Genomic DNA, 56,057 nt, shown 5'->3' on the forward strand with positions numbered 1-56,057 from the left:
TGCCATAGACCCGGTCGTTGCCGAAGCTGCCATAGACCTTGTCGTTGCCGGAGCCGCCATGGACATAGTCGTTGCCGCTGTCGCCGTAGACCTTGTCGTTGCCGGTGCCGCCATAGAGCTTGTCATTGCCGCCACGACCCTTGACCGTGTCGTTGCCGCCCTTGGCCTTGATCGTGTCGTCGACGTTGTCCCTGCCATTGAGCGTCTCGGACCGGGCTGTGCCCGTGCGGGCGACGCTGGGAGCGGGTGGATTGCGAGGCGGTACAGCTGTAATGGGATTGCCGGGCGTTTCGGCGCTGCTAATGATTGTATATTTATCTATCAGCGTTCCTCCGTCGCCGACTGACCACAGCTCAAAGGTGAGACTGGCATCGTCTGCCGTAACCAGCATGCTCCCGTGGTCGGCGTGGTAGCGTACGACGCTGTCGGGATCCACGGCGCTGCTGAAGGGGCGCAGTTCTGCACCACCAATACCATTGACGAAGTATGGCATGATTGCGCCATCTCGATTGTCGTCTTTCAGCAGCCGCTCATAACTGTGCTCATGGCCCGAAAGCACCGCATCTACACCCCATTCCTCGTAGGACCAACGGACTTCCGGATCGGATCCATGCTGGCCCGATGAGTAGGGGGGGGCATGCATCACCACAATCTGCCAAGGCGAAACTGAACCCTTCAGGCCAGCCTCGAGCCACTCTGCTTGAGCAGAATTGACTGTACGGCCATCGGGCTCCGCCGGATCAGAGTCCAGCACGAAGAAATGCACCGGGCCTTGGACAAAATCATAATACCGTTCATTGCCAGAGGAACTTTCAGGCATGGTGAAGAAGTCCAGATAGGCTTGAACTCCGCCGCCATCTGACCAGTCGTGATTGCCAAGGGCAGGGAAGAAGCGATTTGTTTCACTACCAGTCCCATATCTACCCTTATAATTTCCAATGTAGTCGGAATAGAACTGGCCAATCGCGTCATCTGGGGAGTTCTGGCTGCCGTAGGTGTTGTCGCCGACCGTAACTATGAAGTCGGGGTTCTGTGACTTGACGAGCCGGGATACCGCGAGTTCGTAGCTGTTCTTGACGCCATAATCACCAATAACGGCGAACTTAGCTGTCGGCATCGCTCTGGCCCTTCGGATAACCGCGCCACAGCTATAACCATATGTTCATTGGCTGAGCTGCCGCTATCGTCAATGCTAAATGGATAAATCGGAAATGGAGCAAAGATCATACTGGAGGGGCATTTGAAATTATCACTCCTCAAGGGAGTTTTCTGGGTGCCATCAACCGAAATACCTTTCCAAGAAAAACATACTCCCCTTTCGTGTTACATCTAAAAGGACCTGCCTGCGGCTGTGCTTGTGCTCGGCACCGCGGACGAGTGGTTCGACCCGGATCTCGTCGCAGTTGGCCGAACCGTCCTTGTTGAAGCGCTGCTGGCGAGTTCGACTTTTCCGTTCAGATCGACGGAGCGCCAAACGATAATCCAGCAGCCACCCACCGGCGTGGTGACACGCGGGTCGCCCCTGTCGCCCTCCACGGTCATGTTGACCTGCGGCTCGGTACCCGGTCGCATGATCGTCGGCATTGAAGCTCTCCTGTCCGGTCTGTTCGACCTATCTCCTGCGCGCGAGCCGTCAGGAAACCGAGAGGTGGGTTGCGTGCAGCGGATCGCACTAGGTTTATATGCACGCCGACCCAGTGACGCTGCGTTGAATTGCGCCAATGCTCGAGGTTCGCCGATGCATGCTGGTTGCCTGGGCTGTGTTGCGGATTGGCTCTGTAGGGAGTTTCCACAATGCTTCAGCAGCCAACTTGCCCCTCTTTTAAGATCAACCATTCTTGCCGCTCCCCAGAACGGGTCGCCCCTCCGATCAAACAGGTCATAAAACAACGTTCAATCCATGTAAGCGGATCAGTAAGCAATGATCAATGTGCAAAGTATAAAGAATTATACTTGGCATTACTGCCAACGTTTTCTCTTTATTGCGTGTATGTTCTAATTTTGATCGCAGCTACGCGCAACACTGTCCTACGGCTCGATCCTTAGGAGAACTTTCCGGGAACGGCCGCGGATGGCCAGCCACGCTGACCCGGACTGCGGCGGCCTATGCCTGAACCATGACAAACCATCCACCTGAGGCCGGGTTCAAATTGCACCTTGACAGCGTGACGCTCTTAGAGTACAAAACATGAACACTGACGAAGTGTGAATGAAGCAGCCCCGCCCATTCACCGCATCAGGCAAACCTCCACCGCCCCGGCGCCCCCGCTCGGGCGGTTTTTTATTGGCTGTTTCCATGCGCCAGAGAATTGAGATCACGGACGAGCAGAGGCAGCAGGCCTGGGAGATTTACGCCCGACAGCCCGATAAGCACCTGCCCGACATCCAGACCTTTCTCGGCGTGAGCGCCGGCACCTTCGTGCGGCTGCGCCAGCGCTGGGGCTGGCCGGCGCGCCAGACGGCTCTCAACGAGAACGCTCTGAGCATGGCCGCGAAGGACCAGGGTGGGGTGGCAGGCATCGCCAAGGCCGCCGTTGCTTCGGTGAATGACGCGGCGCGTGCGTTGGCACAGGCCACCCGGGTGCAGATCGACGCGCTCATGGACGAGCAGCGCAGGGGCCAAGCCAAGGATCACGACAAGACGGCCCGCAGGCTCGCGTCCTATGCCAGGACGCTGGCAGCCGCGCGGACGCTTGTGGAACAGGAAAGTTCACCGCTCGATGACACCGAGCCTCACGACAACAGACCACGGCGCAGCCTCCACGAGCTGCGCGAGGAGCTTGCTCGCCACCTTGACCGGATTATCGCGGAGGAGGAGTCTCGCGGACGCGACGGCCTCCTGGTCTGAGGGCGACTTCGAAGACGTTCTCCGCTTCTGGCCGATCCTCTGCCGGCCCGAGCAGCGCCTGCCGGGCCTGGCCCGGACGCACGACCCCTGGACAATCTGGCTCATCCTCGGCGGACGCGGCGCGGGCAAGACCCGCACCGGCGCCGAATGGGTGCGCGGCATCGCGCTCGGCGATCCCGATTTCGGCACGAGCGCCTCCCGGCGCATCGCACTCGTGGGCGAGACGTTTTCGGATGCCCGCAACGTGATGGTGGAAGGGCCTGCCGGCATCCTTGCCGTTCATGCCCGGCACGAGCGTCCCACCTGGTCGCCGTCCCTGCGCAAGCTCGAATGGGCGAACGGCGCCGTCGCGCAGGTGTTCTCGGCGGAGGATCCCGATTCCCTGCGCGGCCCGCAATTCGAGGCCGCCTGGGCGGACGAGCTCGCCAAGTGGCGTCACGTGGAGGAGACCTGGGACATGCTGCAGTTCGGCCTGCGCCTCGGCGCGCATCCGCGCCAGATGGTGACGACCACGCCGCGGCCGATCCCGATCCTCAAGCGCTTTCTCGCGGATCCGTCGGTGGCGGTGTCGCGCATGCGCACCGCCGAGAATGCGGAGAACCTGGCGCCGGCCTTTCTCGACACGGTGGTGCGCCGCTATGCAGGCACCCGGCTCGGGCGGCAGGAACTCGACGGCGACATCATCGAGGACCGTCCCGATGCGTTGTGGACCCGCGACCTCATCGAGAGCAATTGCATCGACGCGGCGCCATCGCTCATGCGCATCGTCGTGGCGGTCGATCCGCCGGCCTCGTCGTCGAAGCGGGCGGACGCCTGCGGGATCGTCGCCGCCGGCCTGGATGACGGCGGCATGGCCTATGTGCTGGAGGACGCGACGGCGTCAGGCTTGAAGCCGCCCGAATGGGCCGCGAAGGCCGTGGCCCTGTATCGAAGGCTGCAGGCCGATGCCCTCGTGGTCGAGACGAACCAGGGCGGCGAGATGGCTGGCAGCGTGATCCGCGAGGTCGACCCCTCCGTGCCGGTGGTGAGCGTGCGCGCCACGCGGGGCAAGTATCTGCGCGCCGAGCCGGTCTCCGTGCTCTATGCGCAGAACCGCGTCCGCCATGTGGGCGCGTTGCCGGAGCTCGAGGACGAGCTCTGCGACTTCGGCCCCGGCGGCCTCACATCGGGCCGGTCCCCCGACCGCCTTGACGCGCTGGTCTGGGCGCTGACCGAACTGATGCTGCAGGAGCGGCGCGAGCCGCGGGTGAGAATGCTTTAGACGCCGGACCAATGCTCGGAAGAGCAGGCTTATTTCACACTTTGCCCTCATCCCGAGGAGGTCGCTTAAGCGACCGTCTCGAAGGAGATTCCAGAGACTGCTGAAGCCCTCCTTCGAGATGCAGCCTGATGGCTGCTCCTCAGGATGAGGGCTCGACTGGAGGCAACCTTATCAGGGCCTGGATACGGTCCAAGATAAAGAACGCCCCGGCCGAAGGGTGGTGTTCACGCACATCTCCAGCCGGGGCGCCGTGGCTACCGTAGGGGCAACATGTGAAGCCACATGGCATAAGCTATGCCGTTGCGGTCGATCCACAAGGCTTCTGATGGGGTGAGCCTTTTGCGCCATGGATGGCGCGAAAGGGGCATCGCAGCGCGAAAGGGAAGCATGTGTGGAGGCCGGCTGCAGGGCTGGGGCGGATGGCAGTCCATCCGTGCCGATCCGCCCCGCCATCTGCCTCATGCCGTCCCCATAGGAGAAGGACGGCAGAGCTTGAAAATTCGATGGTCGCGCCAGCCGGTCCGAGGAAAGCAGCCCGGCTGGCGCGTGAATGTCGCCGGGTGCCCCCGCAACATCTCGAGATTACCCTCGGGCATGTGACGCGCCTATGACAAACGCACCGAACGTGCCTGATTTGCGGTCATCGGATGCGGAAGTTGTCGGCAGTCTGAAGCAGCAGTGGGCACGCTTGTCAGCTCCGGCGGCCGTGAGGCCGAGACGGAGATCGATTTATGCGCCCGGCAATGGGAATTCCCTTCCCCTGCAATGGCTGCGCCACCTCCGGCCGGGAATGACACCCTCTCCCGCGATCACCGGCCTTGTGCCGGTGATCTCGATCGTGTGGAGCGCCGCGCCTTTCTGATCGGGATGGCCGGCACAAGGCCGGCCATGACAACGGAGCGTGTTGCTCACGCACGGCGACACCCTTCATTCCTCACGCCTCACCAAGGCAGGACCTATTCATGCTGAACCGATTGACCCGCTGGCTCCAGGCTGCGCCGGACACCAAGGCCTCGCGTGCGCAGGGCGCCATCGCGCTCTACGTCGCCGGACGCGCCGTGTGGACGCCGCGCGACTATGGGGCGCTCGCCCGCGAAGGCTTTCAGAAGAACGCCATCGTGCACCGCGCCGTGCGGCTGGTGAGCGAGGCGGCGGCGTCGCTGCCGCTGGTGCTCACGGGCGAGGAGAGGGAGCTTCCCTCGCATCCGCTGCTGTCGCTTTTGGCCAGGCCCAATGCGCGGGAGGGCGGGCAGCGTTTTCTCGAGAGCCTCTACGGGCACCTGATGGTGTCCGGCAACGCCTATGTGGAGGCGGTGAGCTTGGACGGCGCCCCGCACGAGCTGCACGCCCTGCGGCCAGACCGCATGCGCGTGGTGCCCGACGCGGACGGCTGGCCCGCGGCCTACGAGTATGCGGTCGGCACGCAGGCCGTGCGCTTCCCGATCCGCGACGAGGCACTGGCGCCGATCCTGCACCTCACGCTGTTCCATCCGGCGGACGATCATTACGGCCTCTCGCCTATGGAAGCGGCCGCAACGGCGCTCGACATCCACAACGCGGCGGGCGCCTGGAACAAGGCGCTTCTCGACAATGCGGCGCGTCCCTCCGGCGCGCTCGTGGTCGGCGGCGCGACGCTCACCGACGCGCAGTTCGACAGGCTCAAGAGCGAGCTTGAAACCAATTATCAAGGCGCCGGCAACGCGGGCCGCCCCTTGCTGCTGGAGGGCGGCCTCGACTGGAGCATATGTCAACGGAAGACGCCGAAAGCCATCTTCCCGCTTCGCTCTGTCCGTGAGACTGCGTCCTGTGGATTGTGAGGAAATCTACCTCACAGGGTTACTTCTTACTGAGAACAAAAGTAGAACAAAATGATTGAGTCTGAGTGTTGTGACGCTGGAGAAGGGATCTATGTCTGACTTTGATTTCGAGACAGTTGCCAGGGGTGCTGCTGCCATCAAGACCTCGATTGATGCCTTCAAAGGAGCAGTAGGGCTTGTGCGTGAGGTGAAGGATGCACTGCCACCTTCTAAGGAGACAGAGACAGTTGCCAGGGCACTCGATGAAGCAGAGCAGACTGCTACTATAGCTGAGGCTCAACTCGCACAAGCCTTGGGCTATGAACTCTGTAGGTCACACTTCCCGCCGGTCATCATGCTGGATGTTGGATTCTATTCTGATAGGCAGACTGGTAAGCCTATGGGCGTTTTCGAGTGTCCAGCCTGTGGGAGGCTCTCCAGAACCATGCCTTATAAGAGGACAGTTCCACTCCGGGAGAAGACCAGAACTTAGGTCGAGTGGTGTACATCCCGAAAAGAAATGCCCCAGCCGGCAAACCGGGCCTTCGTCTCAGCGTCCTACTGGTCTTGTGCGTTCCACGCAGCGGTACCCAATGGGGCACTGAGGGTCGTCTGCTGTCGGCACCCAAGCTGGGTCTGGTACCTCACCCAAGACACACCGGCCATACCCAGCGACATAGCGGTCGTAGGTGAAGGGACCCGTGTTGAGTACGATAGCACCTTGGGTGGCCACCAGTGCTCGTGCCCCATTGCAGGACATCCGCAAGGTCAGAGGGTTGCTTTGAGCGAATACACTGGAACTCATGCTCACAAGAGCGATAGCAGAGTAGATCACCTTCACGGGTTTCATCGCGACCCTCGTTAGCGAACGCGTCTAGGCAACGCCCAATGTTAGATAATGCGGGTCAGAGCAAGATGGACCCGGAGCCTTGCTGTTGAAGTGCGCTCCCACACAGTAAGAGGGCTTTAGTTGCCGTCAGTCTCTGCCCAAAAGCAAACGCCCCAGCCGGGGTGAAGGCAGCCTCGGCTAGGGCGCAGGTGTGTTCAGGAGAGTCGATCTGTCACAGGACAAACCAATCCTTCGTCAGATCCATCTTGCCCTTAAGGCGAATAACACCCTCTGAGGCGCGGTCCGAGTCCGTATTGAAGGACACATAAGTCTCGGTCGACGTTTTCTCGTATCGGACCTGACCAGCCTTGGTGAACTTCTTAGTGCCGATAAAGCTGAATTTCTGATTCCCGGCGACCTTAATGTTTGCGTCAATTGCTGCAAGATCGATCTTGTCACCCTCTAGGCTATTGAAGTCAGTAATCCGGTCTGCGGTGCTCCTTGTCGTGCCAGTATCCTTGTCATCGAAAACAAACCGATCTCGTCCACTGCCACCGCTTAGTTGATCTAGGCTCAGACCACCCGTCAGACGGTCCTCCCTAGCACCTCCACTCAGGATGTCCTTTCCACTCTTACCGTTCAAGGTATCGCTCCCTGAGCCGCCAGAAAGCTTGTTGGCCTTGTCATTGCCAATCAGTGTTAAGCCCTGGGCTTTAACCAAGAATGCTTTGAGAGAACTGTAGGTCTTACCGTCGCCACCCACAGAAAAGTACACGAAATCGAAACCATGCTTGTTGCCAAGATCAATCGGGATCAAGGGCGGGGTCTCACCTCCCCAGTTCTTCGGAACTGTGGGGAGCATGTCATCGGGTGCTTTCTTGAAGCGCCCAATGCCATCGTTCAAGAACAGGCGGGTTCCGATATTGCCCGCATGTGCGTAAGAGGAGTCTAGAATGTCAGGATCACCATCCCGATCAAAGTCAATGATGTAGATCGTGCCTTCAGCAGTGCCCTTCGGTCCGGCTCGATCTTGATCTCCTTGGATCCGCCATGACTCATCCTTGAACTGGGTGCCACCGTAATTCTTGATCACCTGCAACTGGCGACCGACGTAGTAGGGCTCGAAACGTCCCTGTGACAGGATGATGTCTTTGAAGCCATCACCATCGATATCCACGACTGCGATATCGTCATTCTTGGTGTTGGTGCCGTAGATCCCCTGAGGAAACTGAATTATCGCTGCCTCTGAGAACTGGCCGCCGCCATCGTTAAGCCCAATGAAGCCATTAATCTCTCCCCCGCGATAATATGGGGCAACAATATCAGCCGCATTATCTCCGTTAAGGTCAGCGAGTTTGATACCTGCTTGGAATGGCACAAGGCCGTTGGTGTATTTATATGGGTCGCCAACTTCCGCAGGAAGTCGATCTGAGATGTCTGTAAAATGGAGCCCATTGGAGTCGTTTAAGAAAAAGCCTATTTTCCCCGATGCCATCTTTCCCGAGAACAAGATGTCGAGATCGCCATCCGCATCAATGTCACCGAGGGTAACATCACGTGCCATATGGGCAGGGTCGCTGCCATTCTCGTGGAAGGGAAGACGGTTTGTTTCATCAGTAACGCCTACGGGAGAGCCGTAGATAAGCGTCTGTCGCTCGCCAGGTATCACTGGATGAGCGCCATGGGCACTAGCAACGATGTCAGCAATGCCATCTCGGTTAATGTCGCCGACATCGAAGCGATAATTTTGCTGCCGCCCGAGACTTGCTGGGACCGTTGTGAAGCCCGGATTGGCCGTAAGGACCCCACTTTTGGTTCCAAGTAGGATTGTTGGATAAGCGGCTGGGTGGCTTTCGACGTGTGGGAAAATCTGAGGAGCAAAAACAAGGTCTTGCCGCCCGTCTCCGTTGACATCAGCAGTAATGGGGTTGCCTATGGTCATGGAGTACGTACTGGCAGGGAAGGTTTGTCCAGTGCCATGGTAAGTCCACGGACCATGCGAGCCATAGACGCGGTATTCGTAAGTGGATTTGGTAGGATATTTGTAGAACGGTGAACTGGCCATGAGACAAAACCTGGAGAACATAGCGGTATGAAACGCCTATGTTTTAGCAGAGCTGGGCAAAGAGATCGTTTTCAAAGCGCAACTCTGAGAGATACGGTGCCCGTGTGTGTCTCGATGGTAACACTAGAATTCTGACCGGAATGGGCGCTCGGGAGAAGGCCATTAGTTATTTGCTCCCGCAGAAGCTCTAACCGCCTCCCAGCTAGCGAGCCCATCCACCCGTTCATTCTCAGGATGCCCTGCGTGACCTTTCACCCACTTCCAAACGATGCTCCGGCAAACCCATCGCGGGGCATGATCGCTACCGGAGCCCTGGGGCAACCAAGACCCCAAACACCGACGATGATTTGCAGTCAAGCTAGGTATCTGGTCGCCAGCCGAGGAGCCGTCGTTCTAGGCACTGGGCGTTACAGCTATGACCGCTATGTCAGCGGCCAGGCATTCTGTCTTCGCGGTGAGTATGCGTGGCCAGCCTGGGTGCCATCTACCGATACCCGAGAATGTCCAGTTGGATATACCTGCCAGAGCAATCCACCGTGGTGGTTCTTCGATGATTGACGTGGCTCAAGATCCGAGATGCTACCGGTAGTTGGGCACCAAGCCTATGCGAATGGTTGCCGCTTGGAGCAACTCAGGGGATACCTAGACGCTATGGTCCTGGGTTCGGTGACTTAGCCTTACCCAAACCTCTCAACTTCCAGGCCCAGGGCGTGGCACACAGCGGTACCCGATGGGGCACTGAGGAGTATCGACTGTTGGAACCCAGGCAGGGCGTGCGGACTCGTCTTGGACACACTGGGTCACGGCTGATACGTAACGGTCATAGGTTGTTGGGCTAGTGTTAAGGACAACAGCGCCCTGACTGGCAACCAGTTGTCTTGCCCCATTGCAAGACATCTGTAGGGTCAAAGGACGGCCTTGGGCCAGTACGCCAGATCCCATGCTCAGATAGACGAGAGCAGCACATACTAACTTCACGTGTTCCATGGCCACCCTCCTGAGGTGGGTCCGCTGGGGCAACCCTTGTCACGGTGCCCCTTAAGCCATCAGCGACATCACCGCCGAGAGAACGTTCATCACCACTACCGTTCCTGCAAACCATAAGGGGACAGGTGGGTGATCCCGCTGATAGGCGAGGTCGTCATCGGCGGTAGAAAGGGCCTGTGAAGCATCGAAAGTCATCGTCTATCTCCCAAGGCAGGAGGCGATACTGACCTGAAGACAATGACCGTGTGCTGTCATTTTGGCAGTGCGGTCCCACACCTGGGGCACAGGATAGCCATCTCATGACAGGCCGAAAGACTTGGTGAATTGACCTACCCACGCGCTGGGATGACACTGGCCCTGGGCTGGGAGGTCATCGTCCTCCCTGAATCTCAGGCTCCCCTACGGAGCCTTTTCTTTGCCCAGAGGACACATTATAGCCACGGTTGGCCTTAGGCTCCATCTTGGACAACCAGGAGCCTTGCCATGCAACTTGCAATTCGGACTGTACGTAACCTCAGTCTTCTGCTGTTTGTGCTTGGGGCTGCCGCCTTGGTTTCTCCAATTCTGCTGGGCTTTTCCTACGCTGCAAGCGTATTGGCCTCAGGCTTGATGTTCCCCTGAGTTCTTGCCGTTCTGGCACTTGAGCAGACCTATAGAACATTCAACGAGTGGGCAGATTAGTGAAGCCCTTTCAGTTGCCTTGATTAGCTTCTGAGAGGGTTATGGTTTGGCAGCAGGTCAGCCGTTAGCGGGATACTCCAGCAAACCCAATCGCCATAGCTGCCATCTGTGCCTCGGTATTTGCCAGTCCATCAACCCGCTCGTTCTGCTCATGCCCAGCATGGCCTTTGACCCATTGCCATCTGATGCTGCGACCGCTGATTAGCTGATCCATTTGCATCCAGAGGTCTTGGTTCATCACCGGCTTGCCGTCAGCCTTGCACCACTCTCTGGCCTTCCACCCGCGCAGCCACTCGGTGGCCCCCTTGATCACATACTGGCTGTCGCTGTGGATCACGATGGGGAGACCCTGAGGCACAGCCTCAAGCGCCTTGATGGCAGCTGTCATTTCCATCTTGTTGTTCGTGGTGGAGCGGTCCCGTCCCACGATGATCTGCTCTTCTCCAGCGATGGTGACCACGGCTGCGTAACCGCCCGGACCAGGGTTTCCGAGGCAAGCGCCGTCCGTGAAGATTATGGCTTCATTCGACATAGGATTCTCAATCAGTCAGTTGTGGAATGGGACTGCACCATGAGGAGCGAAATGGGGAGGGGCTTAAAGCAGGAGAGGGCTTAAGATCCAGTGACCTCAAGGGCGCCAAGCCTTACTGCCAAGGTTAACCCTTGGTTAACTCTTCAAGGTCAGGTTCGCCGTGAACATCGCAGGAGCCTCATGGTGCGTACCCTCAAGACGATCCTTAGCCTCTTTGCGGCAGTCGCGGTGCTTGGCCCTATCGTCACGGTTTCAGCTTATGCAGCTACTATCGTGGCCGCTGCAATGGTTGCCCCATAGGGACCCACTCACAATCAGTAACGATACGTGAATTGACCGGTGGTTCTATGGGGCGGACACTGGGTTTGATCGATGGCATCGGTCACTCCCTTTAGTAAACTGAGGTCCCGCATTAGGGGCCTCTTTTGTTAGCTGAGGGTCTGCCTCCTAGCTTACTCCCGCTGCGTTTCCTGAAGTCTCTATAGCGGTTCACAAGAGAATGTCGCCCTTCAGGGTGAGGAGGTCTCCCATTGTGATTACTCTCCTAGCTTGACCTTGATTGACTCTCGTTTCTCGCTACCCTTCATACCTTCAACAAGGGTTTGTTTCGAGTACAAGGATCAACGGGTGAATGTCTGACGACGCAGCTAAAGAACGTAATGAGCATGTGACCGTTCTGATCTGCAAGAATTCACTACTTCGCGAAGGTCTCAAGCATCTCTTAGCTGACACCTGCTTCAATGTGTCTGACACCGTGTTCGATGAGTCCCCACCTTGGCGACCGCGCCTTTATATCCAACCTGCTCTGTTCATCGTGGATGCCAGCAATTCCTCTGCAAGGCTCATCGAAGTTGTCAGGTTGCTGAAGGAACGACATGGTGAGGCGAGGATCGTCTTCGTCGCCCACCACTTTGAGTTTGGCTTCATACGACTAGGACTCGCAGCTGGAGTTGATGGCTTCTGTTTGACAGGGAGTGTCCGTGAAGCTCTGATCAAGTCGCTTGAGTTGGTCATGCTAGGAGAGAAGCTCGTACCGGGGGCGATGGTTCATTCGATTGTCAGTGAAATGGCTTTGAACGTTGAGCCAGTTCAGGACGAGCCTATGACAGAGCCACTTCAACTTGATCCTAAGATGCACAAGCTTTCGAAGCGAGAGGTAGAGATCCTGACCTGCCTCATGCGTGGCGAGCCAAACAAGGTCATAGCGAAGAAGCTCGATGTTGCTGAGGCAACGATCAAGGTTCACGTGAAAGCGATCTTGCGCAAGATAGGAGCAGCTAATCGCACCCAAGCGGCAATGTGGGCTACGGAGCATATGCCACGGAGGCGAGATCCTTCTTGATAGATTAGCACGCCAGGACTGAACATTCTCTGGATGGTGTCTTACGGGTCCCTATAAAGGGGAGTAGGGGTGGTCCTTATAGATAGTAGATACAGAGCACCCCGACTCTGACATTACTCTTCCTCTGTGATGATTGCCTTGATGGAGGTCATCTCCTCAAACACCTCCATCATGACATTCCTCACCAGATCCTTCTTAGACCATGAGACCACAAGGGCATCATGGATAGGTAAGGCAACCACTCCTTGGTCCCTCAATCTCAGGATAACCTCCACGAGGATTTCACTTTCAAGGAACTGAACGTGATGTCCCACCTGGGTTCCGAAGTGATGAGCAATGGCTGGATGAGCTTGCCTGATCACCTGCGTTAGTTCCTGCACTGACTGGTGCTTTGGGAGCTTCTTGGCAGTCCCCTGTGGTTTCCTTGATGGCACGCCATCGGAGAACAAGAGAGCGTTCATAAGTTTCTTAGTCCCTTCACGGCACCATTCCAGGCCAGTAATGCTGTAGAGGTCGTCCATGGGCGGTTGTGCCTTCTCCAGTCCATACAGGAGCCTTGGTCCTATCTGTCCATAATCTAGACAGCTTACAGGCTCTCCCTCAATGACGAGTCCTTGGAGACGTTCCTCCTTCTTGAGTTCCTGCCAGAAGCCTCCGAAGAGCCGTCCCCCACTCTCGAATGAGCCTCGGGTGAAAATCCTCCGAAGGTGCCTGTCGTGGATGTCGATTGCTCGCAAGTTCTTCAGGGCCGTATCATCGAAGTCGATGTCCGCCTCTTCAATCCATGCGTTGATGGCCTCCACTTGATGGCGGTAGAGCCTTACGGTCTCTGTCTCCTCATACTCCTGATACCGGCCCTTGCTCCTGTGGTCATCCTTGATCGCTTTTAGGATGATCGTGGGTCGCTCCTTGTAACCACTGATGTCCTTGAGCCTCACCTGATGGTGCTGGAGGTGCTCCCAAAGACGTTCAGAGGGGTAGATCAGGGTCTGCTGTCCACGACCGAATGGGTTTGAGCTACCCTTAGCCTGTACGAGGAAGTCCAGCTCAGGACTGGAGAACGTATCCAGGATGTCTGGCAGCTTCTTGTTGAGTGCTGGATGGCTGTAGCAGGATCGGGTCCCAAGTATCCGGTTTGAGCGAGGGACAGCGATACCTGAGGTGTGATCTGTCAGGGCAGCGTGGGCAAGGTCGCAGATCAGAGCAGTGACAGTTGCCTCGAAGGTCGCCTGATCGGACGCTCGGCGCTTCCTCTGACGCTTCTGGTAGTAAGCCTCGTAGTTCTGGACCTGATCGACTACCTCCTGAACAAGCGCCCATGCGTTGCTGCTTGTGGGCACCCGTGACGGGTTAAAGAACCGGTCTAGGCGACGAGTCTTCTGTTGAGTAGGGGTAATGCTATCAATGGTGGGGAGGATCATGAGGTCACGTTAGGTCTGCGAGTGCCTGACGAAATGCCATGGCCTCTTGTCGCTTCTTGTCATGTTCCGCTAGTTCGAGTTTCGCGAGATGAAGTCCCGCTCCACCAAAGGCATTGGCCAACCACTGGGCCATCACGGCTGCGGCTCTTGGGTTCAGTTCCTTATATGCCCGCTTGGTCTTGCCGGTCTGGCGGTCGTACCAAGAGCCAGCATTTAGGTCGGTCAGACCGCGCACCCTCCTGACCATCTGGGTCCTGAAGGCACGATCCGAGCGGAAGCGTCGAGGCTGTAGTTCCTGCATCACGAAGAAAGCCAGGGCTGTCTCAATGATCTCCCTTGGAGCAACTGCATCAGTCAGCTTCTGAAGCTCCTGGGCGGCGATGCGCTCGTGCCTGGGCATGGCTCCTCGGAAAGCCAGAAGGCTCCTGGCGTGGTCAGCGAGAGCAGCCAAACGGGCCTCGAGTTGGGTCCATAAGGGACTCTTCTGGTTCTTTTCGATCCTAGCCTGAACGAGCCTGAGATAGGGCTTGAGGTCGCCCTTGGTGATCCCTTGCTGATCGACAGCTCCGTGGCGGCGAAGGCGAGCTTTATGGGTGGTGCAATAGATTGAGTAACGGGAAGACGCAGACGTGCAGCATCCCGCCACCCGACAGAGTCGGTGGGTCATATGGTGTCCTTAATTTGTGATGGTTGGATTGGTGGCCGTACCCCGGCAGACAGGGACGGAAGCAAACAGCGGCGGCACAGGTTTCAGGAAGCCTGATTGTACCTATTAGTGGTGGTAATTGGCCTGGGTCATCTTATGTTGTTGTCTATATTGCCTTTTTCGGCATAGTGCTTCGACAGCCTGTGCGTAGAGTCATTTCGGCTCTGGTGCTGCTTCTCAAGGGTGTTGGGTAACTATGTCCAAGTCCGAATGCGACCTGTGCAAATCATGTCGGGTGATGCTCCTCACGACCCAGCAGTTTATGAAACTGGGAGGGGAGCAATGGGATCACAGCTTCCTCATCCGTGTGGGCAAGCGAGCGCGGGAGCTACACCTAGAGATCCTTGGGAAGCCACCTAAGAAGACTCGTCCGTCCACGACAGGTGCATACCGCAACAAGGTCGGGAAGTACCCTTGCGGGATCTTGGAACAGGCTTATCGGCAGGTCAGGGCGGAAGTTGAGAAAAGCGTCTAAGTCACTAAAATCAAATAGTTATACCCACTTTGAGATTGAACTTTTTAGCCCTAGAAGCGTTGGTTTGGTGGCAGGATGAAATAGCTTTTGTAACGAGTCCTACTGCTGAAGCTTCAGGCCGCCGGAAGCGAGATTGTTCATAAGGCGGGTTGCGACTGTAAATTCCGTTTTCAATTTCCACTCCACCACAATGTAAGGGCCGAGCCAGTCTGAGCTCAAAGGCCGCCTAAGAGGTGTGTGCAATGCGAGATAAAGGTAAGACGTTTTATACGGTTCCGAAAGCAAAAGCCGAAATGGGTGATCTTGTAGAGTTCGTCTCCAAGAACAAGACTGAAGTAAGTATCGGCGGTAAAGTTAATCAGCCTTTCTTTTATTTAACTCCAGTTCGGGAGTCTGATAAAAAACTTGAAAGTATACCAGTAGAAAAAGCAACCAATATCAATTACTGGCATCGCTGCCGCTATACTGGTCAGGGCATACTAATAAAAGGTCCGGGCAAAACAAGTGCTGTCTTGCGGCACAATCCAGATGATTTGCCTGCCGCTAACAAAGTCGTAAGTCCCCATGACTTCGTTCTTCCACCTCTGGCTACAGAGATCCATGAAGACCTTAAGCTAGTTAAAGCTGCGATAGGTAAGCTTGAGACCCAAGTTGAGCAGCTCGGAGAGCGTATTGAAGAAATGACGACGATTCAGCTGGCGGCAGAGCGCCTTGAGGAAGCTGCACATCGGCATGAAGAGAGCTTCAAACGGGTCGAGAAGATGTACCAATGGATCAAAGAGGCAATGGATAAGCAGGATGCTCGCCTACGACAGATGCTGGGCAGCAGTCCGTCACCAGCTGAAGCTAATTAACTTAGGTAGGCCAGAGCTGCGTTATCGAGAGATGCCAACTAGGCCCAGAACTGTTCTTGGAAGAGCTTAGGGGAGCGAAACTAGCAGAAATGGTGGAGCGGAGGTAGGGCATCCATCTCCACCATTTATTGTTCAAACGGGCTGAGTAGCTGACAGCCTGTCAGCGGAACGCTGATCAAACTGCAAGCACCCTCTGCACGACACTGACACCCACCCCAAGTTGCTTTGCGATCTTTATTATTCCTAAGCTCGGATTAGCAGCGCGAGCCTTCCTGATGGCTTCCTCCACGTCCTGCTTTGTCTTAGGACGACCGAGCGTTTTTCCCTCAGCCTTTGCTCTTATAAGACCAGCATTGACCCGAGACCTAATCATCTCCCGTTCGAGCCGAGCGAACACAGCAGCCATCTCCAGCATCGCTCGACCATGAGCCGTGGACGTATCCATGCTTTCCTTGAAGTAGAACTGCGAGACACCTGCTGCTTCTAGTTCGTCCATCGCTGTCACCACAGCCGATGTGGAGCGCCCCAGCCGGTCAACAGCCCAGAATAGGGCGAGATCGAAGCGACGACGCTTGGCGTCCTTGAGGAGGCTATCAAGCCCTGGACGCTTGTCCCTGCCTTTTGCTCCTGAGATCCCGGCATCCTCGTAGGTGACGACCACATCCCAGCCGCGCAGCTCTGCCAGCTTGCTCAGATCCGCCCGTTGGTTCTCGACTGTCTGCCCATCTGTAGAAACACGGAGGTATATCGCTGCTCGCTTGCTCATGATGGCTGCCCCTGTGTCGATGACTGGCACAGATAATAGCCAAACTTATACGGAAATCAAGTGTTTGCCGTATAGCTGAGAAGCGATCAAAGAAGCCAACGAATACAAGGATTCCATACATGAGATTTCAGGTGGGTTTTCCGTATAGGTCTTCTCCGCCTCAAAGAAGCCCAATCCTGTCCCCACGCCCTACATCTCTCCTTCAGCGCACGACTCGCGCATTTCCTGACTTATTGGGGCAACGAGACTATGAGGCTTCTGCGGTTCATCGAACGCGCCATTGCAGCAACTCTCTGGACACTTGCAGCGGGAGCATTCGCTGTAGTCCTCGGGCTCGTCATCGGGAGCTACAGTGCCTCAACGAGAGCCGAGGGAGTGACGCTCGGGCTCCAGTACGGCCAGTGGATTGCTGTTGGCCTCTGCCCTGTTGTGTTGTGGTGGCGGGTGTATCGGACGATGTGGCTCCGTGGACCAAAACGAGGGACAGAAGCAAGGGAGCCCCGCCCTGAGACCACGACCAGCACAGCACTCATCAGAGAACCAGTAGTGAAAGCTCGCAGCAAGCCTCAGCCCAAACCTGAGGAACCCATAGAGAAAGCCGAGAAGCCAAAGCGTGAGCCGAGGGTGCGCCGCGAGCCTAGCCTATAGGTAATGAGAAGAGGTCCCTATGGGGGGAGATTTCCGCAGCGATTTCTGTCGATGCCACTTCACAATTTTGTGGTGGATTCTGAACGAGGTCCAAGCTCCAGAGTTGACATAGATGCACAGTAGGCTGTGCTGGACCCATGGAGGTTCTCATGAACCTGAGCGGTATGACGCATAGGGTCACTGATGCTCTAAAGCGACTGACTGACAGGCTGACCCACCGGAGAAACACTAACCCCCCGCCGCCATCCAGCAAGGACAGTGTCTTCGACAATCGGATGCGGAACGAACGGGACGACGTAACCTGAGAGGGTGTACCTTGTCTGCGGTGCGTAAGGAGGTAGACATGCCTCTTCTATTTCACGCTCCGGTGCCTCACAGAGACTGAGGATCTTGGGTCAGCCGATCTGCCAGACCTCGCTGCAGCCCGCGATGTGGCTCTGAGGATTGCCCCAGCCTTCCGCGCAGGAATCGTCCAAGAGGGAGGCGACCCAGACGATTGTGCGATTGAGGTATCCGATCAGGGGCATCAAGTGGTCTCAGTGATCCTGCTGTGAGATGATGCAGTGGTTGATACCTTGTAAAGGTGAGCCCATCTCAACGAGCATTTTTGAGGCGCTCTGGCTTAGGCCGTCAGCTACCAGTTCAATAGCCTGATTTGGCCAATCATTGAGCTAGCTTTGAGCTAAGCTGAAGCCTTGTTGTTTGAGTCCTGAAAGTCAGGCTGAGATAAGTACTTTCTGATAAGTCCGTGTACTAGTGTGGTAGTATAGCAAGATATTTCCCAAAGCACTTAGGTAACTGTTGTCTTTAACCTAGGGCGATATCCCATCGCGAGGTGAAAGCTTCCTATTGCGCTGTATTTAATTTAGTCACGAATGGCTGAGACAATGGCTGTGCATCTTATCAACTTAAGAGGCACTTATAAGAACCTGCTACGTCTTCCAGTCTGATCCGAACCCCAACCTCTTGGCCTTCACCGACGGTGCTACAGGCGAAAAGCTTCCAGTCGAGAGTGGGCCTTGGACATTCGTAAAAGAGGTTGGCGCAACCGAGCGGTGGACCTTTGGCGTGGGTCGAGCCTTCGTTGCTGCCGGGATATTAGAGAATGGCTTCCTTGTGTGGGAGGCAAGCGATAGCACAGCCACATTTCATCCGGTGATCGAGAGTGATCGGGTGGAAGGCACGGCGGTGTTCAATCAGCAGGGGCGGCGGATTGGCACCATCAAGCGGTTGCTGATTGAGAAGGTCAGCGGCGAAGTCCTCTATGTTGACGTGACGTTTGGCGGCTTCCTCGGCATTGGGGTTCACCACCGCACAATCCCTTGGGACAAGCTCTCGTACGACAAGGCACTTGAAGGTTACCGTACTGAGATTACCGAGGAGCAGGTCCGGGACGCACCAGAGTTCTATGGGGGCGAGGGTGACGATCTGGTCTGGCCTGACCGCAAGCGCGAGAAGGAACTGAGGGACTACTGGCACGACGATCCAAGAGGTCCAATCTAACCTCCTGTGGGCGCAGCCTTCTGCTAAAAGGGGCAGGGATGAGGCTGATCAGGCAAGTGACTCTGGGCATCATGACTAATCGTAGTTAGCTGCCCAAATAATCCTTAGGACCGCGGTACCGGGTAAGGTTCTTTGGCTACTCTATCGTAGCTATGCCTACCTTTGACGTTTACGTCTGGAGCAACTGTCGCCGTCTGAAATATCCACGCGGCTTGAATGTGCCGAGTGTAGAGGCTGCCCACGGCGTTGCACTAATGATGGGGCGAATGTTCATTAGGCTTAAATCGCTGGGAGGCCATCTGCCTCAGGCCAAATGTGACTTCCACGTTGAGGTTGTTGACAAGGATGGCCGAACCGTTCTGGCGGTTCCAGGGCGGTGGATAGGGGCATTGACTAGTTAGTCCTAGGTGTTGCCCTCAGGGTTTGAGATATGGCTATCCATGTTGGGCTTGCGCTTGGAAGGTACCGTCAATCCTCATCAGCTTGGCTCGTCCACTTGGCCACTTCCTCTGTTGTGGCCTTCCTTCTGCTGACGAGAGCAGCAAGCAGATCAACCGGGAACGGCGTGCTTTGAAGTGCAGTCCTGATGAACCCATGCTGATCAAGTTCAAAGAGACGGATTGTCAGCGTGTCGGGCTGCTCTGAGGCATACTCAATATCAAAGGAGTGATAAGAATTATTCTGCCCATCTTCTGTTCCGACATGAACGTTGAGTGAGACTACTCTGTCCTCTGGTCCACAAAACCCAAGGCGAGCATCAATATTGAGGTCATTGCTCATGTTGTTATTTGTTGGCTTTCATCCGTCGGGCGACGAACTTGAGATGTGATCGGCGGGTTAGTTGTTCTGGCTCCTCAACGCTTTGTGGCGAAAAGAAGTTCCGCCATGAAAATTGCACATTTCTATTTGCATCACAAGAATTTATTCGATGAGCTATCATTTGACAGTGTTCTTATTATAGGAAACTTTGTTAGATAATTAGGCTTGTACTACGCCTCGTGTACCTCTCAATAACATTAGCCTCAGCAAGTACTTTGACACCCATGCAAAGACTCATCTTCCAACAAGATGTTAGGCTGAGTTCTCTTTGACAGGAGAACCGACTTGGGAATGTGACCAATCTCATCTGCCTTGAAGCTTTTCGTGAAGCTAGCCGTGAGCTTGAAGAGGCTGAACTCAGGTACCGTCAGGCCGCTCAGGATCTGGCAAGCATCCGCGATCAACTGGAACAAGCACTGGATCATGCCTACCGAGAGCAGTCATTCGGCCCACTTGATCCTCTGTTCTCCAAGGAGGAGGCAGCACTTGCCCTATATCAGCAAGCACGCTCCAAACTCATTGGGGCGGAAGAGCGATGGTGTGCGCTGAGAGTGGCTTTAGCTTATGAGAGGGAGCTGATCCAGGAAGTGCAGCTATCCCGTAAGCGATTGAATTAAGTACCTTCGGCAGGGAAGTAATCCCTAAGGGAGGATTGCGGGTGGTATGCCATTGGCTAATATTCCTCGCAGCCATGCCGCAGTACAGTCTCTTCATTTCCGATCAGCACCGTCGGATCAGGTATCCCAAGAATCAAAACTTGCCTGATGTTGAAGCTGCCCGAAGAATCGCTTTGAGGGTGGCGCGGGTTTTTATCGAAGTCGTTCCCTACTGGAATGATTTGTCGGCCGAGCAGCAGAACAATTTTGTGGTTGAGATTGACGATGAGAGCGGCCAAACCGTCCTGATAGTGCCGTTCAGAGACGCACTAGAACTTAAGGGTTGATGTGCGTCAGGCATTTCATCCCGCCACCGTTCATGAACAATGGCTGTCGGAGCCGTTTGGCTCTGCTTCAACCGACCTAGTGCATCGTCTTAAACATGGGTGGCTCAGTACGAGTTCAGCCCTGCGAGGAGGGTTCTTATGGGCTTCGGTTGGAAAAGGGTTGTGCTTGCTGCTGTTGCCACTCTGACACTTGGCAGTGTTGCTCAGGCATCGGAGCCGAGCCTTCATCGTATTGCCGACTACAGCGGTGAACGATTTGAGAGGCAGGATTACAGCCGTACTGAACACTGGTCTGAGCGTCGTGACCCTGACCGCTACTATGGGCGTCCCGTTCCCGAGTGGCGGGAGCGACGGTCTCAGCAAGGCGGGTATTACGGTGTTCCTGTTGCGGAACGTCCTCATTGGCAGCGGCCTGTATTTGCTGGGCGGGGATGGGGCCATCACGATAGCTGCAGGATCATTATCAAAGAGCGGGTAAACCGCTGGGGTGAGAGGGTTCAGGTGCGTAAGGAAGTTTGTCGCTGAACCTACCTCATGCCTATGCAGAGAGCAGGAGGGAAACCTCAGGATTAGCGTGGTTCTTAGTTCAGTAGCGTTCTGATATCCCCTCCTGTTGGACTTGAGCCTGAGGGACCCCACCCATCAGGCTCTTTTCTTTTGATCTTTAGCCGACAGTAGCCTTCGCCAGTTTCTCAGCCACCCTTTCCGGCCTCAGGTGAGTATATCGGCTCAACATCCTTGGATCCCTGTGTCCACTGATCAGAGCCACCTCAGGAACGGTGAGGCCATATTCAAAGAATCGAGACACAGCTTCATGCCTAAGGTCATGCAGCCGTAAGTCTTCAAGACCAGCTCTCTTTCTCAGCCTCTCCCACGCCAAGCGCACAGCATTGGGCGTAACAGGGAATACCCGCTCATCCTCCCTTTCCAATGAGCCGAGTATCTCAACCCCCTTAGGCGTGAGCGGGATTGTCCGAGGATGACCGTTCTTGGTTTTCAGGATGCGGATCGTTGGAGCGGTCAGGTCTACATCCTTCCATCCCTGGGGCTCTCTTCCCGTGTGGATCAGGCCAGATCGAGGGCGCACTTCGTCCAATCAAAGATTCAGCACCCGGTACAGACGCTTCTGCTTAGCCTATCCATCCAGCGCTGGCGCGCCTTTGCCAGCTCATCAGCCTTCTTCCGCTCTGCCGCTTGTGCCTCGCTCTGTTGCCCTGTCGGCACCTGAGAAGACGAAGCTGTTGGACTGGTCGGTTGAGGCTTCCGGTCCTGTGCTGCGGCCGGGTGGAAGATCAGAAGCAAGCCAATGGCGGAGGAGAGTGCTAGGGTTCGCATCGGTCTGCCCTCCTGAGGTCACTCACCCTCGCCAGCTAGGGCAAGGGCTAGGCACCTCAATGGGCTGCGGGTTCTAGGGGTGTTCTGCCACACACGGGCGTTTGCTGTCGCCCGAGGGCGAATGCTTCTATCCCCGAGATCGCCGCCGGTGGCGCAGGGGAGCGACCGCAAAAGGGCATTCCGAAAGCTTGGGCTTAGTGGCCAAGGTCTGGGATCCGAGGGAGCCCAGGAGGAAGGTCGCCTGGCTGACCCCTAAGGAGAAGCAGGTGGTGGGCCGGTTGCTGGAGACCGTCGATCTGTGAGGTGCTTAGATTGGGAAGTAGTAGATCAGCGAATAGAATGCGCAATTAAAAGCGCTGACAAGAACCGTACGAAATGGATAGTGTGTCTCTCCCCCCGACCTCTTCGTCTAGAGGTCCATATAGTGAGGCCCTAGTAAAAGCGAGTGTGTTGAGGTTCAGACCTAAGGCCCAGAAGCCGCTATGGCACGAGAGTAAATTCTCGTCATCAAAAGCCTTTGTGCAACGGTAGACACGGTCTCTTCCACCAATCCTTGCTGTGAGAACCTGACCCCTCAAAGACATTGTGAATTTTGATGGCTCAAAGCGCGCGCTGCGATATGTGCTTCCTTGCTCTTTGAACCCGTTCGAGTCCTGTTCAATACAGGCAAGAACTTCGGACTGTGCGTGTACATGGCCTGACAGGATTACGAGTAGTGCGGCTAAACTAATTCGCTTTCGCATGGCAATTACAAGACCTGGTAAATCAAGCGTTCATTATTCTTTGAATGGTAGGGCCTCAGCAGCCGATCCTGTTCTTGATCGCCTCTACCTGCGAGCGCGAGCTACAGACGTTCTCACAAGGAATACCATCGCTGTCCCCATCGGCACGGCGATAGCCCCCGCACCACATCTGAACGGCCTCCTCGCACGTGCTGACTGTCTGACAGCTTCTCCGCTGAGCCATCAGGATCTCTTTGACTCGCTCTACGCTCATGGAGGGCGTCCCTTGGTTGAGGTTTCCAATGGCTCCTACGCTTCCGACAGAGCCCAGAACCATCAGTCCCGCTAGAGCGAGTGTGCTAAATCTGCGTGTCATCCTTTGCCCCCCTCAGCCGATTATCGATCTATGAGAATGGGTTCTTTACCTGCTGCGGTGGCTCTACGGGGCCACTTTCATCAGGTAGTGCTTTGTCTTGCTCTAAGGCCTTCACAATGGCATCGATAGCCGCCTTCAGTGCCTTCGCTTGCTTCAGCCCACTCTTGTCCCGCGTCACATCCAACGAGCCATAAAGAGCTACTTTATCGGTGCCGTTCTCAACAGTGAACTCGCCTATGCTGAGAGAGGCGCTATCGTCTGAGAACGGCTGGAACTTCTTCGTCATGGGCGTCGTCCGAACTGATCAATGGCATCCAGAATACCTCCAACAAAGCCGTTCCCTGCGGGGCTTGGGCTCTGCTCTTGAGCTTCTGCTGGAGGCGCGGGTCTGCGGGTGTTCCTGCCAGGTCCTCGAGACCGCCTGATCTGAGGAGATGGGAGGTTGAGGACAGCTTGTTTTACGTTCGCTGGCAGGTTTGGGAATGGATTGATGCCTGATAACTGCTGCAACTCAGTGAGTGAGATGATCCTGTACTCATCCCCCTCTTGGTTAGGCGTTAGATAAGCCGCTCCTGCATTCAGTCTTGGATCGTAGACGGCTTTCGCGATATGAGTTGGCACCAGGACCCGCCCCTTGAGTGCCTGAAGGTTCTCCCCTTGGAAGATCGGGCCGGTCACCACGTAGATTTCATTCCGCTCTGAGTAGTCTCGTACCGTCCGCTCAATGCTCTCCCATAGATTGCGATTGTTGTCGGAGTTCTGCGGCACCATGTTGGCCAAGGAGAAGGACTCATCCATTCCTTGGGGGGTGGTCATGTCTCCCGCTGGTGCCATGTGGCCGCGGTCAAAGCCGCTGCGGACATAATCGGACAACTCGGCTCTCTCATTGGGAGGGAGATTGGGATCGGCGTGGAAGTTATTGACCCGGTTCAGCGCACGGGCGCCGCTTGCTCGCCTAGGGGTGAGATGCTCGGCCACCCAAAGCGGAGTGCGGGTCAGCCCTGAGTGAAGGAGGGCAAACTCCGTGTAACAGAGCTGGCGGTTTTTTGGTGTGAGCTTGGGGTTTGAGAGCGTCGGGGTAGTGCCGCCAAAGAAATGCTGAGGGCAGGCTGCCGCTGCGGCATGGGGGGTGACGAGGAACGCCGTTAAGAGAATGACAGAGGAGCGGTTGAGCAGTCTCACAGCATTCCCATCCCACGAACGAGTCTGGAGATAAGTATCGCAGGTCCATTCCATACCAGCAAAGCGCACCTCGCCGTCCAAGAAGGGCTTTGACCTGAAGAGGGGCTTTCCTCAATGGTGCGCAGCCGGCGAAGACCGTATTGCTGTAAGATAGCATCACTCAGGACGCGCTTGGGGGCCTTGCGTGAACGGGGCCGAAGAGGATTCTCTCTAGTCAATCAGAGTGCCTCCTGCGATTTGAGCCTCAGGACAGTACTTGGAGCAGTCTCTTTGGCAGACACTAGGAGGTGCAGCAAAAAACACCCGCAGGAACTCCCACAGGTGTTAGACTTCACAACTAATAGGCCGCTCAGCAGTTTCCGCTGCGACCGCCTTGCTTGCACCCAGCAGCGCGTCCACCACAGCGGGAGCCGTCCTTCGCCGTGTCGTACGAGTTCGTGCAAGCCTTTGCCGAGGAAAGTGAAACGACCGGCGAGAAGATGAATGCGGTGCCAAAAGCAACCGCGAGAAGGAGCTTCATGATGTCAGAACCTCTGGATCTGCTGGGACGCCTCATGATGGCGGTTCGACCCAGCAGTTACCGCCAGGAGCATCCTTCAACGAATCTGCGCCACATTCAAGCCACAATTTGGAATGGAAGAGCGTGATCCTCGGGCGAGACTGATTACCTCTCGTCCTTCTGGCGGGGTGATGCGCGTTTGATTGGATAGAACAGCGGTCCCCAAAAGATTGACGAATAGCCGCCACCTTTCCAGTGAAACTCAAGGTCGCCCCTTGGTCTCCTATGGGAACCCTCAGGGTCGAACCGGATGACCACATGACCAAGAATCTGGCGAAGGAGCACGTTGGCTCTTGGCTTATCAGGGCCACCTTCGGCAGTTAGAGCCGCTTCTAGGTCATTCAGGCGTTTCATCACGACAGGTTTAGAGGTGTCCCTGAGGGCCGTCTCGATCTCGCTCTTACGGCTCACGAGATCGGGGAGGGATGCTTCTAGATCCGATAGCTTGGTAATCAGGCTGGGGAGGGGCTTACGTGAGATAGCCTCCACAAGCCCTTCTATCTGTTCCTTAGTCACATCGATAGCGGTATCGACCCTATCCAACTCCTCTGTGAGGTCTTCATCGTGGGTAGGGGCCTTATGGAGGAACTCCTGAAGGTTCTTAATAAGGGCGTTCTCAAGGGTGTCCTGCCTTACTCCACGATATTCGCAGGAGTGACCGATCTTCGCGCTGTGGCAGGAGAAGGAGTAGTAGAAGCCCTTCTCACGGGTGCCCCTCCTAGTTCTCACCATAGGGCCGCCGCACTGCTCACACTTGACGAGTCCTGAAAAGATCGAGGCGACCTCCCGAGGTGGTGCAGTCCGTTCGGGTCTATCGAGAGCCCTGACGGCTTCGTAGGTCTCACGGCTGACAACAGGAGGGAAGTATCCCTCAATAGGCTCCATCGGCTCTCTCCGCCCTTGGATCATCCTATGCGGGGTGAATGTACCGATGACCGTGCTGCTGTTCAGGATTCTGTTGACATAACTTCTATCCCACCGTTGGCGCTTACCAGATCCAAACGGCGCAATGCCTTCCTTGTTGAGAACGGAGGTGATGGCATGCTGCCCAAGACCTGAGAGAGTCAGATCATAGATACGACGGACAATCTCAGCACGATCAGGAATTACCTCAAAGGCTTTCCCGTTGCGCTTCAACCATGCGGGAATCAGGGAGGTGATAGCTTCACCCTTGGCTGCCTTCTCGCGCTTCTTCAGCCAGTCGGCCTTGATGCGCTGTGATTTGGTCTCGCTCTCCTCACGAGCCCTGATCATCTCTAGAAGGGAGATTAGGAGGTCAGTGGGGTTAGCGTTGACAGTCTCCCGAGAATACTCCCGAGGGTTCCCTTTGAGGGTGACTAGTGTAATCCCTGCATTGACGATCTGAAGAAAGGTAGCCTGAGCATCAAGAATTGCTTCACGGGACACACGGTCGAGACTTTCCACCAAGAGGAAGCTGCCAGCTGGGATGATTTCCTCTTCGACAGCATCAAGGAAGGCTCTAAGGGCTCCCTTCTTACGGTTCTTGCCTGTAAAGGCAGAGACCCCGAGATCCTGGAACGTCAGGCTCTTATCGAGATCCAGGTCCTTAGCCTTAGCGTAGTCTTCTGCCAGTGCAATCTGGCGCCTGTAACTGTCGCCCTTGGCTTGGTCTGCTGTCGAGAACCGGAGATAGCTATAGGCTTTGGTCTTCGTTGATCTGCCGTGCATGATGAACCCCTCAGAAGGCTTATAACCTCGAGGTCAATAGTTCACAACTGGAAGCCGCTCTCGCTCTCGCCGAAGGACATGGACTTCGTGGAAGCGAAAGCCGCCGCCGCGCGCGAGATCGCGCTCGCCTTCGGGGTGCCGCCGCTGCTGCTCGGCCTGCCCGGCGACAGCACGCACGCCAACTACGCGGAGGCCAACCGCGCCTTCTACCGCCAGACGGTGATCCCCCTGGTGAAGCGCACGGCCGAGGCGCTCGCCCACTGGCTCGCGCCGGCCTATCGCGAGACGCTTGCCCTCGAGCCCGATCTCGACGCCATCGAGGCGCTGGCCGACGAGCGCGAAAGCCTCTGGCGGCGCGTGTCCGCGGCGGCGTTTCTCAGCGACGACGAAAAGCGCGCGGCGGTGGGCTATCGGCGTGCGGGGGATGGGAAGGGGAGGGGGAGGTAAATCGACGACGCAGAGCCTGTTCTCTCGTCATCACCGGCCTTGTGCCGGTGATCCCGACGATGTGGAACGCAGTGCTTTGTCTGCATCGGGAGGGCCGGCACAAGGCCGGCCATGACAAGGCTGGCGTCATCCCGGGTCTGCGCAGCAGAACCCGGGATCTCAGGACGAGTGCGGCGCCTCTTCACCTCTCCCGGTGGGAGAGGTCGGACCGCAGGTCCGGGTAAGGGGTTAGTGTCCGCTCCGGATAAGCCTGTAACCCCTCACCCCAACCCTCTCCCTGAGGGAGTATGAGCCACATTCTGCACCCGATCCCGGACCGGCTTGCGCCGTCCGGGATGACGATGCTCATCAACCGCTTTCGGAAAGAGAGTGCCTCCTCAGTGTCCTCAACGGAGCATTTCACGAGAACAAATCATGAACTCATTTGACCAGATCACCGAGGCCGTCATCCGGCGCGGGGATCTTGCCCATCTGGCCCTGTTCGTCTGGGCCAGCGGGGCGTCCGCCTTGCTTGCCATGACCCTGCGCGACCTGTTCTCGGCCAACCGCCGGTTCGATGCGTTCGTGCGCGAGCTGTCCCTGTTCAACCGCCGTCATTCGGGAGATCCCTCATGACCCGCCTCTCATCCCGCGCGCCGCGCAAGCCCAAGGCCGCACGGGAGAGCCAGTCCCGTGCCACTCTCGTCTTCCGCGACTTCGTGCGCCAGCTCGAAAAGCTCGATGCGAAGCCGCCGAAGTCCGCCCGTGGGGCAGCGCGATGACGGCGCTGGTACCGACAACCCGCGAGCGCAAGTTCCTGCCCGAGCCTCCGAGCGGGGTCGACGCCGATGGCGTGTTCGAGGGCTATGCCAGTCTGTTCGGCGAGGCCGATCTCGGCAAGGACGTGGTCATGCCCGGCGCCTTCCGCGACAGCCTCAAGAAGCGCGGCGCAGCCCATATCCGCCTGCTGTGGCAGCACGATCCGGCGCAGCCCATCGGGCGCTGGCTCTCCATCGCGGAGGATCTGCGGGGCCTGCGCGTGCGCGGCAGGCTCAACCTCGCGGTCAGCCAGGCGCGGGACATCCATGCGCTCATGCGCGACGGTGCCGTCGACGGGCTTTCCATCGGCTTTCGGGTCGAGCGGGCGCGGGCCGAGAGGCCGACAGGGCTGCGGCGCCTGGAGCGGCTCGACCTGTGGGAGATCTCGGTCGTGACCTTTCCGATGCTGCCCGGTGCGCGGGTCGAAACCGTGAAGCAGGCGGCACCGAAACTCGCGGCCCACATCCGCTGCACCGCCGTCAGACTGTTTTCCTGAACCTTGTCCGTGGGAGCGCGTTACCTGAGAGCCCGCAAGAGCGCGGAGGCTGCGGGCCCTTTCCTCACGCGAGAGGTGACTATTCTTCGCTTGTCTCGGGAGGTTCTCATGAAGAAGCTTGCTTTCGTTGCGCTCCTCGGCCTTGCGGCGGCTGCCTGCACGACCACGGAAGAGCGCGTGGGCGGCGCGGCCGTCGGTGCGGGCGTCGGTGCGGTGGCCGGTCCTGTCGGCGCCATTGCCGGTGGGGCAATCGGTGCTGCGGCCGGTCCGACCGTCTCCGATACGGTGCAGGCCAACACGCGCCCGGCCCGCCGCACGACCCGCCGCCGCTGAGGCTTGGACCCGAAAGTCGACATCGCTTTCGGGTTCGCTCGACACGCCTCCTCTTGAGAGCATGGCTCTTGAAGCGGGGCGTCAACATTGAGCCCTCATCCTGAGGAGGCCGGCAGGCCATCTCGAAGGATCAGGGCGGTTCTCGTGTTCTCTGGATCCTCCTTCGAGACGCAGACTTCGTCTGCTCCTCAGGATGAGACAGAGCATCCCTATTCCCTTCATCGGGAAACAACAGGCCCGCCCACCGGCGGGCCTTTTTCTTTGATCTCTTTCAAACCTATGGATTGTGATGATTCCCGCTGTTGAAACCAAAGCCGTCTCCGACGATGTCGCCTCGGCGTTCGAGGATTTCGCCCGCGCCTTCGAGGCGTTCAAGGACGCCAACGACACGCGCCTGTCCGAGATCGAAACCAGGCTCACGGGCGACGTGGTGACGGACGAGAAGCTCGCCCGCATCGACACCGCCCTCGACGATGCCAAGCGCCGCCTCGACCGTCTTGCCCTCGACCGCTCCCGCCCACCTCTGGGCGGCGGCACGGACGCCCCGCGCGATCCGGCTAAAGGAGAGCACAAGGCCGCGTTCCACTCCTATGTTCGCACCGGCGAGGCCGGTGGCCTCAAGCGGCTGGAGGAGAAGGCGCTCTCGGCCGGCTCCGGGCCTGATGGCGGCTATCTCGTGGCCGATACTGTCGAGCGCGAGGTGCTGCGCCGCCTCTCCAACGTGTCGCCGATCCGCGCCATCTCGTCGGTGCGGGTGATCTCCGGCGGCCAATACAAGCGCGCCTTCTCCACCACGGGTCCTGCCACCGGCTGGGTGGGCGAAACGGCCGCGCGTCCGCAGACGTCAAGCCCCACGCTGTCGGAGATGAACTTCCCGGCCATGGAGCTCTACGCCATGCCGGCGGCCACGCAGACCCTGCTCGACGATGCCGTGGTCGATATCGAAAGCTGGATCGCCGAGGAAGTCGAATCCGCCTTCGCCGAGCAGGAAAGCGCCGCCTTCGTCAACGGCGACGGCGTGAACAAGCCGAAGGGCTTTCTCGCTGCCGACACGGTCGAAGACGAGATCTGGGAATGGGGCCGCCTCGGCACCGTGAACACGGGGGGCGCGAGCTTCCCGGCGTCAAACCCGTCCGACGTGCTGGTGGAGCTGATCTACGCGCTCAAAAGCGGCTACCGCCAGAACGCCGCCTTCGTGATGAACCGCAAGACGCAGAGCACGATCCGCCGCTTCAAGGACGACAACGGCCAGTATCTCTGGGCACCGCCCGCGAGCATCGGCCAGGCGGCGACCCTCATGGGCTTCCCCGTGGTCGAGGCCGAGGACATGCCGGACATCGCGCTGAACCGGTGCGCCATCGCGTTCGGCGATTTCAAGCGCGGTTATCTCATCGTCGACCGTACCGGCATGCGCGTGCTGCGCGATCGGTATTCCGCCAAGCCCTATGTGCTGTTCTACACCACCAAGCGCGTGGGCGGCGGCGTGCAGGATTACGCGGCGATCAAGCTGCTGATGTTCGCGGCTTAAACCCGCGGGGTCACACCTGCTCACGTCATGGCCGGCCTCGTGCCGGCCATCTCGATCAGTGGAGTGCGGCGCTTCAGGAAAACGGGATCACCGGCACAAGGCCGGTGATGACGTGGGGTGTGTACGGGCAGGCGCTTGGCCGTAGATGAATCAATTCCCAGTCCACACGCTGTTGAGGCTCTGCATGTTGCCCACGATCCAGCGCAGGTGCTCCACCACCGGCGTCACGGCCGTGAGGCCGCCGCAGGCGGTCGGCCGGGGCGAGCGCAGTGCGCCGCTCGACCAGCTCGTGATGCCGTAGAGCTGATAGCCGCTCGACGTTGCGGCCAGGATCGGCCCGCCGGAATCCCCCCGGCAGGCGCCGGCGCCCGTGGTCTCGGCGAGCCGGTTGCGGTCGGCGACGATCAGGATCCGGTTCGCGACCTCGATGGGCCCAAGCGAGACGAGATTGGTCTGGCGCAACGTCCGGGCCGTGCCGCGGGCGCGTTCCGACAGCACGCCGTAGCCTGCGATGGTCACGCCATCGCCTACATCGATGCGGCCCGCCTGGGTGGGATCGAGGGGCAGGAAGTCGGGACCGAGGGGCCGGTCGAGTTTGACAACCGCCAGATCGATGCCGGGCTGCGTGCGCGGCGTGGTGCCGGGCACGAAGGTCGGGTGGATGGCGAGCGCGGCGACGTTGAAGCGCTGCGGCCTGAAGGAACGGTTGAGCGCGGTCACACGGTAGGCGGCGCGGTCGATCACGCAATGGGCGGCCGTCAGCACGAGGTCGCGCCCGACGATCACGCCGGAGCAGAGCTCGCCCAGCGAGTTCTCGATGGACACCACCGAGCGGCGCAGCCCGTTCGGATCGCGTGACGTTGCACCCTGCAGAATGGCCCAGGCCGGGCTCGCGACGAGGGTGAAAGCAGCAAGGGCGAGAATCGGCAATGCGCGCATGGAATGATGATGCCGTGAAGGAGGGAATTTGTAAGGCAAGACCTCGGCCAAGAGGATAGTTCCGTTACATTATGAATTTCTAAAACCCGTTGCCGCTCCACAACGCCGAGCGGTTCCAGCCCTTGAGAATCCTGTCGATCCATTCGCGCTGCGGGCCGACAAGGATGCCCTGCGTCACGCCTCCGCAGCTTCGGTTCTTGGCCGGCGCTGACCAACTTGTGATCGCCGCGACCGTCGCTCCGGACGCCATCGGCCCGCCGGAATCGCCCTGGCATGCGCTCGCCGTACCGGAACCCTCGGCCCAGAGCAGGATCCGGCTCGGTCCATAGGGTTCGACGGCCGTAAGGGACGCGGTGCGGAAGGTACCGGTGGTCTTCGCGTCGCCCTCACGGGCGAGGCCGTAGCCGCCAACGGTCACGAAGGTGTTCTCCTGAACCTTCGCGGCGCTGAGCGTCGCCCGCTCGAACCGGGCAGGCAGCGCATCGGGGATGCGAACGAGCGCGAGGTCGATGGAGCGCTGGCGCGTCTCGATGGCCTTGGCGTTGTAGCCGGGATGCACCGCCTTCGCGGCGGGCACGATCAGCACGGGCTCGCCCGCATCGTCGCGGAAATGCACCCGGTGCTCGGCGGCGCCGGTGACGCAATGGGCGGCGGTGAGCACCACGTCGGGCGCCAGCACCACGGCGCTGCAGACCCCGCCGTTCGAACTCAACACCATCACGCTCCGGCGCGACAGCGGACCCTCGTCCGGCTGGCCGCCGACGATGGCATGCGCGCCCGTCGCGGAGAGCGACAGCGCGAGACAGAGCGTGATCGGACGTATCATGACAGCACAAGGATCCTTTGTTCCGATGATTCCCATATTCGTCAGCGGCCCTGCCGTCGAGCCCATAAGCCTCGCCGAGATGAAGGCCTACCTGCGGGTCGACGAGGACGACGGCGCGCAGGATGACCTGATTTCAGGCCTCATCAAGGCGGCCAGGCTCACGATCGAGGCGGCGTCCCGGCGGATCCTCATCGAGCAGCGCTGGCGCGTGGTGCTCGACCGCTGGCCCCGCGACGGTACGGTCCTGCTGCCCCTTGCCCCGCTGATCGCCGTGGATGCGATCAGGATCACCGACGCCTCAGGTGCTGTGACCGAGCTGCCTGAGGACGGCTTCGAGGCGGATGGGTTGAGCGATCCGCCGCGCATCGTCATCCAGGAAGCGCCGGAGCCGGGTAGATTACGCAACGGCATATCCATCGAGCTGCGCGCCGGCTACGGCTCGACCGCGGAGGCGGTGCCCGCGACCCTGAGGCTCGCCATCCGCATCCTCGTGGCGCACTGGTTCGAGAACCGCGGCGACGTCGCGGGCGAGCAGATCCTGCCGCCCGAGGCCCTTGCACTTGTGGCGCCGTTTCAGAGGGTGCGGTTGTGAGGGCTCACCGCTGTCATCCTGGCCTCCGCGGCTCAGGGGTGACAGCGATTCCCTTCATGGCCGGCCTTGTGCCGGCCATGAAGGGAAAGGCGCAGCGCCTCATGCAATCGGGATCACCGGCACAGGGCCGGTGATGACGAAGAGGGTGTCATCCCAGCACCTCTCCCCCTCAGCCGCTCTCCGCCTCGTCTCCCTCCGACCTCCTCAGGATGAGGTCGAGAGTTCTTCAATCGGGCATTGTCCCACTCAAAGACACTTCCATGAAAACCAGATCCCCATCCATCGGCGCGCGCTCGCGCCGGTTCGTGCTCGAACTGCCGCTGGAGCGGCCCGACGGCTTCGGCGGCGTCATCCGCTCCTATGCGCCGGGGCCGCAGCTCTGGGGCGCGATCGAGATGCTCTCAGGAGGCGAGCGCGTGCGCGCCGACCGGCCGGAGCAGAGCTTCACCCACAGGATCACCCTGCGCTACCGCGAGGGCGTGACCGGTGCCATGCGGCTCACCTCGGGCCTGCGCCGTTTCGCCATTCGCGCAGCCTCCGATCCCGATGGATCGAAGCGCGATCTCGTCTGCCTCGTCGAGGAGGTGAGGGCATGACGAGCCCGGTTCTCTCCCTGCGCCGCGCGATCCTCGACGCGGCTTCAGTGGATGCGGAGCTGCGCACGCTCATGGGCGGCGCGCTTCGCCTCTACGACGAGCCCCCGCGCGGCGCCGAGCCGGTCTATGCGATCTTCGGCGACGTGAAGGCCGAGGACTGGTCCACCGATCTCGACCGCGGTCACGCGCAGAGCGTCGACCTGGTGGTCTGGTCGGAAAAGGGCGGGGCGCGCACCGCGCTCATGGTCGCCGACCGCTTCTTTGCGATCCTCGACGATGCGCCGCTGACACTTGACGGCCATCGCCTCGTGAATCTTCGCGTCACGGAGCTCACCTCCGGGCGCGACAAGGATTCCGGTCTCGCCCGCGTCAGCTTAAGCCTACGCGCGGTGACGGAGGTGATGTGAGGCCGCGCCTTCACTGTCATTCCGGGGCCGCGCAGCGGAGCCCGACCCGAAGGGCCGCGCCCAAGCGTGGAAATCCATAACCGCCAACGCTTCAAGAGAGAATGCGACGCTTATCGTCCTTTCTTGAACGTTGTGTTTATGGATTCCGGGCTCTCGCCACGCTCGCCCCGGAATGACAATGGAAACCTTTCCGTTTTCTCAACACAAGGACATCCCATGCCTGCTCAGAAGGGCAAGGATCTGCTCATCAAGATCAGCGACGGCGGCAACGCCTTCGTGACCGTGGCGGGCCTGCGCACGCGCCAGATCGCCTTCAATGCCGAGACCGTCGATGTGACCCATGCGGAATCCGCCGGGCGCTGGCGTGAACTGCTCGCTGGCGTCGGCGTGCGCCGCGCCGGCATCTCCGGTTCCGGCGTGTTCAAGGACGATGCCTCCGACGGGCGCATGCGCCAGGTCTTCTTCGACGGCGACATCCTCGCCTACCAGATCGTCATCCCGGATTTCGGCCGCATCGAGGGCCCGTTCCAGATCACGAGCCTGGAATATCGCGGCGATCATGCGGGCGAGGTGACGTTCGAGATGGCCTTCGAATCCGCCGGCGCGCTCACGTTCGTGGCCATATAGGAGGCATCATGGCGAACAGACGACGGGGCGAGGTGGCGCTGCAGCTCGGCGACACGCGCTATACCCTCTGCCTTACGCTCGGCGCGCTCGCGGAGCTGGAGGATGCCTTCGGCGTGCAGGATCTCATGGCGCTCACGGAGCGCTTCGGCACCGGGCGCCTGTCGAGCCGCGACCTGCTCGCGCTGCTCGCCGTTGCGCTGCGCGGCGGCGGCCAACCATTAAGCGACGCGGAGGTGGCGAGCCTGCCCCTGCATGACGGCATCGAGCCCGTGGCGGCGGCGCTGGCCGATCTGCTCCTCATGACCTTCGGCGGAGGCGAGGCAGCGCCAAACCCTCCATCATCCCAGGAGACGAGCGCGAGCCGCACGCCTTCCCCTGGGACGATGCGCTGACACTGGGTTTGGGCCTGCTGCGGTGGAGTCCGCAAGACTTCTGGCGCGCAACTCCGCGCGAGTTGCTGACGGCTTGGGATGGATTGCAGGGCGGACGAACGAATGAGCCCGCGTCAAGCGACGATCTCAGGAGATTGATGGAGGTATTTCCGGATGAACGAGAAATCCCTTAATCGGCGGCTACCTGAATCTTGCCTTTGTATTTGACCCCTTTCAAATCCAGGCACTGAATGTAGAGCTCTTCTTCAATATAGCCAGCGATGTTGACATGTGCAGATGCTGAAGCTTTGGCGGCCTCATAGCGGCATTCGTTTCGAACGCGTTCCCAACGCTCTGGAGGCATATCGCCCGTGTCGAATTGCAGCCGGGTTTCATACCTTTGAAAGCAGCCCCGAGCATCAGCAACAGGATGCTGCACGTCAAACAGCGCCAAGAACAAGATTTCATTGCTTCGATCCTCAAGAGTCAGAAAATGATTAGGAGATATGCTTGAGCGATAACCGCCCCAAGAACCCCATTTCATTGACTGATCCCATCGACGATGATCGCAAACGCCAGCTCAACACGCTCATAGCTTAATTCCAGTAATAAGGCTGGACTGCAACGACCCTACGGTCTGAGGTTTTCATGGTGTCGGTGCTCCCGATGAAGGTAGCCCCTTTTGATTCTGCGCAGAGAACATACAGTTTACGGTACTGCTCAGTCGCAATGATGCCGATTTTGATTGGTGCGACTGCTTTCGCAGCTTCGTACTCGCAAGCCTTGTCGACTTGTTCCCACTCAGTCCTCTTCAGCGACCCGGTTTTAAAGAGAAGCTGAGGTCTTTCTCGCTTTTCAACGCATCCCACAAGCGCTGTCACAGCCAAAGCAATCATTGAAGATCGTAAAATGTCAATAACGCCGAGCGGCCAACTTAACGTGAGTCCTAACGATGAGACGGAGAAAGATCGTGCCCGCCAGCTCAACACCCTCATCGGTCTCTCCGAACGGTTCGGTGAATCTCTGTCAAATGCTTTCGCGAAGAACATCTCGGAGGGCAAGAAATTTGATAACGTTCTAAAAGATATGCGCAAGTCATTCACAGAATTTGCGCTGAAGTCGGCGATGGCTCCACTACAAATGGCGCTCAGTCGTGGCCTTCAATCATTGATGGGAGGGCTGTTCGGCAATGCGCTGCCGATGGGGCCCGATCTGTCCGGCGCAGGGCAAAGCCTGAGCGGCGGGCTGTCGTCTCTCCTTGGCTCCCTGTTCGGCGCCGGCGGTCCGGCCCTGGCCAAGGGGGGTGTGCTCTCCCGCGGGATGCTGATGCCGTTCGCCAAAGGCGGGGTCGTCGGAGCGCCGACCTACTTTCCGCTCGGGCGCGGCCTCGGCCTCATGGGCGAGCAGGGGGCGGAGGCCGTGATGCCGCTGGCGCGTGGGCCGGACGGACGGCTCGGCGTGCGGGGCGGCGGAGGAGGGCGGCCGGTCTCGGTGACCGTCAACGTCACGACCCCGGATGCGGACAGCTTCCGCCGCTCCGAGGCGCAGGTCTCCGCCGCTCTGGCCCGGGCGGTCGCGCGGGGCCAGCGGGGAATGTAAAGTCTTAGACTCATAATATGACCTCATCCTGAGGAGCCGCTGAAAGCGGCGTCTCGAAGGAGGTTCCAGTGCGCGCTGGAGACGCCCTCGTGCCCGGACAATGTCCGGGACCTCGAGACGGTCGCTGCGCGACCTCCTCAGGATGAGGGCTAGGGTTCTTTCCCGAGATATCGATCAGGCGTCCGTGCCCTCGAGCATCGCCATGATCTCGTCCTTGATCTGCAGGCGGCGGCGCTTCAGCTCGTCCTCGACCTCCTCGGGCTTGGGCTCCACCCGGGTCTCGATCCGGTGAATAGTGCGGTTCAGCTCGTCGTACTCGTCATAGAGCCGCGCGAAGCGGCCGTTGCTCGTCTTCAGGTGGTGGATCCGGTCGACCTTGTCCGGGAAATCCTGCGCGAGGTCGTTGGGAGCCTTGCTCATCGCGGGCCGCCTCCGTGTTGAATGGCTTGCGCCTCGTCAACGCCACCCCGGTTCTTTCGTTTCAACCTTCAGGATGTCGCTATGGCCTCAGACTTCCACGAGGTCCGCTTTCCCCTCGACGTCAGCCTCGGCAGCCGGGGCGGACCCGTGCGGCGGACCGATATCGTCACGCTCGCATCCGGCCGCGAGCACCGCAACAGCCGCTGGGCCTCCTCACGCCGCCGCTACGATGCGGGGCTCGGCGTCAGGACCGTCGATGCCCTGCATGCGGTGATCGCCTTCTTCGAGGAGCGGCGCGGAAGGCTCTTCGGCTTCCGCTTCCGCGACCGCACCGACTGGCGCTCCGGCCCGCCCTCCAAGGAGCCGACGCCGCTGGACCAGCGCATCGGCACGGGCACAGGCGCGGAGCGCAGCTTCCCGCTGGTGAAAGCCTACGGCTCCGCCTTCGCGCCGTACAGCCGCACAATCGCCAAGCCCGTCGGCGGCACGGTGCGGGTTGCGCTCAACGGAGTGGAGCAGGCGGTGGGCTCGCAGTTCAACTGCGATCCGGCGACAGGGATCGTGACCTTTGCGGCAGCGCCGCCGGCGGGTGCCGTCATCACGGCGGGCTTCGCCTTCGACGTGCCGGTCCGATTCGACACGGACGAGCTCGACATCGACCTCTCCACCTTCGACGCCGGCGGCATCCCGCAGATTCCGCTGATCGAGATCGTTCCCTAAGGCGTCGCGACGCTGTCATCCCCGGGCTTGCTCCGAGGATCCACGTCTTCGTCTCCAACCGGTCAGCCCTCATCCTGAGGAGGTCGCTTGAGCGACCGTCTCGAAGGACGAGGCGTCTCCAGTGCTCTCTGGAACCTCCTTCGAGACGCAGCTGCGCTGCTCCTCAGGATGAGGTTTATGTTTCCTGAAAACGGATGGCTGGGACGAGCCCGGCCATGACGGGTGTGTGAAACCGCGGCATCACCTTAGCGACCATCAAGGCAATCCCCATGCGCGCCATCCCTGAAAACCTCTCCGCCCATCTGGCCGAGGGAGCGACGACGCTGTGTCACTGCTGGCGGCTCATCCGCCGCGACGGCGTGGCTTTCGGCTTCACCGACCACGACCGCGACCTCGAGTTTGGCGGCACGACCTATGCGGCCCGCTCAGGGTTGGAGGCGGCTGAGGCGACGGCCGAACTCGGCTTTGCGGTGGGCGGCGGCGAGGTCGCGGGCGCGCTCGTCTCCGCGGGGCTGACCGAGGACGACATCTCGTCCGGCCTTTACGACGATGCGAGCGTGGAAACCTGGCTCGTCAACTGGAGCAACGTGGTCGAACGCCTGCTCCTCGACATCGGCTCCATCGGCGAGATCCGCCGCGCCGACGGCAGCTTCGTCGCCGAGGTGAGGGGGCTGATGCACCGCTTCGACGAGGAGCGCGGACGGCTGTTCCGCGCCACCTGCTCGGCCGATCTCGGCGATGCGCAATGCGGCGTCAACCTGTCGGCATCCGCCTATTCCGATACGGGCACGGTGGCGCGCACGGACGGTGCGTTGAGCATCGCCGCCTCCGGCATCGGCTTTGCGGACGGGTGGTGCAATGCAGGCCGGCTCACCTGGGTCAGCGGCGACAACACGGGCATCTCCGCCGAGATCAAGGTGCATCGCGCGCTTCAAGGCACGGACGAGTTCGAGCTGTGGCAGCGCGCGCCTCGAGCCATCAAGACCGGCGACACGTTCCGCGTGACGGCGGGCTGCGACAAGACCCATGGGACCTGCAGACGGAAGTTCGACAATGTCGCGAACTTCCGCGGCTTCCCGCACATGCCCGGCAACGACTTCATCATCCGCATGCCGCAGCAGGGCGAGCCGGGACTCGATGGCGGGAGCTTCTTTCGGTGAAGTTCTTTACCCACCCCTTGAGGGGGAGGGTCGCGAGCATCGCGAGCGGGGCGGGGTGGAAACACCGCTCTTTGCCGACTGCCCACGGACCGAACGCACAGCCAATCAATCTGACGGCGCCATTCACCCCACCCCGGCTCTTCGAGCCGACCCTCCCCCTCAAGGGGAGGGTGCTGCCGCACGGGTTATGACCATGCCCACACCTCACCTCATCATCACCGAGGCCAGATCCTGGATCGGCACGCCTTACCGTCACCAGGGCTCACTGAAAGGCGTCGGCTGCGACTGCCTCGGGCTGCTGCGCGGGGTGTGGCGCGGGGTCATGGGGGCGGAGCCCGAGCTGCCGCCACCCTACTCGCCCGATTGGGCGGAGGCCGGAGCCGATACGCTCGTCGCCGCCGCGCGAAAGTATCTCATCGAGATCGGGTGCCCCCAATTTGCGGCGGGTGACGTGCTGCTCTTCCGCTGGCGCGAGAAAATGCCGGCGAAGCACTGCGCCATCGCCACCTCGCCCGATGCCATGATCCACGCCCATGACGGCGCGGCGGTCGCCGAGGTCATGTTTCGCCCCTGGTGGCGCCGCCATCTCTCCCACGCCTTTCGCTTTCCGGATGCACCCTGATGGCCACCATCGTTCTCCAAACCGTCGGATCCGTCGTGGGCGGCATGGTCGGCGGGCCGATCGGGGCCATGGCGGGCCGTGCGTTCGGCGCGCTCGCGGGCGCCGCCATCGACAATGCGCTCTTTTCCGGCAGCGACACGAAGTATGTGGAAGGCCCGCGCCTCAAGGACATCGACGGGCTCTCCTCCACGGAGGGCGCGCCGATCCCGCGGGTCTATGGCCGCGCACGCCTCGGCGGCCAGCTCATCTGGGCGACGCGCCTGGAGGAGGTGGTGAACACCAAGACCGACCGGGGAGGCCAGGGCGGCAAGGGCATGGGCGGGCCGAAGACCGTCACCACCACCTATTCCTATTTCGCCAATCTGGCGGTGGGCCTGTGCGAGGGACGCATCGCCTTCATCCGCCGGGTCTGGGCCGACGGGCGCGAGCTCGATCTCAGCACGCTCACCATGCGGGTGCACAAGGGCAGCGAGACGCAAGATCCCGATCCGCTGATCGTCGCCAAGGAGGGCGCGGATCACGCGCCGGCCTATCGCGGGCTGGCCTATGTGGTGTTCGAGCGCCTGCCGCTCGCCGATTTCGGCAACCGCGTGCCGCAATTCTCCTTCGAGGTCGTGCGCCCCGTCGACGGGCTCAACCGCATGATCCGCGCCGTGTGCCTCATCCCCGGGGCGAGCGAGTTCGGCTACGACACGCTCCCCGTGATGCAGGTGCTCGATCTCGGCAAGACGCGGCCGGAGAACCGCCACCAGCTGCAGCGTTCGAGCGATGCTGCGGCCTCCCTCGATGCCCTGGAGGCCCTGTGCCCGAACCTCCGCCGCGTCTCCCTGGTGGTGAGCTGGTTCGGCGACGACCTGCGCGCCGGCTCCTGCCTCATCGAGCCGCGCGTGGATGTGAAGACCAAGACCACGGACGGGGCCACCTGGTCCGTGGCCGGGCTGACGCGCCAGGATGCGAAAGCGGTCTCGCTCGCGAGGGGCGCTCCGGCCTATGGCGGCACGCCCTCCGACGAGAGCGTGATCCGCCTGATCAGGAACCTGAAGGATCGCGGCCTTGAGGTGGTGCTCTATCCCTTCGTGATGATGGACGTGCCGGCCGGCAACGATCTGCCCGACCCCTATGGCGGCACGGGGCAGCCGGCCTATCCCTGGCGCGGGCGCATCACCTGCCATCCAGCGCCGGGTGAATCCGGTTCGCCGGATGGAACGAATGCCGCCGCCGCGCAGGTGAATCTCTGGTTCACGCGGGCGGCTGGTTTCAACCGCATGGTTCTGCATTATGCCGATCTTGCCGAGCAGGCCGGCGGCGTCCATGGTTTCATCTTAGGAAGCGAACTCGTCGGCCTTACCCGCGTGCGCTCCGCACCGGGCGTCTATCCCGCTGTGTCGCGGCTGAGGGAGCTTGCGCAGGATGTTCGCGCGATCCTGCGCGCCTCCACCGAGATCGTCTATGCGGCCGACTGGACGGAATACGGCGCCCATGTGCTGAACGGCGGAAGCGAGGTGCGCTTTCCCCTCAATGCGTTGTTCGCCAGCCCCGCCATCGACGCGGTCGGGATCGATTACTATCCGCCGATCTCCGACTGGCGCGACGGTCCGGCCCATGCGGATCTCGCCGCAGGGCGCAGCATCTACGACGTGGATTATCTGCGCGCCCGGCTCGGCAGCGGCGAGGCCTTCGACTGGTACTACGCCAATGCGTCGGAGCGCGCGGCGCAAACACGCCGCCCGATCGCCGACGGCGCCTACAACAAGCCATGGGTCTTCCGCCAGAAGGACCTCGTGTCCTGGTGGTCGAACCGGCATATGGAGCGCGCGGGCGGCGTCGAGGTCGGCGCTACCCCGTGGCAGCCGCAATCGAAGCCGATCTGGCTCACCGAAATCGGCGTGCCCGCCGTCGACAAAGGGCCGAACGGACCGAATGTCTTTCCCGATCCCAAATCGTCGGAATCCGCCTATCCGCATTTCTCCCGCGGGGTGCGGGACGATCTCGTGCAGGCACGCACCCTGGAGGCCATTCTCTCGCGCTTCGATCCGGCCCAGAGGGGATTTGCGCCCGAGTGCAATCCCGCATCGCCATCATACAACGGGCGCATGGTGGACCCGGACAACGTCTTCGTCTGGGCCTGGGACGCGCGCCCCTATCCGGCCTTTCCCGATTTCGACCTCGTGTGGTCCGACGGCGCCAACTGGGATACCGGGCACTGGATCACCGGGCGCCTCGAAGGCGCAACCCTCGACCGGCTGATCGCGCGCATCCTGCGCGACTTCGGCCTTGGCGATCCCGGCACGATCCCCGTCGACGGTTTCGTGGACGGCTATGTGATCGACAAGCCGATGTCCTTGCGCGGTGCGCTCGAGCCGCTGCTGCGCCTCTTCGGCGTCGATGCGGTGGCGCGGGGCGGGGCGATTGCCTGGCAGGGGCGCGGCGGACGCGCCGTGCTGCACCTGACGAAGGACGATCTGGTGCTGGGCGAGGAGCAGCCCTCGCTCCGGCTCACCCGGGCCCAGGAGACCGACCTGCCGCAGCAGGTGGAGGTGGGTTTTGCCGAGAGCGACACGGATTACCGCCGCGCCGCCGTGGCCTCCCGGCGCCTGTCCGGTTCGAGCCGCCGGGAGGCGAGGGCGGACAGTGCCGTCGTGACCCGCCGCGCCGAGGCGCAGCGCCTGGCCGATACGTGGCTGCAGGATCTGTGGGCAGGCCGCGAGGGGGCCGAGTTCGAACTCTCGCCGCGCCGCATGGAGCTGGAGCCGGGCGACGTGATCGCGGTGCCTACTGCCGCGGGACCGAAGCTCCATCGCATCGCGCGGATCGCCGACGGCCCGACGCGAAAGGTCACGACGCGCGCCGTGGAGCCGGCGGTGTTCGAGCGGCCGGGCTCAGCGATCCCGCGGCCCCTGAAGCGCCCGCCGCCGGTTCCCGGCAAGCCGCAGGTGATCGTGCTCGACCTGCCGGCGGCGCTCGGCGATCCCACGCCGCTGCAAGCGATCGCGGTTGCGGCGGACCCATGGCCCGGCGCCATGACGGTCTGGCGGTCGGGCAACGGCGCAAGCTTCACGCCGCTCGGCATTCTCGACCTGCCTGCCCTGATCGGACGCACGAAGACTCCGTTCGCCCCGGGGCCGCTTTGGCGCTGGGATATGCACGCCGTTCTTGACGTGGAAATCTCCACCGGCGCGTTGAGCTCCATCGACGACGAAGCGGCACTGGCCGGAGGCAACCTGTTTGCGCTGCGCGGCGCGGACGGCCGCTGGGAAATCTTCTCCGCCGCGCGGGCCGAGCTGATCGGCGAGCGCACCTACCGCCTGTCGCGGCTCCTGCGCGGCCTTGCAGGCAGCGAGCCTGAGGCGAGTCGTAACGTGGCGGCCGGAGCGCTCATCGTGAAGCTCGACGAGGCGGTTGCGCCGCTCACCACGAGCCTGCAGGATCTCGGCCAGAGCTGGCGCTACAGGATCGGTCCGTCCGGGCGCGACCATGGGGATGCTTCCGTTGCGGAGATTGCCGCAACCGTCGGACGCGAGGCGCTCAGGCCCTTGAGTCCCGTGCATGTGACGGCCCGGCGCGATCAGGGCGGAATCCGCATCGATTGGGTTCGCCGCACGCGCCGCAACGGCGACGGTTGGGAGGCCCTGGACGTACCGCTCGCGGAGGACATGGAGGCCTACGAGGTCCACATCCTCAAGGACGGCCGCGTGGCGAGAACGCTCACGAGTCAGCAGGCCTCCATTGTCTACACGCAAGCCCAGGAGATCGCCGATTTCGGCAGCGCTCAATCCACCTTCGCCCTCGTCATCGCGCAGATGAGCGCCGTCGCAGGCCGCGGCTTCGAGCGGCGCGTCACGGTTCCCGTGCGCTGAACGGCGCAGCACTTTTCGAAAGCTTTTCACGTCATGTCATCGACACCTCATCTTGCCCTGCCGCTCATCGCCGCCGCGCAGGCGCAGAAGCATGTCACCCACAACGAGGCGCTCGCCTCCCTCGACGCGCTCGTGCAGCTTGCCGTGAAGGAGCGAAACCGCACCGCGCCGCCAACCTCGCCCGAGGAGGGCGACCGCTATCTCGTCGGCGCGAATGCCACGGGCGCCTTCGCCGATCGGGAAGGCCGGATTGCTCTGTTCGATCTCGGGATCTGGCGCTTCTTCGCGCCGCGGACAGGCTGGCGGGCCTACGTGGAGGCTGAGGACCTGATCGTCGTCTTCAACGGAGCCGAATGGAAGACCTTCGGGGCCGTTCCGAGCGAGATTCACAACCTGGAGCGGCTCGGCCTCGGCACCTCCGCCGATGCTTTGAACCGCTTCTCGGCGAAGCTCAACGCGGCCTTGTTTGCGGCGCTGGCGGTGGAGGAAGGCGGAACCGGTGACCTGCGCTTCGTGCTCAACAAGAGTGCAGGGACAAACGTTCTGTCGCAGCTCTACCAGCGCGGCTTCAGCGGGCGGGCGGAAACGGGCCTGATCGGCAGCGATGATTTTTCAATCCGCGTCTCACCTGATGGAAGCCTGTGGCGCGATGCGCTGGTGATCGACCGCCAAAGCGGCATCGCGTCGTTTCCCTGCGGCTTGTCCAACGCACCGCGCGCCAACCTGCTGATCAACTCCGCCTTCCTAGTGAACCAGCGCCGGTTTGTGGGCGGGGCTTTGGGAGAGGGCGTCTTCGGCTACGACCGGTGGAGGGGCGGGCCGGGCGGCTGCACGATCAATCGCGCAACGGACGGCACCATCGCGCTCTCAGGCGCCATCGAGCAGGTGGTCGATGCAGTGCAGGCGGCGGCCGGGTTCGGGGCAGTCAATCTTGCGGGCGCAACGCTGACCCTCTCGGTGGAGAATCCCTCCGGGCCGCTGCCGGTCCTCATCGGCTCTCATGCCGCCACGATGCCGGCAGGCTCCGGCCGTCAGGCCGCAAGCGTGACCCTCGACGGCGGCGAGACCGGCAACATCACCCTGCGCCTGCAGCCGGAGGCAGCCTGCTCCTTCCGCAACATCAAGCTGGAAGTGGGCGCTCAGGCGACGCCCTGGAGCGCGCCACCCCTCGACATCGAGGAGCTCCGCTGCCGCCGCTATTACCAGCGCCTCGCCACGACCGGCGGAGCGCCCGGCATGCTCGGGTATCTTGCGCAGCGCATCGGCACCAACATCATCGATGCGGTCTGCACGCTGCCGGTGCCCATGCGTGCCGATCCCACGCTCCTCACCAGCGGGTTCGCCTGGATCAACGCATCGCCGGTGGGCAACCAGGTTGGCTTCTTCAGCAACAGCAGCGTGGTCTGGTCCGCCCTGTCGGGGGCGCTGACGGTGACCACCGCGACGCCCGCGAGGCCCTCGGGCCTCGTCCTGCGGTTCCGGGCCGGCACCTCCTTCTCGGCCGCGGCCGGCGGCGTCGGCAATCTCCACCTCGGTTCCGATGCCTTCATCGCACTGCAGGCGGAGCTGTGAGACTGCCCGTGACTGCGTCGCGCTTCGAGAACGCTGTCGAGATCGTGCTGCAGCACGAGGGCGGCTACGTAGATCATCCCAGGGATCCGGGCGGTGCGACCAAGTTCGGCATCACCCGCGCAACCCTGTCGCGGGCGCGGGCGCGGGGGCGCCCCGTTTCCGTCGAGGACGTGCGGGAACTGAGCCGCCTGGAGGCCGCGGCGATCTATCGGAGGCTCTACTGGGATGGGGTGCGCGCCGATGAACTGCCGCCGGGGCTGGATCTCGCCGTCTTCGACCTCGCGGTGAACTCGGGCCCCGCCCGGGCCGTGAGGATGCTGCAGAACGTGCTCGGGGTCGCGGCGGACGGGATCGTCGGGCCTGTGACCCTGAAGGCGGCCTGGCACGCCGATCCCACGGAAACGATCCGCCGTCTCACCCGGGTCCGCCTCGGTTTTCTCGAGCGCCTCGCCGCCTGGCCCATCTTCGGCCGCGGCTGGCGCCGGCGGGTCCTCGCCGTGGAGCAGGGGGCTCTGCGGCTGGCTTCTTCTCCACCCCCTCGCTCCAGGAGTGTTTGACATGTTCGATACCAAAACCATTCTGGCCAGCCGCGCCGTCTGGTCCAACCTGATCGGGCTTGTAGCCCTGGTCTTCGGGCTGTTCGGCTTCGACGGCTCGGCGCTCGCCACCGGGGCCGTCGAGGAGGCGCTCGTCCAGCTCATCGCCGCCGGCAGCTTCATCGCCTCGACCCTGTTCCGGATCGTGGCCACGAAACAGATCCTGAACTAGCGGTGTTCTTCCGGATAAGGGCCGGTTTATGCCAGCGAAACCGGCCCTAGCTATATTCAGAATTCGTTCAGTGCGGCAAAGGCATGGTCACCTCATGCGTCTGGTTTGTCTGGTCATAGCGTTGTGGGGGGCGATGGGGGCGGCCTATGCGCAGAGCGCGTCGGCGGCCCTCGGAAACTGCCTTCCGCCGCGCGAGATGCAGGAAGCCGTGGCCTCGAAGGGCGTCGTCACGCCGGCCTCCGCCGTGATGACCGCCCGTCGCCAGGTGCCGGGCGCCGACGTGGTCCGGGCGAGCCTCTGCCGCAACAGCGATGCCCTTGTCTATGTGATCATGGCCTTGCAAAAGGACGGTCGCATCGTGCAAGTGATGATCGACGGCTCTTCCGGGCGCGTGAGATCGGTAAAGTAGAGAAAGCGAAAACCGTGCGCCTACTCGTTGTCGAGGACGACAGAACCCTCAATAAGCAGATCGTGACCGCCCTTGAACAGGCAGGCTACGCGGTGGATGCCGCCATGGACGGCGAGGAGGGGCAGTTCCTCGGGGAAACCGAGCCCTACGACGCCATCATCCTCGATCTCGGCCTGCCCAAGGTGGACGGCGTCTCCGTGCTGACCGCCTGGCGCCGCGAGGGACGCAAGACCCCGGTCATCATCCTCACCGCCCGCGACCGCTGGAGCGACAAGGTGCAGGGCTTCGATGCGGGAGCCGACGACTACGTCACGAAGCCCTTCCACATGGAGGAGCTTCTCGCCCGCGTGCGCGCCCTGCTGCGCCGCTCCGCCGGCCATGCCACGAGCGAGATCTCCTGCGGGCCCGTGAAGCTCGACACCCGCTCCGGCCGCGTGGCCGTGGACGGCAACCCCGTGAAGCTGACCTCGCACGAGTACCGGCTCCTGTCCTACCTCATGCACCACATGGGACGCATCGTCTCGCGGGGCGAGCTGACCGAGCATCTCTACGACCAGGATTTCGACCGGGACTCCAACACCATCGAGGTCTTCATCGGCAGGCTGCGCAAGAAGCTCGGCGTCGACATCATCCAGACGGTCCGCGGACTGGGCTATCTCCTCGACGCCACCCAGGCCCAGACCAAGACGTGACCGGCCTGTCGCCGCTCCTGAAGCGCTTTGCCGGCCGGCCCATCGCGGTCCGGCTGGCGGTCTCCTCAGTCTTCTGGAGCTTCGTGATCCTGCTGATCGCGGGGCTGATCCTGTCGACGCTCTACCGGGACAACACGGAGCGGGCCTTCGACCAGCGGCTCCTCGTCTACGCCAATACGCTGGCCTCCAACCTCGTCGGACCGGGCGATCCCGACCGGGATCTCGGCCCTATCGGCGATCCCCGGTTCGAGCTGCCGCTGTCCGGCTGGTACTGGCAGGTGGCGCGCCCCAACGCAGCGGCGGCCGAGATCCGCTCCTCGAAATCCCTCTTCGGCGGGCAATTGCCCAACCTGACCGCCGGCGACGACCGGTTCGGCCAGATCCGCCGCGGCTATGGCCGCGCACCCGACGACCGCTCCCTGCGGATCATCGAGCGCGACATCGACCTCGGCGAGGACGGGCGCTACATCATTCGGGTGGCGGGACCGTCCGACGAGATCGAAGCCGCGGTGCGGGACTTCATCTTCGCCCTCACCGTCACCTTCTCGCTTCTCGGGCTGGCGCTCGGTTTCACCACCCTGCTGCAGATCCGCTTCGGCCTGCGGCCCCTGTCGAATCTCCGCAGTGCCCTCGGCGCCATCCGGGAGGGGGAGGCGGAGCGCATCGCGGGCGAGTATCCGCGCGACATCTCTCCGCTGGCCAGCGAATTGAACCTGCTCCTCGACACAAACCGGGAGATCCTGGAGCGGGCCCGCACCCAGGTGGGCAACCTCGCCCACGCGCTCAAGACGCCGCTCAGCATCATCATGAACGAGGCCGAGAACGCCCCGGAGGAAGTGGCCGCCAGGGTTCGCGAGCAGGCGACGCTCATGCGCGATCAGGTCAATTACTATCTTGACCGCGCCCGCGCGGCCGCGCTTGCCGGCACCCTCGGAACCCTGACCGAGGCCGAGCCCGTGATCGCAGGGCTCGCGCGCACCTTCGCGAAGATCTACCGCGACAAGGACCTTGAGGTGGAACTCGCGATCCCGCCGGACCTGCGCTTCCGCGGCGAGAAGCAGGACCTCGAGGAGATGGCCGGCAACCTCATCGACAACGCGGCCAAATGGGCCGCGCGCAAGGTGGTGGTGGCCACGGAAATCGTCCGGGACGACGACCGGCCGCGCTTCCGCCTGCTCATCGACGACGACGGGCCGGGGCTGCCTGAAGCCGCCAGGACCGAGATGCTCAAGCGCGGCCGGCGGCTCGACGAGACGAAGCCGGGATCGGGCCTCGGCCTCTCCATCGTCAGCGATCTGGCGGCCCTCTATCGGGGTTCGCTCAAGCTCGATGCCTCGCCCATGGGGGGCTTGCGCGCGATCCTGGAACTCCCGGGGGATAGGAGTTCCCCTTAAGGAGATTTGCGCGTGACACCGTGCCACCGTCGTGCTTGAGGAGGACACGGAGTAAATAGGACTTTATGGTGATCTGGCTTATTCTTCTGGCAATGACGGCGGCAGCCGTGATGGCGGTGCTGTGGCCGCTGTCGCGCCACTATGCCGTCGGCCGCCAGGCCGATCCGGACACGCAGTTCTACCGCGCGCAGATTGCTGAGATCGAACGGGATCTGGCCCGCGGCGTGATTCTTCCAAGCGAGGCGGAGGCCGCCAAGGCGGAGGCGGGGCGCCGCCTGCTGCGGGCCACGGGCCTGCAGGCCGAAGAAGCCTTCGCTGCCGTGGGCGAGCCGGCCCTGCGCCGCCGCCGCGCCGCATCGACGCTCGCCCTGTCGATCATCCCGCTTCTGGCGCTCGCGACTTACGAAATCTACGGCTCGCCCCAGCTGCTGAGCGAACCTCCGGGCGCGCGGATGCAGCCGCAGCAGGCGGGCAGCAGCAATCTGCTCGGCGCGGTGGCCGAGATCGAGGCGCATCTCGCCAGGAACCCGCAGGACGGGCGCGGCTGGGAGGTCATCGCCCCGGTCTATCTGCGCATGGGCCGCATCGAGGACGCGGTGAAGGCCTATGAATCGGCCATCCGCTATCAGGCCCCCGATGCCGTCCGTTTTGCCAATTACGGCGAGGCTCTGGTGCTCGCCAAGGACGGGCTTATTTCGGCGGAGGCGCAGGGAGCCTTCGAACAGGCCGTCAAGCTCGACCCGAGCGCGCCCAAGGCCCAGTTCTACCTCGCCCGCGCGGCCGTCCAGGACGGACAGACCGACAAGGCCAAGACCATTCTCCAGGAGCTGCTCGCCTCCTCGCCGGCCGATGCCCCCTGGGCGGATGCCGTGAGGCAGGAGCTGGCAGCGCTCGGCGCTCCCCAACCTGGGACAGCTCTGGCCGGGGCTGCACAGGTCGGCCCGGAGGCCATCGCCGGCATGGTGGCCGGGCTTGCAAGCCGCCTCGAGGCCCAAGGCGGCTCTGCCGAGGAATGGGCACGTCTGATGCGCTCCTATGCCGTGCTGGGGCAGCGCGACAAGGCCGTGCAAGCGGCGAAGCGCGCCCGGCAGGCTCTGGCACAGGATATCGAGGCCTTGAAGACCATCGACACGATGGCCCAGGAACTGAAACTGACCGACGCTCAGCCATGACGAGAAAACAGCGCCGCCTGACCCTCATCGGAGTTGCCGGATGCGTCCTCGCGGTCGCCCTCGGGCTTGTGCTCTATGCCATGAACGACACGATCGTGTTCTTCAACTCGCCGGCCGACATCCAGGCGAAGAGCGTTCAGCCCGGCACGCGCATCCGCCTCGGCGGCCTCGTGAAGGAGGGCTCCGTGCAGCGCGGCGCCGACCAGCAGATCACGTTCGAGGTCATGGATGCCCAGGCTGCGATCAAGGTGAACTACAAGGGGCTGCTGCCCGACCTGTTCCGCGAGGGACAGGGAGTCGTGGCCGAGGGTATTCTCGAAAGTCCGAGCGTTTTCCGGGCCGACTCGGTTCTCGCCAAGCACGACGAGAACTACATGCCGCGCGAGGTGGCCGATACGCTCAAAAAGCAGGGCCACTGGCAGGGCGAGGCCGATGCTTCGCCCAAGACCCAGTAAAGAGACGCAGTAGCAAGGGAGAAACCTCGTGTTGGTCGAGGCCGGACATTTCGCACTCGCGCTTGCCCTGGGCCTGTCGCTGATCCAGTTCCTCGTGCCGCTCTGGGGCGCGCGCGCCAACGATCCCGTGCTGATGGCCGTGGCGCCGACGAGCGCGCTGGCGGTCTTCGGCTGCATCGCCTTCGCGTTCTTAGGCTTGACCTTCGCCTATCTGAGCTCCGACTTCTCGGTGCTCAATGTCGTCCAGAACTCGCACTCGGCAAAGCCCCTGATCTACAAGATCTCCGGCGTGTGGGGGAACCATGAAGGCTCCATGCTGCTGTGGGTGCTGATCCTGGCCCTGTTCGGCGCTGTCGTGGCGGTCTCCCGCAACAGCATTCCCATGCGGCTGCAGGCGAACACGCTGGCCGTGCAGGCCGCCGTCACCATCGCGTTCCTGCTCTTCATCCTCACCACATCCAACCCCTTCACGCGCGTGGTTCCGGCAGCGCTGGAGGGGCAGGACCTCAATCCGCTGCTGCAGGATCCCGGCCTCGCGATCCATCCGCCGCTTCTCTACATCGGCTATGTGGGCTTCTCGATCTCCTTTGCCTTCGCCTGCGCGGCTCTGATCGACGGGCGCATCGACGCGGTCTGGGCCAGAATCGTCCGTCCCTGGACGCTCGGCGCCTGGGCCTTCCTCACGCTCGGCATCGCCATGGGCTCCTACTGGGCCTATTACGAGCTCGGCTGGGGCGGCTGGTGGTTCTGGGATCCGGTGGAGAACGCCTCGCTCATGCCATGGCTTGCCGGCACGGCGCTCATGCACTCCACCGTGGTGATGGAAAAGCGCGATGCCCTGAAGGTGTGGACGATCCTGCTCGCCATCCTGACCTTCTCACTGTCGCTCCTCGGCACCTTCCTGGTTCGCTCCGGCGTGCTGACCTCCGTCCATTCCTTCGCGGTGGACCCGGAGCGCGGCACCTTCATCCTCGGCATCCTGATCCTGTTCATCGGCGGCTCGCTCTCGCTCTTCGCGTGGCGTGCCCCGATGCTGAAGCAGGGCGGCCTGTTCGCGCCCGTCTCCCGCGAGGGCGCCCTCGTGGTGAACAACCTGTTCCTCGCCACCGCCTGCGCCACCGTGTTCATCGGCACGCTCTACCCGCTGGCCCTGGAGGTGCTGACGGGTGAGAAGATCTCGGTCGGCGCGCCCTTCTTCAACTTCACGTTCCTGCCCTTGATCGTGCCGCTCCTGCTGCTCCTGCCCCTCGGTCAGACGCTCGCCTGGAAGCGCGGTAACTTCCTCGGCACGGCACAGCGCCTCTATGCGGTATTCGGCATCTCGCTCCTGGCCACCATCGTGCTGTTCGCCTTCACCTATGGCGGCCCGGTGGCGGCGCCCCTCGGCATCGGGCTCGGGCTCTATCTGGTGCTCGGCTCGATCAACGAGATCATGACGCGCTCCTGGTCGAAGGGCACTCCCTTGTCGATCGCCTGGCGCAAGGCGCGGGGACTTCCGCGCTCGGCCTGGGGCTCGGCCATCGCGCACGCGGGCGTGGGCCTCACCGTCATCGGCATCGCCGCCACCGCCTGGGGCGTCGAGGCCATCGGTAGCCTGAAGGTGGGCGAGCGCCTGAAGGGCGGCGACTACGAGGTGCGGCTCGAACGGGTCGTTCCGCGCGTCGAGGCCAACTATCGCGAGGACGCTGCCGTCCTGACCGTGTTCGGTTCCGGCCGGGAGATCGGAACGCTCGAGACCATGAAGCGCCTCTACGTGACCCGCGGCATGCCGACCACGGAGGCCGGTATCCTGACAGTGGGTCTCGGCCAAGTCTATACCAGCATCGGCGACACGCAGCCCGACGGATCCGTCGGCGTCAGGCTCTACCACAAGCCCCTCGTGCTGCTGATCTGGATCGGCTCCCTGGTGATGGCGATCGGCGGCGGCATATCGCTCACCGACCGGCGCCTGCGCATCGGCGCCCCGGCTCCCGCCCGGACCATGCCGCCGGCTGCGGTTCCTGCGGAGTAGGCCATGCGCGTCGTCCTCGCCCTCATCGCGGCCCTGTTCTTCAGCGCCCCGGCCTTCGCTGTTCAGCCCAATGAGGTGCTGAAGGATCAGGCCCTCGAAAAGCGCGCCCGCGAGATCTCGGCGGGCCTGCGCTGCCTCGTCTGCCAGAACCAGTCCATCGACGATTCCGACGCCCAGCTTGCCAAGGACCTGCGCCTCCTGGTGCGCGAGCGGCTGGTCGCCGGCGACACCGACGACGAGGTGGAAAGCTTTCTCGTTCAGCGCTACGGCGAGTTCGTGCTGCTCAAGCCGACCTTCGGCTCGCATACGTTGCTGCTGTGGCTGACCCCGGCCCTTATCCTGATCCTCGGCGGCATCGGCGCCTACGCGGCTCTGAGAACGCGCCCGCAAGCCCCCGCCGCAGCCCTCGACGAGGAGGAGCGCAGGGCGCTGGACGCGCTGCTCAACCAGGACAAATCCGCCTCCTGACCAAACCTTACCAACATTTCATCTGCGGGTGAGGGTACCGTAAGGCGGCACACCCCATCTTGCTCCCATGACGAACCGACAAGGGTTCTTCGAGGAGAGACAAGAGATGTTGGACAAGGTTTCCACTCCTGCCCGCAAGCGCACCGCGACATGGCTCGGCGCGGCGGCCGTGGCTGCGTTGATCGCAGGCGGCGCCGTCGAGAGCGGTCTCGTTGCCCCCAATGCCGCCCATGCCGAGCTGCGCTCCATGGCTCAGCCGGTGCAGAACGTTCCGTCGTTCGCCGACGTGATCGAGCGGGTGAAGCCCGCCGTCGTTTCCGTGAAGGTCAAGGTGCAGAACGTGGCCGACCGCGACGACGAGGACGGCCCGCGCTTCTCGGCCCCGGACCTGCCTCCCGGCCACCCGATGGAGCGCTTCTTCCGCCAGTTCCGCGACGGCGAGCGTGGTGACCGTGGTGATCGCGGCCAGCGCCGCGAGCAGCCCCGCCGCTTCGGCCAGTCCATGGGCTCCGGCTTCTTCGTGTCGGCCGACGGCTACATCGTGACCAACAACCACGTGGTCGACAAGGGCTCCGAGGTCGAGATCACCATGGACGACGGCAAGACGCTGGACGCCAAGGTTGTGGGCACCGACCCGAAGACCGACCTCGCCCTGCTGAAGGTCGAGGGCAGCGACTTCCCCTACGTTCGCATGGCTGGCCAGAAGGCCCGCATCGGCGACTGGGTGGTGGCCATCGGCAACCCGTTCGGCCTCGGCGGCACGGTGACGGCCGGTATCGTGTCGGCCCAGCACCGCGACATCGGCGCCGGTCCCTACGACGACTTCATCCAGATCGACGCCTCCGTGAACCGGGGCAACTCGGGAGGCCCGACCTTCAACCTCGCAGGCGAAGTCGTGGGCGTGAACACGGCGATCTTCTCGCCGTCGGGCGGCAATGTGGGTATTGCGTTTGCCATCCCGGCGAGCACGGTCGAGACCGTTGTTGCGTCCCTCAAGGAGAGCGGCTCCGTGACCCGCGGCTTCATCGGCGTGCAGATGCAGCCGGTGACCAAGGAGATCGCCGAGGCCATCGGCCTGAAGGAGCCCAAGGGCGCCCTTGTGGCCGAAGCCATGAAGGACGGGCCCGCCACCAAGGCCGGGGTCAAGACGGGCGACACGATCATTGCCGTCGACGGCCAGCCGATCAACGAGGCCAAGGACTTGTCCCGCAAGGTGGCCAATGTCGCCCCGGGCAAGACCCTGTCGCTCACCCTCTGGCGTGACGGCAAGGAGCGGACCGTGACCCTCGAGGTCGCGAGCCAGCCGAAGGGCGTCTAGAGCATCGTACCCAAAAGCGGACACCGCTTTCGGGATTCATCCGATGCGCTGCAAATGCTCCCTCCTTCGGATAAAGCATAGGCACCAGGCTTTCTTAGTTGATTGCCCCCGACACCTGGTGTCTTCTGCCCGCGGCGGACCGGTCTTTCCCCTCCAGGACCGGTCCGCCGACGGGCTTTTTCCTGTGCGGCGTGTAGGCTGATGCAGATACTGATCATCGAGGACGACCGGGAGGCGGCCTCCTACCTCGTCAAAGCCTTTCGCGAAGCGGGCCACATGGCGGACCACGCCGCCGACGGCCTCGACGGCTATGCCATGGCGGAAGCAGGCGACTACGACGTGCTCGTGGTCGACCGCATGCTGCCCAAGCTGGACGGCCTTTCCCTGATCCGGTCGCTCCGGGAGCAGAAGGTCGAGACGCCGGTTCTCATCCTGTCGGCGCTGGGCCAGGTCGATGATCGAGTGAAGGGGTTGCGCGCGGGCGGGGACGACTATCTCCCAAAGCCCTATGCCTTCTCCGAGCTTCTCGCCCGCGTCGAGGTTCTCTCGCGCCGCCGCGCCTCGGCGCCCAATGCGGAGCCGACGGTCTATCGCATCGCCGATCTCGAGCTCGACCGCCTGTCCCATCGCGTGACGCGCTCGGGCCAGGAGATCGTGCTGCAGCCGCGCGAGTTCCGGCTGCTCGAATATCTGATGAAGAACGCCAACCAGGTGGTCACCCGCACCATGCTGCTGGAGCACGTGTGGGACTATCACTTCGACCCCCAGACCAACGTGATCGACGTTCACGTCTCGCGCCTGCGCGCCAAGATCGACAAGGGCTTCGACAAGCCGCTCATCCATACCATCCGCGGCGCAGGCTACACGGTGCGCGTTGGTGCCGAGGGGGAAGAGGAATGAGGGCGCGGTCATGAGCGCCTTCATGTCGGCCCTCGGCAAGCTCGTTCGCACAACCGCCTTCAAGCTGTCCTTCGCTTATCTGCTCATCTTCACCATCTTCGCCTTCGTAGCACTGGGCTATGTGGCCTGGAACGCCCAGCGGCTCCTGACCGAGCAGTTTGTCTCCAGCATCGAATCCGAGATCAACAGCCTGTCCGATCAGTACAGGTTCGGCGGCCTGCGTCGTCTCGTGAACAACGTCGAGAGGCGCTCGCGGGCGCCGGGCGCCTTGCTCTATCTGGTGACCACGGAAGCCGGCGAACGGGTTGCCGGCAATGTGGGCGCGTTGCCACCCGACGTGCTCGGGCGGACTGGCCAGTTCGAGACGCTCTACAACCGCACCGACGAGACCGAAACGCGGCCTGATGTAGCCATCGTGCGGGTCTATCTCCTGCCCGGCGGGTTCCGCCTCCTCGTCGGACGCGACGTGGAGGAGCGCCGGCGCCTGCGGGAGATCATCCAGCGCGCGTTCGGATATTCCCTGCTCTTCATCGGCGTTCTCGGCTGTCTTGGCGGGTGGTTCATCACGCGACGGGTGCTCAAGCGCGTCGACGACATGACCGACATCACGCGCCACATCATGGCGGGCGATCTCGGCGGGCGGCTGAAAGTGGCCGGAACCGGAGACGAGCTCGATCGCCTCGCGCAGAACCTGAACGCCATGCTCGACCGCATCGGCGAGCTGATGCGCGGCATGCAGGAGGTCTCGGACAACATCGCCCACGACCTCAAGACGCCGCTGACGCGCCTGCGCAACAAGGCCGACGAGGCCCTGCGCACGGCCAAGACCCCTGACGAGCTGAAGACGGCCTTGGAAGCCACCATCGACGAGAGCGACAATCTGATCCGCATCTTCAACGCGCTGCTCATGATCGCGCGGCTCGAGGCCGGCAATGCCCGCGAGGGATTGGCCGATTTCGATGCCGCCGAGGCCGTGCGCGGCGTGGCCGAGCTCTACGACGCGCTGGCCGAGGAGGTCGGCGTGGATCTCGAGATTTCGGTCGAGGAGGGCCTGCCCGTTCACGGCAGCCGCGAGCTTCTCGGGCAGGCGATGTCGAACCTTCTGGACAACGCCCTCAAATACGGTGCCTCGTCGGACGCCGCCAACAAGACGATCAGCGTATCGGCCCATCGCCGCGACGGCGAGGTGCGGATCGCGGTGGCCGACCGAGGCCCCGGCATTCCGGAGGCGGAACGGGGCCGGGTGCTGGAGCGCTTCGTCCGCCTCGAGACGGCCCGGTCGCGCCCCGGCTTCGGACTGGGCTTGAGCCTTGCCGCAGCCGTGGCGAGACTCCATGGCGGGGCGCTCCGGCTGGAGGACAACGCGCCCGGCTTGAGGGTCGTGCTGACCTTGCCGCTGAAGGCTGCGGACCTTCCGCAGGCAGCCCTGCAGACAGCCGCTTAAGCCTGAAGGATGAGAGCCTCGCGGCACTTTTCGGTTGCCTCCGAAGGTCCGGCGTGAACACTCGGGCCATCCGTAGGAACCCGAAGGGACCCGCAGTGCCGGATACGAAAGATTCCCTCCTCAGCCGCTTGATCAGTGCCCCGGTCGTGGCCGACCAGAAGCGGGCCAGGGCGCAGTTGAAGGATTTCATCGACCGCGTCCGCGACGAGCCCGAGGCGGCGGCTCTGCTGGAACAGCTCGACGAGGGATCATACCGCGATCTTCTCCTGGGCATTGCCGATCATTCCCCGTTTCTCTGGCAGCTGATTGTCAACGATCCCGCCCGCATGGCGAGGCTCGCCTTCTCCTCGCCGGAGGAGGCTCATCGCACCATCATCGACAACCAGACCAACCTGTTCCGCGAGCTGCGAAGCGGCGCGATCACCCGCGACGATGCCGTGCGCAGCTTCCGGCGGAACCGCAACGCCCATGCGCTCCTCGTCGCCATGGCGGATATCGGCGGGCTCTGGAGCGCGGAGCAGGTGACGCAGGCGCTGTCGGATTTCGCCGATGCGTCCGTGGCTGGCGGCGTGAATCTCGTGCTCACCGAGATGGCGGATCTCGGGCGCGTGACTCTCGCGAGCCCCGACGCTCCAGGCGAGGGCTCCGGCTTCACCGTGCTGGCGCTGGGCAAGCACGGGGCAGGGGAGCTGAACTACTCGAGCGACATCGACCTCGTGATCTTCTTCGACCCGGAGACGGGCGCGCTGCGCGATCCTTCCGAAGCCGCGACGATCT

At 61.7% G+C, this 56,057-nt stretch carries 58 protein-coding genes and 2 pseudogenes (1 of these 60 running past the window's edge); 43 read left to right on the forward strand and 17 right to left on the reverse strand.

Translation table 11 applies throughout. The features are described from left to right. Positions 1-1,117 (reverse strand): metallophosphoesterase (locus AC0QTX_RS15675; RefSeq protein ID WP_474604747.1); only part of this gene is annotated, 1,117 nt, incomplete at its 3' end. A 1,179-nt stretch (positions 1,118-2,296) separates the two neighbouring features. Here AC0QTX_RS15675 and AC0QTX_RS15680 point away from each other — a divergent pair. From AC0QTX_RS15680 to AC0QTX_RS15695, 4 genes and pseudogenes are all read left to right on the forward strand, one after another. Beyond that, positions 2,297-2,848 carry a hypothetical protein gene (locus AC0QTX_RS15680; protein WP_474604748.1) on the forward strand — a complete coding sequence of 184 codons (552 nt, stop codon included), beginning with the start codon at positions 2,297-2,299 and terminating at the stop codon, positions 2,846-2,848. Beyond that, entirely contained in the window at positions 2,781-4,109 is a 1,329-nt protein-coding gene (locus AC0QTX_RS15685; RefSeq protein WP_474604749.1) for a DNA-packaging protein, read from the forward strand. The genes AC0QTX_RS15680 and AC0QTX_RS15685 overlap by 68 nt, the downstream gene beginning before the upstream one ends. 962 nt (positions 4,110-5,071) lie before the next feature. Then, positions 5,072-5,848 (forward strand): annotated as a pseudogene (locus tag AC0QTX_RS15690) (phage portal protein); the annotation flags it as partial. Positions 5,849-6,017: 169 nt separating this feature from the next. Further along, positions 6,018-6,398, forward strand: a complete 381-nt coding sequence (locus tag AC0QTX_RS15695) for a hypothetical protein (protein ID WP_474604750.1) — start codon at positions 6,018-6,020, stop codon at positions 6,396-6,398. A 568-nt stretch (positions 6,399-6,966) separates the two neighbouring features. On the opposite strand, the gene AC0QTX_RS15700 is transcribed toward AC0QTX_RS15695, so the two are convergent. From AC0QTX_RS15700 to rnhA, 4 genes are all read right to left on the reverse strand, one after another. Then, the gene (locus tag AC0QTX_RS15700) at positions 6,967-8,799 is read right to left on the reverse strand and encodes an FG-GAP-like repeat-containing protein (protein WP_474604751.1); all 1,833 of its coding nucleotides are present in this window, start codon (positions 8,797-8,799) and stop codon (positions 6,967-6,969) included. 162 nt (positions 8,800-8,961) lie between these two features. After that, entirely contained in the window at positions 8,962-9,156 is a 195-nt protein-coding gene (locus AC0QTX_RS15705) for an RNase H family protein (RefSeq protein ID WP_474604752.1), read from the reverse strand. Between the two features lie 681 nt (positions 9,157-9,837). After that, positions 9,838-9,981, reverse strand: coding sequence for a hypothetical protein (locus AC0QTX_RS15710; RefSeq protein ID WP_474604753.1), 144 nt, complete (start codon positions 9,979-9,981; stop codon positions 9,838-9,840). Positions 9,982-10,531: 550 nt separating this feature from the next. Next, positions 10,532-10,999, reverse strand: coding sequence for a ribonuclease HI (rnhA, locus tag AC0QTX_RS15715; RefSeq protein ID WP_474604754.1), 468 nt, complete (start codon positions 10,997-10,999; stop codon positions 10,532-10,534). A 631-nt stretch (positions 11,000-11,630) separates the two neighbouring features. Here rnhA and AC0QTX_RS15720 point away from each other — a divergent pair. Continuing rightward, the gene (locus AC0QTX_RS15720) at positions 11,631-12,341 is read left to right on the forward strand and encodes a LuxR C-terminal-related transcriptional regulator (protein WP_474604755.1); all 711 of its coding nucleotides are present in this window, start codon (positions 11,631-11,633) and stop codon (positions 12,339-12,341) included. A 113-nt stretch (positions 12,342-12,454) separates the two neighbouring features. On the opposite strand, the gene AC0QTX_RS15725 is transcribed toward AC0QTX_RS15720, so the two are convergent. Both AC0QTX_RS15725 and AC0QTX_RS15730 read right to left on the reverse strand, forming a co-directional pair. Continuing rightward, positions 12,455-13,762, reverse strand: coding sequence for a hypothetical protein (locus tag AC0QTX_RS15725; protein WP_474604756.1), 1,308 nt, complete (start codon positions 13,760-13,762; stop codon positions 12,455-12,457). A 4-nt stretch (positions 13,763-13,766) separates the two neighbouring features. Continuing rightward, positions 13,767-14,162 carry a hypothetical protein gene (locus tag AC0QTX_RS15730; RefSeq protein ID WP_474604757.1) on the reverse strand — a complete coding sequence of 132 codons (396 nt, stop codon included), beginning with the start codon at positions 14,160-14,162 and terminating at the stop codon, positions 13,767-13,769. A 1,023-nt stretch (positions 14,163-15,185) separates the two neighbouring features. Here AC0QTX_RS15730 and AC0QTX_RS15735 point away from each other — a divergent pair. Beyond that, positions 15,186-15,797 (forward strand): hypothetical protein, encoded by a 612-nt coding sequence (locus tag AC0QTX_RS15735; protein WP_474604758.1) that lies wholly within the window; start codon positions 15,186-15,188, stop codon positions 15,795-15,797. Between the two features lie 175 nt (positions 15,798-15,972). Here AC0QTX_RS15735 and AC0QTX_RS15740 read toward each other — a convergent pair whose 3' ends face one another. Continuing rightward, positions 15,973-16,563 carry a recombinase family protein gene (locus AC0QTX_RS15740; RefSeq protein ID WP_474604759.1) on the reverse strand — a complete coding sequence of 197 codons (591 nt, stop codon included), beginning with the start codon at positions 16,561-16,563 and terminating at the stop codon, positions 15,973-15,975. 1,052 nt (positions 16,564-17,615) lie between these two features. Here AC0QTX_RS15740 and AC0QTX_RS15745 point away from each other — a divergent pair. From AC0QTX_RS15745 to AC0QTX_RS15755, 3 genes are all read left to right on the forward strand, one after another. Continuing rightward, entirely contained in the window at positions 17,616-17,765 is a 150-nt protein-coding gene (locus AC0QTX_RS15745; protein WP_474604827.1) for a DUF6894 family protein, read from the forward strand. A 412-nt stretch (positions 17,766-18,177) separates the two neighbouring features. After that, a complete protein-coding gene (locus AC0QTX_RS15750) occupies positions 18,178-18,714 on the forward strand; it encodes a PRC-barrel domain-containing protein (protein WP_474604760.1) in 537 nt (178 codons plus the stop codon). 152 nt (positions 18,715-18,866) lie between these two features. Next, positions 18,867-19,115 carry a DUF6894 family protein gene (locus tag AC0QTX_RS15755; RefSeq protein WP_474604761.1) on the forward strand — a complete coding sequence of 83 codons (249 nt, stop codon included), beginning with the start codon at positions 18,867-18,869 and terminating at the stop codon, positions 19,113-19,115. 67 nt (positions 19,116-19,182) lie between these two features. On the opposite strand, the gene AC0QTX_RS15760 is transcribed toward AC0QTX_RS15755, so the two are convergent. After that, positions 19,183-19,494, reverse strand: coding sequence for a hypothetical protein (locus AC0QTX_RS15760; protein ID WP_474604762.1), 312 nt, complete (start codon positions 19,492-19,494; stop codon positions 19,183-19,185). Positions 19,495-19,826: 332 nt separating this feature from the next. Here AC0QTX_RS15760 and AC0QTX_RS15765 point away from each other — a divergent pair, with 332 nt between their 5' ends. Together AC0QTX_RS15765 and AC0QTX_RS15770 are read left to right on the forward strand one after the other, a co-directional pair. After that, positions 19,827-20,150, forward strand: a complete 324-nt coding sequence (locus AC0QTX_RS15765) for a hypothetical protein (RefSeq protein ID WP_474604763.1) — start codon at positions 19,827-19,829, stop codon at positions 20,148-20,150. 74 nt (positions 20,151-20,224) lie between these two features. Next, positions 20,225-20,476: a DUF6894 family protein gene (locus AC0QTX_RS15770; protein WP_474604764.1), complete on the forward strand. Its 252-nt coding sequence runs from the start codon at positions 20,225-20,227 to the stop codon at positions 20,474-20,476. A 664-nt stretch (positions 20,477-21,140) separates the two neighbouring features. Here AC0QTX_RS15770 and AC0QTX_RS15775 read toward each other — a convergent pair. From AC0QTX_RS15775 to AC0QTX_RS15785, 3 genes are all read right to left on the reverse strand, one after another. Next, entirely contained in the window at positions 21,141-21,563 is a 423-nt protein-coding gene (locus AC0QTX_RS15775; RefSeq protein ID WP_474604828.1) for a site-specific integrase, read from the reverse strand. Between the two features lie 1,374 nt (positions 21,564-22,937). Further along, a complete protein-coding gene (locus AC0QTX_RS15780; RefSeq protein WP_474604765.1) occupies positions 22,938-23,195 on the reverse strand; it encodes a hypothetical protein in 258 nt (85 codons plus the stop codon). Next, entirely contained in the window at positions 23,192-24,172 is a 981-nt protein-coding gene (locus AC0QTX_RS15785; RefSeq protein WP_474604766.1) for a DNA/RNA non-specific endonuclease, read from the reverse strand. The genes AC0QTX_RS15780 and AC0QTX_RS15785 overlap by 4 nt, the downstream gene beginning before the upstream one ends. A gap of 341 nt (positions 24,173-24,513) precedes the next feature. Between AC0QTX_RS15785 and AC0QTX_RS15790 the strand changes: the two genes are divergently transcribed. Continuing rightward, positions 24,514-24,738, forward strand: a complete 225-nt coding sequence (locus AC0QTX_RS15790) for a hypothetical protein (protein ID WP_474604767.1) — start codon at positions 24,514-24,516, stop codon at positions 24,736-24,738. Between the two features lie 17 nt (positions 24,739-24,755). On the opposite strand, the gene AC0QTX_RS15795 is transcribed toward AC0QTX_RS15790, so the two are convergent. Beyond that, positions 24,756-26,339 carry a recombinase family protein gene (locus AC0QTX_RS15795; RefSeq protein WP_474604768.1) on the reverse strand — a complete coding sequence of 528 codons (1,584 nt, stop codon included), beginning with the start codon at positions 26,337-26,339 and terminating at the stop codon, positions 24,756-24,758. 45 nt (positions 26,340-26,384) lie between these two features. On the opposite strand from AC0QTX_RS15795, the pseudogene AC0QTX_RS15800 reads away from it, so the two are divergent. The 6 genes and pseudogenes from AC0QTX_RS15800 to AC0QTX_RS15825 form a co-directional block, all read left to right on the forward strand. Further along, positions 26,385-26,786, forward strand: a pseudogene (locus AC0QTX_RS15800) (phage portal protein); the annotation flags it as partial. Between the two features lie 414 nt (positions 26,787-27,200). Beyond that, entirely contained in the window at positions 27,201-27,401 is a 201-nt protein-coding gene (locus AC0QTX_RS15805; RefSeq protein ID WP_474604769.1) for a hypothetical protein, read from the forward strand. Further along, a complete protein-coding gene (locus AC0QTX_RS15810; RefSeq protein ID WP_474604770.1) occupies positions 27,398-27,547 on the forward strand; it encodes a hypothetical protein in 150 nt (49 codons plus the stop codon). The genes AC0QTX_RS15805 and AC0QTX_RS15810 overlap by 4 nt, the downstream gene beginning before the upstream one ends. Then, positions 27,544-28,080 (forward strand): HK97 family phage prohead protease, encoded by a 537-nt coding sequence (locus tag AC0QTX_RS15815; protein ID WP_474604771.1) that lies wholly within the window; start codon positions 27,544-27,546, stop codon positions 28,078-28,080. The genes AC0QTX_RS15810 and AC0QTX_RS15815 overlap by 4 nt, the downstream gene beginning before the upstream one ends. Positions 28,081-28,188: 108 nt before the next feature. Beyond that, the gene (locus AC0QTX_RS15820; RefSeq protein WP_474604772.1) at positions 28,189-28,413 is read left to right on the forward strand and encodes a hypothetical protein; all 225 of its coding nucleotides are present in this window, start codon (positions 28,189-28,191) and stop codon (positions 28,411-28,413) included. A gap of 289 nt (positions 28,414-28,702) precedes the next feature. After that, positions 28,703-29,941: a phage major capsid protein gene (locus AC0QTX_RS15825; protein ID WP_474604773.1), complete on the forward strand. Its 1,239-nt coding sequence runs from the start codon at positions 28,703-28,705 to the stop codon at positions 29,939-29,941. 150 nt (positions 29,942-30,091) lie between these two features. On the opposite strand, the gene AC0QTX_RS15830 is transcribed toward AC0QTX_RS15825, so the two are convergent. After that, on the reverse strand, positions 30,092-30,880 hold the full coding sequence (locus AC0QTX_RS15830; RefSeq protein ID WP_474604774.1) for a S1 family peptidase: 789 nt from the start codon (positions 30,878-30,880) through the stop codon (positions 30,092-30,094). Between the two features lie 79 nt (positions 30,881-30,959). Further along, positions 30,960-31,706, reverse strand: coding sequence for a S1 family peptidase (locus tag AC0QTX_RS15835; protein ID WP_474604775.1), 747 nt, complete (start codon positions 31,704-31,706; stop codon positions 30,960-30,962). Between the two features lie 25 nt (positions 31,707-31,731). Here AC0QTX_RS15835 and AC0QTX_RS15840 point away from each other — a divergent pair, with 25 nt between their 5' ends. From AC0QTX_RS15840 to AC0QTX_RS15865, 6 genes are all read left to right on the forward strand, one after another. Next, the gene (locus tag AC0QTX_RS15840) at positions 31,732-32,298 is read left to right on the forward strand and encodes a head-tail connector protein (RefSeq protein ID WP_474604776.1); all 567 of its coding nucleotides are present in this window, start codon (positions 31,732-31,734) and stop codon (positions 32,296-32,298) included. Positions 32,299-32,558: 260 nt separating this feature from the next. Continuing rightward, a complete protein-coding gene (locus tag AC0QTX_RS15845) occupies positions 32,559-32,894 on the forward strand; it encodes a phage head closure protein (RefSeq protein WP_474604777.1) in 336 nt (111 codons plus the stop codon). Continuing rightward, a complete protein-coding gene (locus AC0QTX_RS15850) occupies positions 32,891-33,301 on the forward strand; it encodes a DUF3168 domain-containing protein (protein WP_474604778.1) in 411 nt (136 codons plus the stop codon). Before AC0QTX_RS15845 ends, AC0QTX_RS15850 begins: the two co-directional genes overlap by 4 nt. A gap of 216 nt (positions 33,302-33,517) precedes the next feature. Next, a complete protein-coding gene (locus AC0QTX_RS15855; protein WP_474604779.1) occupies positions 33,518-33,928 on the forward strand; it encodes a phage major tail protein, TP901-1 family in 411 nt (136 codons plus the stop codon). A gap of 8 nt (positions 33,929-33,936) precedes the next feature. Then, complete coding sequence (locus AC0QTX_RS15860) at positions 33,937-34,320, forward strand: gene transfer agent family protein (protein WP_474604780.1); 384 nt, start codon at positions 33,937-33,939, stop codon at positions 34,318-34,320. A gap of 8 nt (positions 34,321-34,328) precedes the next feature. Beyond that, entirely contained in the window at positions 34,329-34,493 is a 165-nt protein-coding gene (locus AC0QTX_RS15865; RefSeq protein WP_474604781.1) for a phage tail assembly chaperone, read from the forward strand. On the opposite strand, the gene AC0QTX_RS15870 is transcribed toward AC0QTX_RS15865, so the two are convergent. Further along, a complete protein-coding gene (locus AC0QTX_RS15870) occupies positions 34,490-34,843 on the reverse strand; it encodes a hypothetical protein (RefSeq protein WP_474604782.1) in 354 nt (117 codons plus the stop codon). The genes AC0QTX_RS15865 and AC0QTX_RS15870 overlap by 4 nt on opposite strands. Before the next feature lie 581 nt (positions 34,844-35,424). On the opposite strand from AC0QTX_RS15870, the gene AC0QTX_RS15875 reads away from it, so the two are divergent. Beyond that, a complete protein-coding gene (locus tag AC0QTX_RS15875) occupies positions 35,425-35,898 on the forward strand; it encodes a phage tail tape measure protein (RefSeq protein WP_474604783.1) in 474 nt (157 codons plus the stop codon). Positions 35,899-36,072: 174 nt separating this feature from the next. On the opposite strand, the gene AC0QTX_RS15880 is transcribed toward AC0QTX_RS15875, so the two are convergent. Further along, entirely contained in the window at positions 36,073-36,318 is a 246-nt protein-coding gene (locus AC0QTX_RS15880) for an HP1242/YdcH family protein (RefSeq protein WP_474604784.1), read from the reverse strand. An 81-nt stretch (positions 36,319-36,399) separates the two neighbouring features. Between AC0QTX_RS15880 and AC0QTX_RS15885 the strand changes: the two genes are divergently transcribed. The 18 genes from AC0QTX_RS15885 to AC0QTX_RS15970 all read left to right on the forward strand — a co-directional run. After that, the gene (locus AC0QTX_RS15885; RefSeq protein WP_474604785.1) at positions 36,400-37,038 is read left to right on the forward strand and encodes a phage distal tail protein, Rcc01695 family; all 639 of its coding nucleotides are present in this window, start codon (positions 36,400-36,402) and stop codon (positions 37,036-37,038) included. A 269-nt stretch (positions 37,039-37,307) separates the two neighbouring features. Next, positions 37,308-38,198: a DUF2163 domain-containing protein gene (locus AC0QTX_RS15890; protein ID WP_474604786.1), complete on the forward strand. Its 891-nt coding sequence runs from the start codon at positions 37,308-37,310 to the stop codon at positions 38,196-38,198. 193 nt (positions 38,199-38,391) lie between these two features. Next, entirely contained in the window at positions 38,392-38,820 is a 429-nt protein-coding gene (locus AC0QTX_RS15895) for an NlpC/P60 family protein (RefSeq protein ID WP_474604787.1), read from the forward strand. Beyond that, on the forward strand, positions 38,820-42,677 hold the full coding sequence (locus AC0QTX_RS15900; RefSeq protein WP_474604788.1) for a baseplate multidomain protein megatron: 3,858 nt from the start codon (positions 38,820-38,822) through the stop codon (positions 42,675-42,677). Before AC0QTX_RS15895 ends, AC0QTX_RS15900 begins: the two co-directional genes overlap by 1 nt. 33 nt (positions 42,678-42,710) lie before the next feature. After that, positions 42,711-44,249, forward strand: a complete 1,539-nt coding sequence (locus AC0QTX_RS15905; protein ID WP_474604789.1) for a DUF2793 domain-containing protein — start codon at positions 42,711-42,713, stop codon at positions 44,247-44,249. Between the two features lie 8 nt (positions 44,250-44,257). Next, on the forward strand, positions 44,258-44,806 hold the full coding sequence (locus AC0QTX_RS15910; RefSeq protein ID WP_474604790.1) for a glycoside hydrolase family 108 protein: 549 nt from the start codon (positions 44,258-44,260) through the stop codon (positions 44,804-44,806). Position 44,807: 1 nt separating this feature from the next. Further along, positions 44,808-45,017, forward strand: a complete 210-nt coding sequence (locus AC0QTX_RS15915; RefSeq protein ID WP_474604791.1) for a hypothetical protein — start codon at positions 44,808-44,810, stop codon at positions 45,015-45,017. Between the two features lie 94 nt (positions 45,018-45,111). Further along, positions 45,112-45,426 carry a PepSY domain-containing protein gene (locus tag AC0QTX_RS15920; RefSeq protein ID WP_329794755.1) on the forward strand — a complete coding sequence of 105 codons (315 nt, stop codon included), beginning with the start codon at positions 45,112-45,114 and terminating at the stop codon, positions 45,424-45,426. Between the two features lie 14 nt (positions 45,427-45,440). Beyond that, entirely contained in the window at positions 45,441-46,118 is a 678-nt protein-coding gene (locus AC0QTX_RS15925) for a response regulator transcription factor (RefSeq protein WP_474604792.1), read from the forward strand. Continuing rightward, complete coding sequence (locus AC0QTX_RS15930) at positions 46,115-47,512, forward strand: sensor histidine kinase (protein ID WP_474604793.1); 1,398 nt, start codon at positions 46,115-46,117, stop codon at positions 47,510-47,512. The genes AC0QTX_RS15925 and AC0QTX_RS15930 overlap by 4 nt, the downstream gene beginning before the upstream one ends. A gap of 65 nt (positions 47,513-47,577) precedes the next feature. Next, the gene (gene ccmI, locus AC0QTX_RS15935) at positions 47,578-48,684 is read left to right on the forward strand and encodes a c-type cytochrome biogenesis protein CcmI (RefSeq protein ID WP_474604794.1); all 1,107 of its coding nucleotides are present in this window, start codon (positions 47,578-47,580) and stop codon (positions 48,682-48,684) included. Beyond that, positions 48,681-49,139 (forward strand): cytochrome c maturation protein CcmE, encoded by a 459-nt coding sequence (gene ccmE, locus AC0QTX_RS15940; protein ID WP_474604795.1) that lies wholly within the window; start codon positions 48,681-48,683, stop codon positions 49,137-49,139. Before ccmI ends, ccmE begins: the two co-directional genes overlap by 4 nt. A gap of 28 nt (positions 49,140-49,167) precedes the next feature. Continuing rightward, a complete protein-coding gene (locus tag AC0QTX_RS15945; RefSeq protein WP_474604796.1) occupies positions 49,168-51,150 on the forward strand; it encodes a heme lyase CcmF/NrfE family subunit in 1,983 nt (660 codons plus the stop codon). Positions 51,151-51,153: 3 nt separating this feature from the next. After that, entirely contained in the window at positions 51,154-51,618 is a 465-nt protein-coding gene (locus AC0QTX_RS15950) for a cytochrome c-type biogenesis protein (protein ID WP_474604797.1), read from the forward strand. A gap of 106 nt (positions 51,619-51,724) precedes the next feature. Next, a complete protein-coding gene (locus AC0QTX_RS15955; RefSeq protein ID WP_474604798.1) occupies positions 51,725-52,936 on the forward strand; it encodes a trypsin-like peptidase domain-containing protein in 1,212 nt (403 codons plus the stop codon). 201 nt (positions 52,937-53,137) lie between these two features. Next, positions 53,138-53,836 (forward strand): winged helix-turn-helix domain-containing protein, encoded by a 699-nt coding sequence (locus tag AC0QTX_RS15960; protein ID WP_474604799.1) that lies wholly within the window; start codon positions 53,138-53,140, stop codon positions 53,834-53,836. Positions 53,837-53,846: 10 nt separating this feature from the next. Continuing rightward, a complete protein-coding gene (locus tag AC0QTX_RS15965; RefSeq protein ID WP_474604800.1) occupies positions 53,847-55,280 on the forward strand; it encodes a HAMP domain-containing sensor histidine kinase in 1,434 nt (477 codons plus the stop codon). A 95-nt stretch (positions 55,281-55,375) separates the two neighbouring features. Beyond that, a protein-coding gene (locus AC0QTX_RS15970; protein ID WP_474604801.1) for a bifunctional [glutamine synthetase] adenylyltransferase/[glutamine synthetase]-adenylyl-L-tyrosine phosphorylase crosses the window boundary here: on the forward strand, positions 55,376-56,057 show its beginning. The gene runs 2,270 nt beyond the window's last position; the window shows 682 of its 2,952 coding nt (coding positions 1-682); it begins with the start codon at positions 55,376-55,378; the stop codon falls past the right edge of the window.

This window comes from Microvirga sp. jy35, from assembly GCF_056148915.1.

Bases quoted from the DNA above. Each gene is read 5' to 3' on its own strand.
- AC0QTX_RS15805 (WP_474604769.1), top strand. From the start codon at position 27,201: ATGAACTCATTTGACCAGATCACCGAGGCCGTCATCCGGCGCGGGGAT.
- AC0QTX_RS15755 (WP_474604761.1), top strand. From the start codon at position 18,867: ATGCCTACCTTTGACGTTTACGTCTGGAGCAACTGTCGCCGTCTGAAA.
- AC0QTX_RS15900 (WP_474604788.1), top strand. From the start codon at position 38,820: ATGGCCACCATCGTTCTCCAAACCGTCGGATCCGTCGTGGGCGGCATG.
- AC0QTX_RS15820 (WP_474604772.1), top strand. From the start codon at position 28,189: ATGAAGAAGCTTGCTTTCGTTGCGCTCCTCGGCCTTGCGGCGGCTGCC.
- AC0QTX_RS15875 (WP_474604783.1), top strand. From the start codon at position 35,425: ATGGCTCCACTACAAATGGCGCTCAGTCGTGGCCTTCAATCATTGATG.
- AC0QTX_RS15740 (WP_474604759.1), bottom strand. From the start codon at position 16,563: ATGAGCAAGCGAGCAGCGATATACCTCCGTGTTTCTACAGATGGGCAG.
- AC0QTX_RS15760 (WP_474604762.1), bottom strand. From the start codon at position 19,494: ATGAGCAATGACCTCAATATTGATGCTCGCCTTGGGTTTTGTGGACCA.
- AC0QTX_RS15825 (WP_474604773.1), top strand. From the start codon at position 28,703: ATGATTCCCGCTGTTGAAACCAAAGCCGTCTCCGACGATGTCGCCTCG.
- AC0QTX_RS15680 (WP_474604748.1), top strand. From the start codon at position 2,297: ATGCGCCAGAGAATTGAGATCACGGACGAGCAGAGGCAGCAGGCCTGG.
- AC0QTX_RS15810 (WP_474604770.1), top strand. From the start codon at position 27,398: ATGACCCGCCTCTCATCCCGCGCGCCGCGCAAGCCCAAGGCCGCACGG.
- AC0QTX_RS15870 (WP_474604782.1), bottom strand. From the start codon at position 34,843: ATGAAATGGGGTTCTTGGGGCGGTTATCGCTCAAGCATATCTCCTAAT.
- rnhA (WP_474604754.1), bottom strand. From the start codon at position 10,999: ATGTCGAATGAAGCCATAATCTTCACGGACGGCGCTTGCCTCGGAAAC.
- AC0QTX_RS15725 (WP_474604756.1), bottom strand. From the start codon at position 13,762: ATGATCCTCCCCACCATTGATAGCATTACCCCTACTCAACAGAAGACT.
- AC0QTX_RS15700 (WP_474604751.1), bottom strand. From the start codon at position 8,799: ATGGCCAGTTCACCGTTCTACAAATATCCTACCAAATCCACTTACGAA.
- ccmE (WP_474604795.1), top strand. From the start codon at position 48,681: ATGACGAGAAAACAGCGCCGCCTGACCCTCATCGGAGTTGCCGGATGC.
- AC0QTX_RS15830 (WP_474604774.1), bottom strand. From the start codon at position 30,880: ATGCGCGCATTGCCGATTCTCGCCCTTGCTGCTTTCACCCTCGTCGCG.
- AC0QTX_RS15965 (WP_474604800.1), top strand. From the start codon at position 53,847: ATGAGCGCCTTCATGTCGGCCCTCGGCAAGCTCGTTCGCACAACCGCC.
- AC0QTX_RS15735 (WP_474604758.1), top strand. From the start codon at position 15,186: ATGCGAGATAAAGGTAAGACGTTTTATACGGTTCCGAAAGCAAAAGCC.
- AC0QTX_RS15920 (WP_329794755.1), top strand. From the start codon at position 45,112: ATGCGTCTGGTTTGTCTGGTCATAGCGTTGTGGGGGGCGATGGGGGCG.
- AC0QTX_RS15840 (WP_474604776.1), top strand. From the start codon at position 31,732: ATGATTCCCATATTCGTCAGCGGCCCTGCCGTCGAGCCCATAAGCCTC.
- AC0QTX_RS15860 (WP_474604780.1), top strand. From the start codon at position 33,937: ATGGCGAACAGACGACGGGGCGAGGTGGCGCTGCAGCTCGGCGACACG.
- AC0QTX_RS15905 (WP_474604789.1), top strand. From the start codon at position 42,711: ATGTCATCGACACCTCATCTTGCCCTGCCGCTCATCGCCGCCGCGCAG.
- AC0QTX_RS15915 (WP_474604791.1), top strand. From the start codon at position 44,808: ATGTTCGATACCAAAACCATTCTGGCCAGCCGCGCCGTCTGGTCCAAC.
- AC0QTX_RS15850 (WP_474604778.1), top strand. From the start codon at position 32,891: ATGACGAGCCCGGTTCTCTCCCTGCGCCGCGCGATCCTCGACGCGGCT.
- ccmI (WP_474604794.1), top strand. From the start codon at position 47,578: ATGGTGATCTGGCTTATTCTTCTGGCAATGACGGCGGCAGCCGTGATG.
- AC0QTX_RS15720 (WP_474604755.1), top strand. From the start codon at position 11,631: ATGTCTGACGACGCAGCTAAAGAACGTAATGAGCATGTGACCGTTCTG.
- AC0QTX_RS15835 (WP_474604775.1), bottom strand. From the start codon at position 31,706: ATGATACGTCCGATCACGCTCTGTCTCGCGCTGTCGCTCTCCGCGACG.
- AC0QTX_RS15770 (WP_474604764.1), top strand. From the start codon at position 20,225: ATGCCGCAGTACAGTCTCTTCATTTCCGATCAGCACCGTCGGATCAGG.
- AC0QTX_RS15880 (WP_474604784.1), bottom strand. From the start codon at position 36,318: ATGAGCAAGGCTCCCAACGACCTCGCGCAGGATTTCCCGGACAAGGTC.
- AC0QTX_RS15960 (WP_474604799.1), top strand. From the start codon at position 53,138: ATGCAGATACTGATCATCGAGGACGACCGGGAGGCGGCCTCCTACCTC.
- AC0QTX_RS15730 (WP_474604757.1), bottom strand. From the start codon at position 14,162: ATGCCCAGGCACGAGCGCATCGCCGCCCAGGAGCTTCAGAAGCTGACT.
- AC0QTX_RS15795 (WP_474604768.1), bottom strand. From the start codon at position 26,339: ATGCACGGCAGATCAACGAAGACCAAAGCCTATAGCTATCTCCGGTTC.
- AC0QTX_RS15695 (WP_474604750.1), top strand. From the start codon at position 6,018: ATGTCTGACTTTGATTTCGAGACAGTTGCCAGGGGTGCTGCTGCCATC.
- AC0QTX_RS15780 (WP_474604765.1), bottom strand. From the start codon at position 23,195: ATGACGAAGAAGTTCCAGCCGTTCTCAGACGATAGCGCCTCTCTCAGC.
- AC0QTX_RS15950 (WP_474604797.1), top strand. From the start codon at position 51,154: ATGCGCGTCGTCCTCGCCCTCATCGCGGCCCTGTTCTTCAGCGCCCCG.
- AC0QTX_RS15955 (WP_474604798.1), top strand. From the start codon at position 51,725: ATGTTGGACAAGGTTTCCACTCCTGCCCGCAAGCGCACCGCGACATGG.
- AC0QTX_RS15855 (WP_474604779.1), top strand. From the start codon at position 33,518: ATGCCTGCTCAGAAGGGCAAGGATCTGCTCATCAAGATCAGCGACGGC.
- AC0QTX_RS15890 (WP_474604786.1), top strand. From the start codon at position 37,308: ATGCGCGCCATCCCTGAAAACCTCTCCGCCCATCTGGCCGAGGGAGCG.
- AC0QTX_RS15885 (WP_474604785.1), top strand. From the start codon at position 36,400: ATGGCCTCAGACTTCCACGAGGTCCGCTTTCCCCTCGACGTCAGCCTC.
- AC0QTX_RS15710 (WP_474604753.1), bottom strand. From the start codon at position 9,981: ATGACTTTCGATGCTTCACAGGCCCTTTCTACCGCCGATGACGACCTC.
- AC0QTX_RS15815 (WP_474604771.1), top strand. From the start codon at position 27,544: ATGACGGCGCTGGTACCGACAACCCGCGAGCGCAAGTTCCTGCCCGAG.
- AC0QTX_RS15845 (WP_474604777.1), top strand. From the start codon at position 32,559: ATGAAAACCAGATCCCCATCCATCGGCGCGCGCTCGCGCCGGTTCGTG.
- AC0QTX_RS15895 (WP_474604787.1), top strand. From the start codon at position 38,392: ATGCCCACACCTCACCTCATCATCACCGAGGCCAGATCCTGGATCGGC.